Raw genomic sequence first — 56581 nt, 5'->3', positions numbered from 1 at the left:
ACCTTGGCGGTGTGGCGGGCGGGGTCGGAGTTGGGCTCTTTGTTGTGCATCCCGGTGACCGTGCGGGTGCCGGTGATGCGCTTCAGGTAGTCGACCACGGGGACCGGTGGCGGCGCGGCGGCGGCCACGGGCGGGACCAGGGTCGTGAGGAGTAGGGCTACCAGCGTCATCGCTGTGCGCACTGCGTCCTGCCTCTCGCGAGGTGGCGGCCTTGTGAGTGCTGGTGGAGCGTGGCGACGGATCTCGTGGACGGTAGCGATTAACCGGTTAAGCAGTCAACCGAGTGGCGCATGTCGCGGCGGGCGCGGGCGGGCTGCGTTTCGGCCTGCGTTTCGGCGGACCCACGGGAGGAGTCGAGGACGGAGATCGACGTCTTCAACGGGATCCCCAAGACCGGCGCCCGTCGCAGGAGGGCCACCAGCACGCGCGCATCACCGAGGCGTTGGCGCAGGCCAGGTCAGCCGACGAGCCGGGCTACGGCTGCTGGCGGCAGGTCGAGCACCACGGCGCCGACGAGTTCAGCCTGTCGTCCGCGCCGGAGCTGATGCTGGCCGCCACCTCGCAGCAGACGTCCCGGATGAGGCTGGGCCACGCCGCCGTGCTCGCGCCCGCGCGGTTCAACCACCCGATCAGGGCAGCCGAGCGGGCCGCGATGCTGGACCACCTCAGCGGCGGCGGCTTGACCGGCGACTTCCTGCGGGCCGAAGCCGCGGGCGCCACCGGCCCGAACCGCGCCCCAGGTCGTGATCGGCCGGGTCCTCCAGGGCGACGACGTGGCGCCGGAGGAGATCTTCGAAGCCCTGAACGAGCAGGACTCGCTGATCGTGGACAGCCCCGAGACGTGCCGCAAGAAGCTGCGCGTCTACGCCGACATGGGCATCGACCGCCTGATGGCCTTCCACCAGGTGGGCAGCCTCAGGCACGAGGACGTGATGACGAGCCTGCGGCTGGTCGGCGACCTGGTCCCCGAGTTCGCCAAGTGAGGTCCCGGGGTTCGGTGCGAGGATGGGCGCATGCCGAAGAAACTCCGCCTGACCGGTGACCCCGCCGCCGACAAGTTGCTGAGCGAGGACCCGTTCGCCCTGCTCACGGGCCTGTTGTTCGGTTCGATTCGCATCCGACGCGCCGAACAACCATCGCGATAGTTGTTCGGTACAGTTTGGTTCCTCCGAACCGAACAACTTGAGGAACGCGCGTGGCAGGACGCCCATCGCGAGCGGTCGTGTACCAGCGCTTGGACGAGGCTGTGGCGGAACTCCGCGGCCGACTCGGCGGGCTGCCCACACCGGCGGAAGCCGAGGACATCTGGTCCAACATCTGGCACCAGGAAGCTCACAACAGCACGGCGTTGGAAGGCAACACGCTCGTCCTGCAGGAAGTCGAGAGACTCCTCGACGAGGGACGCGCGGTGGGCGCGAAGCCGCTTCGGGACTACATGGAGGTGCGCGGCTACGGCGATGCCGCGCGTTGGGTGTACGGCCAGGCGCTCGAGGCAGGCGACTGGCAGACGGGCGACCTGGTTTCCTTGCAGGAGATCCGTCACATTCACCACCTCTGCATGACCCCGGTGTGGGCGATCGACCCTCACCCGCACGCGACCGGCGCGGAGAACCCTGGCAACTTTCGCCGGCACGAGATCGCCGCATTTCCCGGAGGGATGCAGCCACCCTCTTGGACCGATGTCGACCACCTGATGCGCGATTGGGTTGCAGAGACGAACCGGCTTCGCGACCTCGGCGACGAACCACCACCGGAGGCGTTGGCCCGAACTCACAACGCGCTGGAGCGGATCCACCCATTCCTCGACGGCAACGGGCGTGCGGGCCGATTGGTCCTCAACTTGCTGCTCGGCAGGCTCGGTTACCCGCCGGCGATCATCTTCAAGCGCGACCGGGAGAAGTACCTGCTGGCGATGAGGCGTGCGGATCGCGGGGAGTACGGCCCGCTCGGTGAGCTGCTCGCACGCAGCGTCACCGCGAACCTCTACAAGTTCGTCATCCCGGCCGTAGCCGGACCGGTAAAGCTGGTGCCGCTCGCAGCCCTCGCCACCAGCGACCTGAGCGAGAACGCGCTTCGCGTGGCGTCGATGCGGGGGCGTTTGCGCGCGATCAAGGGCGATGACGGCTTGTGGCGCAGCAGCAAGAAGTGGGTCGACGACTACCGGCAGAACCGGCACCGCCGCCTCGGCGACCGCTCCACCTGAAGCAGGCGGCCGGAGGCGGTGCGAGGATGGGCGCATGCCGAAGAAGCTCCGCCTGACCGGTGACCCCGCCGCCGACAAGTTGCTGAGCGAGGACCCGTTCGCCCTGCTCACGGGCTTGCTGCTGGACCAGCACACTGTCTGATGTATGACTAGCTCATGGAGCAGTCAGACCGGGTCCGCAGGGCTCACTGGGGCGACCTGAAGGGCCTTCACCTGGCGGGCCTGGTCCGCCTCTCGTTCGAGCTGGACCACGACGACCCGCACGCCAACGTCCGCCGCCTTCCCTTGTCCGGCAAGGACATCAGAGGCCGGGACGAGCAGGAGAAGGACTGCCGCACGTACGTCGAGTCACGCGGCGGCGTCTACATCCACACGTACGTCGAGCCGGACACCTCAGCCTGGAAGCGCCGCCGCGTGCAGATGCCGGACGGCTCCTACGCCTACCGCGTCGTCCGGCCGATCTTCGAGGGTGCTCTGGAAGACCTCAAGCGTGGCACGGCCCCTTCCGGTGACCGCCTTGACGGCCTGGTGGTCTACGACATCGACCGCCTGACTCGGGACAACCGGCACCTCGAAGACGCCATCGAGGTAGTCGAGCACTTCGGCCGCCCGATCATGGACATCACCGGCACGCTCGACCTGCTGACCGACAACGGCCGCACGGTGGCCCGCATCGTCGTGGCGACGAACAACAAGCAGTCCGCCGACACAGCCCGCCGAGTCCGCCGCAAGCACCGGGCGTTGGAGCTGGCAGGCATTCCGACCGGAGGCCGCCGCCCGTTCGGATGGAACGACGACAAGCGCACCGTCAACGAAGCCGAAGCCGACCTGATCAGGAAGTCGGCCGAACGCATCATGAAGGGCGCGCCCCTCTCCGCGATCGTCAACGACTGGAACACCGAAGGCGTGACGACCCCGGCAGGCAACAAGTGGACCAACCAAACCCTCAAGATCGTCTTTCGCAACCCGAGGCTCTGCGGCTACCGCTCACGCAACGTTCGCGAGATCAACCCGGGGACCGGCAGAGAGTCACACCGGGTGGAGATCGTCACCGATGAGGCAGGCGAACCGGTCATCGGCCAGTTCGACCCGATCCTCACGGTAGACCAGTGGGACGCCGTGACAGCCATTATCGGCAACCACACCATCGCAGGTCGAGGCAAGAACACCAGGACTTACCTCCTGACCGGCACTCTCCGCTGCGGCAAGGAGAACTGCGGCACGAAGCTCCGAGCCCTCAAAGCCCATAGCGCACGAGTCAAGGACCCCACCCGCTTCTACTACACGTGCGAGTCCAAGAACAAAGGCGGTTGCGGCGGAGGCGTCAGCATCCCCGGCAAAGAACTGGACGAGTGGATCACCGCCGCCGTCATCCGCAAGTACGAACTGGAAGCCGAACGCCGCTCCGCCCAGACGTCTCCCGAACCCTGGCCCAACGAGTCCGAGCTAGCCGAAGTCCGCGCCGACCTCTCAGAACTGGCCAAGGCCCGCAAAGCCCGCCAAATCTCCGCCGCCCGCTACTTCGCCATGCTCCCCGACCTGGAGGCCCAGGAGCGTGCCCTCCTAACCGACCAAGAACGCTGGCGAGCCAAGACCGCCACCACCCAGACCACCAACGCCACCATCCGAGCCGACTGGGCCACCTACCCCCTGGCCCAACGCCGCGCCTACATCGAAGAGTCCCTAGCCGCAGTCATCGTCTACCCAGCCAACGGCCGTCGAGGCTTCCACCCTGACCGGATTGAACTCATCTGGCGCGAGCAATAGTCTACTTTCCCCAAAATTGTCGAAACATTCGGAAAACATCTGGCCATATATAGGCAAGAGTTACCATTGCCGCCCCCAGTGCCGACCAGCCAATGAAGGTGTCCACAAAAATGTGTCGATCCGGCGCCTTCAAAGAAACAACCATGGTCATCCCAGTGATACTTGACACCAAGAAAGCTGCAACATGCAAAACACTCTTATGCCTATGAGCCGCAAGGGCAGCGAGGATTGCGATGCACAGAGCAGCGCCGAGTTCGTAAGTGTCAAAGATGGAGACAGCCCAAGGCCACGCTACCTTCCAGGTCCTATACGAGAACAAAGGAATTATCCAAAGTCCGCCGATCAATCCCCCTAGAATCACGGAGGCCAAGCAGAACTTCAGCAAATCAAGATTCCTGGCAACAGCAGAGTCTTCACCTCCTTGAGCACCCAAGGATTCAATGAACAGCATTGCAACCAATATCACCAAAGCGCCGACAATAATAATCGGAAGTGATAGGTCGACGTACTCTGAAACCTTATTGATCGCTATGCCGCTAGCAAAAATAAGCGCCACCTTGGCGGTATTCGCTTGCCCCTGCGTAAGCCGCGGGCCACGCCGCTCATCGATTCCATCAGCACTCATGATTTCCCCTGCTTTGCGAGCATTGCATAACTTGCAGGTGTATCGCACGACTTCAGCGAAGCGTTAGCATGGACGTCACATAGCGAGACCGTACGGTAGGGTCTGGTTACGTGAATGAGGAGAGCGTCCGAGCAGGACTCACACGGTGGACGATCCACGGTGAACGTCTCGTGGATGACACCCGCAAGCTGAACGTAAGCATTGCTCACGTCGAGCTACCCGACGGCGTGCACTTCGAGCAGTGGGTTTTGCGCATGCCCAAGGCTGTCATGACGCTGGTTCTAGACGATGTCCGCGAACATGTCCTCATGATCTACCGCCACCGCTGGATCATGGACCGCTGGACCTGGGAGCTGCCCGGTGGCTACCTCGACCCGGACGAGGACCCCGCAGACTGCGCCATGCGCGAAGCCATCGAGGAGACCGGCTGGAAGCCCCGCAGCGTCGAGCTGCTGACCACCTTTCAGCCGCTCACCGGCACCGCCGACTTCGAGAACCTGATCTACGTCGGCCACGGAGCCGAGGACACCGGCCAACAGGCCGACATCAACGAGGCAGAGCGCGTCGCCTGGATCCCCCTCGCCAACATCAAGGACATGCTCGCCAACGGCGAGATCATCGGAGCCGCCGCGCAGATCGGTTTGCTACACGTCTTGGCCTTCCGCTGACCCGACGATCCCCATAGCCCGCATCTCCGCGAACAGCTCCTCAACCGCCGGCTCCTGCCTAAAGGGAGCCAGCCGAGCAGCCACGTCCGCGAGGTACCTCACCGTCCGCACCGAGTTCAGGTTGCCCGCCATCCGCAGCGCCGAGAACCCGACCTCGACCGACTCCTCCACCCGCCGCTGATCAGCCAGGATCGAGGCGAGCAGCGCCATGTTGAACAGCCGTCCCCGCTCGTACCCCTCGGTCATCTCCAACGACCGTCGAGCGAACCCCTCAGCCTCATCCGGCCGCCCGAGATCTCGGAAGGTGTGCGCGAACTTCGCCGCCAAGTACGCCGCGTCGAAGTAGCCCAGCCACTCCGGCACCACCGAGCCCTCAGCGCCGGAGAACAACGCCTCAGCATCCCGCAGCGCCGCAACCGCTCCCTTGGAGTCGCGCTGCAACGCGAGCCCGTGCGCCTCCATCACCGCGGCTTCCGCCTGGAGCACCCCGAGCCCGGTCCGCGAAGCGTTGTCCCGAGCCCCACGCGCCAGGTCGACCGCCACCAACGGCGACCGGAAGAACGCCGCGTGATGACTCATCCCGGCCAACATCTCCGCAGCTAGAGCGTCGTCACCCACGTCCTTGCACAGTTGCAACGCCAACCGCAGGTGCTTCCGTCCAGCCTCGACGTCCCCCATGTCGTACGCCATCCACCCGGCGAGTTGGTTCATCTCCGCAACAGCCCCGAACAGCTCACGCCGCACGCCATCCCGGAACCGCCCGGCCCGCAGCAGCGGCACGCCCTCAGCCACCAGGTACTGACTCACCGTGGACCGCGCGTGCCCGCCACCGAACCGGTTGTCGAGCAGCCGGAACGTCCGCGTCATCGCCCGCAACGTCTCCACGTCCGGCGGCCCCACAACCCGATCCGTAGCAGGCTCCGAGGCACCCACCGTGAACCATCCGAACGACCGTTCCCGGCGCTCGCCCGATTCGGCGATCGGCGACAAGCTGAACCGGAACCACAACAGCGCCTCAGGCACCCTCAGCGCCCGCGCCCACCGTTCGAGCCGCACCAGGTCGCTCGGTGCGGGCGTGCGGTCGCCTTCCAAGTGCGACACCTGCGGCTGCGACATGTAGAGCCAGCGCGCCAGCCGAGCCTGCGTCAGCGGCGGGTTGTGGGCGTACCGGTAAGCCTTCAGAACCCGTCCGAAATGGCGAGAAGCGAACGCTTCCCGGAACTGCGGCGTCGCCCAGAACTCGGCTGGCTTCTCCGGCGCGTGAACGATCTGCGCTTCTCGCCGCGCGCAGGCCGAGCAGTGCGACGTGCTGTTGTCCGCCGCCAGCCGAGCCCCGCACCCACGGCAGTTCCGGCGGTCCCGCTTTGCGCCCATCACCACCCCTGACCTGCTCCTGAGCCCGAGTGTAACCACGCCGACACGCAACGACCTGCGGATATCGGTGATGCCGATATCTGCATCCACGAACGTGGTGCATCCAGCGCGAGAAGTCCCGCATCGTCGTGATCAGGACAACGACGGAGGGAGTAGGGAGTGGCCTTCTACGTACTGGCACACCCGGAACAGCGCGCGTCAGCCGCACTGGTCGAGCAGACGCCGGGACAGCCGAACCTGATTGCGGAAGTGGGTGACTCGCAGATCGCCGTGCAGGTGGCGAACCACCCGGACGGCTTGAAGATGGCCGCCGCGTTCGCCTGGAACCTAGCCAAGGCCGCCACCGAGTTCGCCACCCGGTGCCAGGAGCTGGCGATGAGCCAGGGCACCGAGGCCTACGGCAAGCACGCCGAGTTCACCGGCTGACGCCATGCCCCCGGAGGACGTGAAGGGCCTGCTCACCTGCGGCATGTACGTAGCCGCGTGCGCCGTCTGGTCGTGCGTGGCCCTTTACGCCCTCACCTGCGGCATCCACGCCCTGTGGCGACGGCACCGAGCCCGAGCACAGGCCCGCCGGATAGCCGCAGAGATCGCCGACACGGTGGCCACCATCCAGGCCCGCCACCACGAGCAGCATCCGCAACCCGGAGCCTCGACAGACGACCGCAGCACGAGCACTCACCAGCACTGACACAGACACCAGGCCACGGCCAGCGGTGCGGCACATGATCCCTGAAACCAGCATGAGGGCCTGCCCTCACGGGGTGCCGCAGAGAACCCGCTTGAACACTTCCTTTCACACACATCAGGGGTAGATCCCCACACCTCGTGCCGCCCTGTCACGGCTCCCCACCGTGAAGGGAAGTGTTCCCGTGGGGCCGACGCCCGACGAGATGTGGGAGTGGGCAGAGCAGCAAGCCGCCTCCACCCCCGCCTGGACCGACGAACGCTGGCAGCGCGTCAACGCCATCTTCGGCGTCCGACTGGCCGACGAACCACGGCCTCAGCGCCACCAAGAGGCCGCGTGATGACCGGCCAGGAGTTCGACACCGACGACATCCCTGCCTACCTCCGCCTCTTGGCGCAGGGTGCCGCGAACAAGAACGACTTCCACCGCTGGAAGGACATGGTCGCGAGCACGCGCGGCTGCACGTCCCCGATCCGCCTGGTCGGCACTTCGTCCACAGTGGACGCGACAACCGGCGAGGTCCTCTCGACCTACTCGACGTGGGACGAGCCCAACGAGTACCTGCTGACCGCGTGCGGCAACCGCCGGGCAAGCAGGTGCGAGGCGTGCGCGCGGGTATACGCCGATGACACGTTCCACCTGATCAAGTCGGGCCTTGCCGGTGGCCGAGACGTGCCGGGTTCAGTGGCCACCCACCCACGCGTATTCGCGACATTCACCGCGCCGTCGTTCGGCCCGGTCCACAACCGCACCGTGGACGCCACTGGTCAGGCACGTCCCTGCCACCCTCGCCGCGAAGACCCGTCCTGTCGAGCCAGGCACGACGAGGATGATCCACTACTGGGTCAGGCCATCGACCCGGACACGTACGACTACGCCGGAGCGGTGCTGTGGAACAACCGGGCCGGAGAGCTGTGGCACACGTTCGCCGTCTACCTGCGCCGCCACCTGGCCGAAGCACTCGGCGTCTCCCGCTCACGCCTGTCCAAAGTGCTGCGCGTGGAGTACGCCAAGGTCGCCGAATACCAGTCGCGCGGACTGGTCCACTTCCACGCCGTGATCCGCCTCGACGGCCCGAGCGGACCAGCCGAGCCACCCCCGGCCAGCACCGACATGGACATGCTTTGCGAAGCAATCACCAGCGCGGCCCGGACTGCGCGCGTCCACGTGCCCGGCCACTCCCACGCCATCCGTTGGGGAACCCAGCTAGACCTGCGCCCAATCAACTACGAGGGTGACGACGGCTGGACCGACGCCAAGGTCGCGCGCTACATCGCGAAGTACGCCACGAAGGGAGCCGAGACAGCCGGAACGGTGGATCGACCGTTCCGCACCATCTCCCACCTGGACCGCATCCGAAGTCTGACCGACCACGCCCGCCACATGATCAGAACATGCTGGGACCTCCACGAGACCCACCCGCACCTGAAGCTCCGCGAGTGGGCTCACATGCTCGGCTACGGCGGTCACTTCTCGACCAAGAGCCGCCGCTACTCGACCACCCTGGGCACGATGCGCACCGACCGAGCCCGCTTCCGAGCCGATCAAGCCCGAGAGTTGGCCGGACTGGACCCACTCCCACTCGACCACTCAACCGTCCGCGTCGGTGACTGGGCAGTGGCAGGCACCGGCTACACCAACGCTGGTGAAGAGGCGTGGGCCGAGGTGATCCGCGAACAGCACAGGTTCAAGCCGATCCCCCGACCGACCGACAACGACCCGGCAGCCTGACGAGAGGCGCGGTTCAAACTTTCTTCTCCTCAGTCAAGGCGCTGGCTGCGCCAGCGCGGGCACCCTCCCTTCTGTCCACATCCACGCCGCTTGCGCGCGGCCTCCGGCCGTGCTCGCGGCGTGGTGCGGACAGGGAGGGTGCCCACACGCGCATAAGCACCAGGACGAAGAGCCTGCTAAGCAGATGGTCAAGGCCGTGACGATCGCGAGGTCACTCGGCTTGATCGAGCTGGGCACGGCGATCGACGCCACGCCACCGCTCCGCGCTGTCGCGCCAACGAATGCAGCACCGCCCGAGCCGTCATGGGATGCTTCCCGCCATGAGCCCCAAGCTATGCCTCGCCCAAGACCCGGAAGCGGACGAACTGCTCTCCAGCAGCCCTCTCGCCTTGCTTTTTGGAATGCTGCTAGATCAACAAATCCCAATGGAAAAAGCGTTCAAAGGGCCGAAAGTTATCGCCGACCGCATGGGCGAACTGAGCGTGCACCGGGTAGCAGAAGCGAGCGAAGAGGAGTTCGCCGCCGTGATGTCCGAAGTGCCGGCCATCCACCGGTTCCCAGGCTCCATGGGTAAGCGACTTCAGGCGCTCGCACAATACTTGATTGAAAAATACAATGGCAATCCCGAAGAGATCTGGACTCGCGACGAACCAAATGGCAAGACCGTACTTAAGCGACTCAAAGAACTACCCGGATACGGTGATCAGAAAGCTCGCATCTTCCTTGCACTACTCGGCAAACAAATTGGAGTGCAGCCCGAGGGGTGGCGCGAAGCTGCCGGAGCCTACGGTGAGGAGGGGTCACGGCGCAGCGTAGCCGATGTCCGCGATAGCACATCGTTGACAGAGGTCCGCGACTTCAAAAAGGCGGCCAAGGCTGCCGCCAAATAGATTAGCCCTCGACAGTCTCACCACGCGCAATCAGCACTTGAGGATCCCAGATGGCTAGACGCCAGACTCCGCCAAGAGTCGAGGGTTTCACACCGCCTTTTTCCTCGTCCTGGTTGATCCAGCGCAAGTCAACTACAATTTTGTTACCCGCCTGCCTCAACAAGGCTTTGACCGTACATCCGGTCGCCATATTTTGACTGATCGAAACAATCTCATATACTTCCAACGGGTAATCAACATAGCGGCGCTTCATCTCCGAAATGAGCCGCTTTCCCAGTTTGGCTTGCTTATCAACGTCGATCGCAGCAGAGATCTCTTTATAGTTGCCACGCTGCCAGGCCGACAAAAATCGATCACAAACCCCGTAGACCCCATGCTCTGCGAAGCCTTCCTCGCCCGCCACCAAGAGAATCGGCATCCATTTGGACGCCTCAGCCTTTTGCTTAGCATGTTCGATCAACCCTCCGAAAACCTCACGGAAGCCCGGCTGATCCTTCGGCGGCTGCTTCTCCTTTTCACGAGCTGCCGCCCAGTCCGCAACAGCGAACAGTCGATTCCACGCTTTGGACGCAACGATCGCATTGTCGTAGTTGATTACCGTACCGTGCACGATGCCGTTTCGATAGAGTTCAAAAACGGGCTCCTCAGTGGAGACACCCCGCACTTTCCTGAAAGTCGCGTGCGCATGAGCGAGCCCTAGGTGATGACTAATAAAGGCATCAGACACATCCAGATCTTCGGCCTCCCGAGCGTGTAGACCCCGCCGAATCGTCTCGTATTCATTGACGAATCCATCCATGACGCTCAGAAGAACCTGCACAACCGCGTAGTACCTACCGGCAAGATGGTCGCTGATGGCGTGACGAAGGAGACCATCTCGCTTTCTCATCGCAGGATGCCGCGAAGCCAGTTGGACCATTACCCAAAGTTTGTCCTCATCCCCATAAACCTGAATCAGTTTTTCCTCGACAGCTTCCGGCGAAGCATTCCCCTTCAGCCATTCGCCGACGGCATCGAAAGATAGACTCTCATGAAATATCCAGTTACGCGGCCCGAGCGTCGAATAAAATCCATCTACAACGTCAACGAACCGGTCCAGTTCCGCCGCCATTCGTTCAACATCGGGACGCTTGTCACGCGGGATCAAGAACCGAGCACCGCGAAGAAAATCGAGCTGTCTAGACAGCTCGATGAAGGTGGGCAAGTCTCGCGCTGAGCCGTACGCCATCGACCCAGAGTAGGCACCACCGCACAGCTGCCCAACAGAACATACATTTAGCAGTGTGTTGCGACCAGCGGTTCCCGATGGAGCACGCCTTCGCCGGGCCGCGCAAGATCGCGGACCGGATGGAGGGGTTCAGCATCGAGAAGATCGCGCGGACCGACGTGGACGAGTTCGTGGAGCTGTGCGTGCAGCCGCCCGCGATCCACCGGTACGGCGGGTCGATGGCGCGGCGGGTGCACGCGTTGGCCCTGCACGTGATCGAGCACTACGACGGCAAGGCGGCGAACATCTGGAAGGCCGGCAAGCCGGACGGCAGGGAAGTGCTCAAGCGGGTGAAGGCGTTGCCCGGGTTCGGTGACCAGAAGGCGCGGATCTTCGTCGCGCTGCTCGGCAAGCAGCTCGGGGTGACGCCGGACGGGTGGCGGGAGGCGGCCGGCGCGTACGGGGAGGAAGGGTCGCGGCGGTCGATCGCGGACGTGACGAGCGCGGAGACGCTGGCCGAGGTGCGGGCGTTCAAGAAGGCGGCGAAGGCCGCGGGCAAGGAGACCGGGACGGCGGCGGTCGGGGGTTAGAGTCCCGGCGTGCAGTTGCCGGGTCTCACCGATCTCACGCCGTTGGGCCAGGGCGGTTTCGCCACGGTCTACCGCGCCCGCCAGGTCCAGCTGAACCGCGAGGTCGCGGTCAAGATCGACAACCGGGTGTTGCAGGGCGAACGGGACCGGCGGCGGTTCCTGCGCGAGGCGCACGCGGCGGCACGGCTGTCCGGGCACCCGCACGTGGTGTCCGTGCACGACGCGAACTTCACCCCGCAGGGCACGCCCTACCTGGTCATGGAGCTGTGCACGGGCGGGTCGCTGGCCGACGTGGTGCGGCGGGACGGGCCGCTGTCCGCGGCACGGGTGCGGGAGCTGGGCGTGCGGTTGGCGGACGCGTTGGCAGCCGCCCACGCGGAAGGCGTCCTGCACCGGGACATCAAGCCGGGCAACATCCTGCTGGACCGCTACGGCACGGTGAAGCTGGCCGACTTCGGGCTGGCGGCGCTGCTGGACGCCGAGGGGTCCAGCACGGTCACGCGGGACGCGTTGAGCCCCGGCTACGCGCCGCCCGAGGCGTTCGCGATGGCCCAGCCGACGGCGGCGGCGGACGTGTACGCGCTGGCGGCGACGTTGTACGACCTGCTCGCGGGCAAGCCGCCGCGGCCGGTGCCCTGGCCGGTGGAGTCGTTCGACCACCTCGGCGAGGTGCTGCGGTCACCGGTGCCGAGAGTGCCCGGCGTGCCGCAGGACCTCCACGACGCGTTGGTGCGGGCGTTGGAGCCCGACGTCGCCCGGCGGACGCCCACCGCGGCCCGGTTGCGGGACGAGCTCGGCCAGGTGCCGCAGCAGGCGCCGAGCCAGGAGCGCCGGTACTACAACGCCTCCTACACGCCACCGCCCACCAAGAAGCCGTGGGCGCTGGTGGGCAGTGCGGCGGTGCTGGCGGTGGTCGTCGCGGCCGGCACCTGGTGGTGGGCGACGCGCACCGGCGACGCCACCGGGAGTGCCGGGACGACCACGACCACCAGCTCGGCGGACACCGCGCCACCGCCGCGGCTGGACACGTGTGGGACGGGTTTCTGCGTCGCCGAACCCACCTGCTACCACGGCATCAACAACTTCGGCGGCCAGGCGGCGACGGCCCGGCGTGCCGGGGACTGCTCGGTCGAGCACTTCTGGGAGGCGTTCGGCGGCGGCTGGCTCTCCGGGGCCATCCCCCAGGTCCCCAGTGACGACCTGCTCAAAGCCCCCGAGGTCGCCGACGTGTGCACGGCTGAGGCCATGAAGGCCAACACCCGTCCGACCGTGGACACGTCGACGTGGGAGATCACCGCCGTGGCGTTCGCCGACGGGGACCGCAACTACTTCCACTGCCTGGCGGCGGAGCCCGGCGCGGGCGAGGTCACCACCAGCGCGTTCGGCGGCGCCTGAGCGGGCCGCGGCTTGAGCGCGAAGATCAGCATCACGAGCGCGGCCAGGGCGAGCAGCGCGGCGATCGGCGCGAGCGGGAGCAGGCCCACCCAGCTGATCACCAGGCCGCCGACGACGCCGGACAGGCCCACGCCGAGGTAGATCGCGGACGCGTTGAGCGACAGCAGCAGACCGCTGTTGGCGGGCGCGAGCTCGATCAGCCAGCTCTGGATGGGCGGGTTGGCCGACCACGTGAGCGCGCCCCAGACGAACAGCGCGAGCGCGGCCGTGACGGGGGTGGTCGTGGTGAGCGGCAACGTGGCCAGCACGACGGTGAAGCAGCTGAACAGCACGACGAGCAGCTTGCGGGTGTCGAAGCGGTCGGTGAGGCGACCGGCGGCCCAGTTGCCCAGCACCGAGCCCAGGCCGTAGGCGACGAGCAGGATGCCGATCGCGGCGCCCTCGACGTGCGCGGTCTCGGCGAGCAGCGGCGCGATGTAGTTGAAGACGCTGAACACGGCCAGGCACGCGAGCACGGTCAGGCCGAGGACCATCAGCACGCGCCGGTCGGCGGCCGGGGCGAAGCGCTGCCGGAGGGCGACGGCGGGCGGTGCGTCGACGCGCGGCAGCCACAGGCGGACCGCGATGGCGGCGAGCGCGGAGACCGCGGCGATCAGGGCGAACACGCCCTGGTAGCCGAGGGGCCCGCCGAGCAGGTTGCCCGCCGGCACGCCCAGGACCAGGGAGAACGTCAGGCCGCCGAACACGAGGGCGACAGCTCGGCCGCGGTGTTGCGGCGGGGACAGGACGGTGGCCACCAGCGTTGCCGCGGGCGTGTAGACGGCCGCTCCGAGCGCGCTGACGATGCGTGCGACCAGGAGGAGCGGGTAGTTCGGGGCGAGCGCGGCGAGGAGGTTGCCGAACGCGGCGACGCAGAGGGCGACGACGAGGAGCGTGCGGCGTTCCCACCGACCGGTGAGGGCGGCGAGGAGCGGTGAGGAGATCGCGTAGGCGATGGCGAACGCGGTGAGCAGCTGCCCGGCGGTGGCGTGCGAGACGTGCAGTTCCTCGCTCACGGCGGGCAGCACGCCGGAGACGATGTACCCGCTCGTGCCGATGGCGAACGCGCCGGCGGCGAGCAGGTAGGTGCGTGCCGACATGGATGATCCCCCAGTCGAGTGATGGTTCGATGAGGATCGTACTACGTCAGTCATCGAAGTTTGATGCGTCTCGTAGTATGGGCGTCATGACCACGACGCTCGCCCACCCGGAGCGGGACGAGATCCGGATCGCGTCGGTGCTGCACGCGCTGGCCGACCCGGTCCGGCTCCAGATCGTGCGCGCGCTGGCGGAGCACGAGGAGGGCATCTCGTGCGGGCTGCTGCCGCTGGGCGTGACGGCGTCCACGCTGACGCACCACGTGCGGACGTTGCGGGAGGCCGGTGTGGTGCGCGTTCGGCCGCAGGGGACGTCGCGGATCAGTGCGTTGCGGAGGGATGACTTGGACGCGTTGTTCCCGGGATTGCTGGACGGCGTGCTGGCGGCGAAGCGGTGAGCGACGCCAACGACTGGGAGTGGGTCCGCGTGCTCGCGCAGGGGCGCGTGTACGACGAGGACCGGGCGGCGGCGAACCGGTTGGCCTGGGCCGCGGTGGCGCTGGCCGCGTCGCGCGGCGGCGAGCGCAACGGGGTGCGGCGGGCCCGGGCGGTCGCCGACCGGTTCGCGCTGCGGGCCCGGGTGGTGCGGTCGCTCGGCGCTCGGGCGGTCGACCCGGACGCCTTGCTGACCGAGGTGCTGGACGAGCCGGACCTGCCCGAGCGGTACCGGAAACTGGTCGCACGGGCGGTGGAGCCGGTGGTGCCGCAGGTGCGGGACGAGGCGTTGCGGGAACGGGCCGGGAAGTGGGTCGAGGGCCGGGACCAGGCACGACCCTGACCGGCCGGCGGGACCGTAAATGGTTTGCGCCGGTTCCTAGGGTGAACAGACGTGCGCGCTTACGTCTCGCTAGCGCTGGCCGGATTTCGCAGGTACTCCACCTATCGACAGGCGATGGTCGCCGGAATGGCGACGAACGTCGCCTTCGGCCTGCTCAGGATGGCTGTGCTGGTCGCAGCCGTCGGGCAGGGACCGATCGCGGGCTATGACGTCGCCGCCACCGCGACTTACGTGTGGCTCGGACAGGGGCTCATGGCCGTTGTCGTGCTCTGGGGCGACAAGCAGTTGGCCGAACGGGTGCGCAGCGGCGACGTCGTCGTCGACCTGTACCGGCCCTGGCACTTGCAGATGGCGTTGTTCGCGGAGGACGTGGGACGCGCCGGATATGCGGTGCTGGTGCGGTTGGCTCCCCCGATCGCGTTCGGGGCGTTGTTCTTCCCCTTCCGATGGCCTTCGGCGAGCACGGTGCCGGTGTTCGCGGTCAGCGTGGCGCTCGCGCTGGCGGTGAGTTTCGGCATGCGGTTCCTGCTCAACGCGACCACGTTCTGGCTGCTGGACAACCGCGGCGTCCAAGCGCTCTACACGGCGCTCACGTGGCTGTTCTGCGGCTTGGCCGTGCCGCTGTCGTTCTTCCCCGAGTGGGCGCTGCCGATCGTGTGGTCCACGCCGTTCGCGGCCATGTTGCAGGCGCCCGTCGACGTGTTCCTCGAACGCGGGTCGCCCTGGCCCTTCCTGGCGGGACAAGCGTTCTGGGCGGTCGCCGTGCTCGCCGCGGGGCACCTGGTGCTGAACCGCGCGGTGCGCAAGGTGGTGGTCCAGGGTGGCTGAGAGCGTCTACTTCAAACTCGTCGGCGCGAGGCTGCGCGGGCAGATGTCCTACCGCGCCTCGTTCGTGCTCCAGTGCGTCGCGCAGGCCGTCAACCAGCTCGCCGAGCTGGCGATCATCCTGGTGCTGTTCAACCGGGTCAGCGCGCTGGGCGGCTTCTCGGTCCGGGAAGTCGTGCTGATGTACGCGATCGCGGGCACGGCGTTCGGGATCGCGGACATGGTGGCCGGGCAGTTGGACGAGCTGCCGACCTACATCCGCACGGGCACGTTCGACGTGCTGCTGCTGCGGCCACTGGGGACGCTGACCCAGATGATGGCCTCGGACCTGCACCTGCGGAAGGTGGGGCGGATCGCCGCCGGGCTCGGCGCGATGGCCTACGCGTTGAGCCACAACGACATCGCGTGGTCGGTCGGCGCGGTGACCCTGGTCGTGGTGGCGCCGATCAGCGGCGCGGTGATCTTCTCGTCCGTCTGGGTGGCGGCCAACGCGGTGTGCTTCTGGGTGGTGGACGGCCAGGAGCTGGCCAACACGGTCACCCACGGCAGCAACGCGTTCACCTCCTACCCCGCCACGGTCTACGGGCCCTGGCTGCGCCGGTTCTTCGCGTTCGTCGTCCCCGGCGCGTTCGTCGCCTACTACCCCAGCCTCGCCCTGCTGGACCGGCCGGACCCGTTGGGCGGTCCCGCGGTGCTGGGGTGGGTCTCACCGCTCGTCGCCGCGGCGGCGGCCGTGGTCGCCGGCTTGGTCTGGCGCACGGCCGTGCGGCACTACCGAGGGACTGGATCATGATCGAGGTGCGGGAACTGCGGCGCGAGTTCACCGTGACGACCAAGGTGGGCCGGTTCCGCCGGGAACGCCGGGTGGTGCGGGCCGTCGACGACGTCGCGTTCGACGTGGCGGCGGGCGAGGCGGTCGGGTACGTCGGGCCCAACGGCGCGGGCAAGTCGACCACCATCAAGATGCTGACCGGCATCCTGGTGCCGACGTCCGGGCACGTGCGGGTGTGCGGGGTGGATCCCTCCCGCGGCCGGCGGGAGCTGGCGCGGCGGATCGGCGTGGTGTTCGGCCAGCGCAGCCAGCTGTGGTGGGACCTGCCGCTGCGGGACAGCTTCGAGCTGCTGCGGGCGATCTACCGGGTGCCGAGGGGTGATCACGCGAGTCGGTTGCGCGAGTGCGTCGAGCTGTTGGAACTGGGTGCTTTCCTGGACACGCCGGTCCGCCAGTTGTCGCTGGGGCAGCGGATGCGCGGCGAGGTCACGGCGGCGCTGCTGCACGGGCCGGAGTTGCTGGTGCTGGACGAGCCGACGATCGGGCTGGACCTGGAGTCCAAGGAACGGCTGCGGGAGTTCCTGGCCGACCTGAACGCGCAGCGCGGAACCACCCTCCTGCTCACCACGCACGACCTGGACGACATCGAGCGGCTGTGCCCGCGGTTGGTGGTGATCGACCGCGGCACGGTGCTCGCGGACGGGCCGCTGGAGGCGTTGCGCGCCGAGGTCGCGCCGGAGCGGGTGCTGGTGGTCGACCTGGAGGAGCCGGCGGAGCTGGCCGGGCTGCCCGGCGTCACGTCGAGCCGCGTCGAGCTCAACGGATTGCGACACCACCTCACGTTCCGCCGGGCCGACACGACCGCCGCGGCCCTCATCTCCGCCGTGGCCACCCGGGCGGAGGTGCACGACCTGGTGGTCGTCGAGCCGGAAATCGACGACGTGGTGCGTCGGCTCTACGCGCGTCGGTAGAGTCGGACGAAACGGTCAACGTAGAACGGGAGCACCTCATGCGCGCAGGTCGTCCGGTAGCCACCCTCCTGCTGGCGATGGGGCTCGCGGCCGCGGTCTCCGGCTGCGAGGCCGTGCAGCAAGCCTCGGACACGGCCAACCAGGTCGGCCAGGCCGCGGACAAGGCGCAACTGTGCATCGAAGCGCTGAAGCTGGCCGGCTTCACGCCCGACGCGACCGACCCGCAGAAGGCGCTGGAGGAGACCCAGCAGAAGGCCGAGGAGCTGAACGCGCTCGCCGCGAAGGCGGGTGACACCACGCTCCAGGACGCCATCACCGGGGTCTCGGACACCATGAGCAAGGTGACGCTGGACGACCTGAACCCGGCCAACATCGCGACCTGGTCGCAGGAGAAGCTGGACCAGGTGGCCAAGCTGTCCAACGCCTGCGCCTGAGCGGAAATGCCAGGCTGTCGGTACCTTCGGAACAGTCCTACGCTGTGACGCACCGGAGGTGTTGCAGATGCACGCGACAGTAGGCGACCGGTTGCACATCCACAGCCGCGCGGTGGGTCTCGACGAGACGGTCGGCGAGATCCTCGAGGTGCGCGGCCCGGAAGGTGCACCCCCTTATCGGGTCCGCTTCTCCGACGGCCACGAAGGGCTGGTCTACCCCGGCCCCGACAGCCTGGTCGAGCCGCGGGCCTCGGAATCGCCCAGGATCAAGGACTCGACCTCGGCGCGGTAGAGCAGCGCCGGGTCGAACCCCATCGGCCCGAACTGGCCCGAGACCTCCAGGCTGAGCACGCCGTGCAGCCTGGTGAACGCACGCATGGCGGTGAGCAGCACGGCGGGGGGCACGTTCCCCTCGCCGCGCGAGCCCGCCCAGGCCACGAGCTGGTCGTCCAACGTGGACGGTCCGGCAGCGGCCCCGTCCCCGTGCGGCAGGATGCCGAGCAGCGCGCTCATGGTGCGGTGCGCGAGCAACGCCGTGTCCTCCGGCGCGTGGTAGCCCGGCAGCGGTGTGCCGAACAGCAGCAGGTAGCGGTGCGGCTCGGTGACGGCCCACGTCCGGAACGCCCCCGCGAACGCACGCACCCGATCGGGTGGTGACGCGTCGGTCGACGCCGCCACCGCCGCCTCCACCGCGACCGCGAGGTCGTGCCAGGCGTCGCGGATCAGGTCGTTGAGCAGGTCGTCGCGCCCCTTGAAGTACCGGTAGAGCGCGGGCCCCGTCACGCCCATGCGCTTGGCGATGGCGTTGACCGAGATCCCGGCGATCCCCTGTTCCGCCAACTGCTCCAGCGCGATGCGCTTGGCCTCCGCCTTCGTCTCCTCGCGGTACCGCTCCCGGCGGACGTTGACCATCTGCTGCCCCTCCTCTTGACAAACGCACTCTAACTTGTGTTAGAACTTCTAACAACAGTGAGGGCTTGATACTAGGGGGCGTCATGTCGGTGGTCGTGCTGGGCGCGGGACGTGGGATCGGCGGGGAAATCGCCCGTCAGCTGGTGGCGGACGGCCGGGAGGTCCGCGCCGTCACACGTTCGGGTGGAGTTCCGGACGGTGCCCAGGACGTGCGGGCCGACCTGATGGACCGCGACGCGACCATGAAGGCGGTCGAGGGCGCTTCGGTGATCCACCTGGCGGCGAACGTCCTGTACTCCGACTGGACCGCGATGCTGCCGACGATGGTGGAGAACACCATCGCCGCGGCGGAGGCCACCGGCGCGAAGATCGTCTACACGGACAACCTGTACGCGTACGGGCCGGTGTCGGGGCCGCTGCGGGAGGACACGCCGGAACGGCCCGCCGGCCCGAAGGAGCGGCTGCGCAGCGAGCTGGGCAAGCGCTTGCGGTCGGCGTCGGTGCCGGTCACGACGTGCCGCTCGTCGGACTACTACGGGCCGGGCGGCACGGGCTCGCTACCGGGTGAGCTGATCGTCAAGCCGATGGCGGCGGACAGGGGCGCGCTGTGGTTCTGGCCGCTGGACCTGCCGCACACGTTCGCCTACCTGCCCGACACGGCACGCGCGACGATCCTGCTGGGCGACGACGAGCGCGCCGACGGCAAGGTCTGGCACACGCCCGCGGCCGAGACGCTGACCGTGCGCGAGTTCGCGGCCCTGACCGGTCGGGTGCTCGGCAACGCGCGCAAGCCGCTGCGGCTGCCCGCGTTCTCGGTCCGGGTGGGCGCGCTGTTCGACAAGCGGCTGAAGGGCTCGGCCGAGATGGACCACCAGCGGACCGCGCCGTGGGTGGTGGACCACTCCGCGTTCGAGGCCACCTTCGGGCCGTTCGCCGCCACCCCGCACGAGCAGGCCGTCGAGGAGACCGCGCGCTGGTACCGCGGGTGAGCGAAACGGCAACCTGGGAACGGTCTCAGCCCAGGATGGTGGTGATCAGCTCGTCGGCCAGGGCGGGCGTGGCGGCGGCGATGCCGGACCAGCGGCGGGACAGGTCGAGGTCGAACGACAGCGGCCGGCCGCGCAGGTCCAGCAGCGCTCCCCCGGCGGCGGGCACCGTGACGAGCGCGGCGATCAGGTCCATCAGCCGGTGGGTGTCCGAGCCGGGGTCGGCGAACCCGTCCACCGCGCCCTCGGCCACCAGCACCGCCTCCAGGCACGTGGTGGCGAGGATGCGGACGCGCTCGGCCCGGTCCACCACGCGCATCCACGCGTCCTCGCTGCCGCGCTTGGGCCGCATCATGCACAACGACGCGCCCTTGAGCCGCGTGCGGCCACTGGTGCGGTAGGGCGTGGGCCGGCCCGCGTGCGCCGACCAGGCGCGGCCGGTGTCGAACCACACGGTGAGGGCTTCCACCGGCTGGTCGTCGAGCACCAGGGCGCCCGCGAAGCACGAGAGCGGCACGCCCATCGCGGCGTTCGCGGAACCGTCCACCGGGTCGATCACGAGGGTGGCGGCCGACCCGTGGTCGAGGAACCCGGCCTCCTCGGACAGCAGGTTCGCGCCCGCCGCCGCGGCGGCCTCGGCGATCGCGGCCTCCACGATCGCGTCGACCCGCATGGTGGGCGTGCCGTCCGCGCCGTCGGCGACCTCCTCGCGCAGCTGCGCGCGGCTGAACTCGCGCCGGGCCCGGCCGTAGGCGGCCGACGCGGCGACCGCGGTGGCGGCGAGCGCCGGGTGCACGTCGGCGGGCAGGTTCGGCGCGGGCACGGGCCAGGAGTCCATGCCCCCAACATGCCACGAGAGGGCCACCGGCGGCGGCCCTCTCGTGGGGTACGACTCAGATCAGGCCCAGGGCCTTGACCGCGTCGCGCTCCTCGACCAGCTCGGCCACGGAGGCGTCGATGCGGGCGCGGGAGAACTCGTCGATCTCCAGGCCCTGCACGATCGAGTACTCGCCGTCGGTCACCGTGACGGGGAACGACGAGATCAGGCCCTCCGGCACGCCGTAGGAGCCGTCCGACGGGATCGCCATCGACACCCAGTCGCCCTCGGCGGTGCCGTTGACCCAGTCGTGCACGTGGTCGATGGCCGCGTTCGCCGCCGACGCCGCCGAGGACGCGCCGCGCGCCTCGATGATCGCCGCGCCGCGCTTGGCGACGGTCGGGATGAACTCGTTCTCCAGCCAAGCCTGGTCGTTCACGGCCTGCGCCGCGTTCTGGCCCTTGACCTCGGCGTGGAACAGGTCCGGGTACTGGGTGGCCGAGTGGTTGCCCCAGATGGTGAGCTTCTTGATGTCGGTGACCGACACCCCGAGCTTCTTCGCCAGCTGCGACAGCGCCCGGTTGTGGTCCAGGCGGGTCATCGCGGTGAACCGCTCGGCGGGCACGTCGGGCGCGTGCTGCTGGGCGATCAGGGCGTTGGTGTTGGCCGGGTTGCCGACGACCAGCACGCGCACGTCGTCCGCCGCGCCCGCGTTGATCGCCTCACCCTGCGGCTTGAAGATGCCGCCGTTGGCCTCCAGCAGGTCGCCGCGCTCCATGCCCTTCGTGCGCGGGCGGGCGCCGACCAGCAGCGCCACGTTGACGCCGTCGAAGGCGGTCTTGGCGTCGTCGGTGATGTCGATGCCGGACAGCAGCGGGAACGCGCAGTCGTCCAGCTCCATCGCGGTGCCCTCGGCGGCCTTGACGGCCTGCGGGATCTCCAGCAGGCGCAGGCGCACCGGGACGTCGGGGCCCAGGAGGTGGCCGGAGGCGATGCGGAACAGCAGTGCGTAGCCGATCTGGCCGGCCGCACCGGTGACGGTGACGTTCACGGGCGTGCGGGTCATGTGCCTTCCCGAATGTTGTGGCTTCAGTCCTCGGGCACGACCACTAGGCAGGCTGACGACCTGTCAGCGGCGGTCTCTACTCCGGGACCGCGCACCGGGCGGGTTGCCCGGCAGGTCGGAGGTTACCAACTGGCGAACGATGACAAGGTGTGACAGTGGACATCATCGGCGAGGACTACTCCGACGCGGTCGTGCGCGGGCAGCACTGGGAAGGCCGGTCGTTCGTCCGGTGCGACTTCACCGAGGCCGACCTGCGCGGGCTGGCGACGTCCGGCTGCACGTTCACCGAGTGCACCTTCGACCGCACCGACCTGGGCGGGTCCGCGCACAAGGCCACCGCGTTCCGCTCCTGCCGGTTCACCGGTGCCGTGCTGAACTCGACGGAGTTCACGTCGTGCTCGTGGCTCGGGTCGACGTTCGCGGACTGCGCGCTGCGGCCGATCGCGTTGACCGAGACCGATCTCACGCTCGTCGGGCTGGCGGGCGCCGTGCTGCGCAAGGCGTCGCTGCGCGGGCTGCGGCTGCGCGAGGCGAACCTCTCCGACGCCGACCTGCGCGACGCGGACCTGCGTGACGCCGACCTGACCGGCGCGCGGCTGCGCGGGTGCCGGCTGGAGGGCGCGGACCTGCGCGGCGCGCGCCTGGACGCCGACGGGCTCGTCCAGGCCACCCTGCGCGGGGCACGGGTGGACCTGGACACGGCCGTCGCCTTCGCCGCGGCGCACGGGCTGCGCGTCGGCTAGTGGCCCGGGGGCTCCTGGCCCGCGACCTCGACCAGCACGCCGTCGGCGATCATGTCGTCGATCGTCTTCGGCATCAGGTAGGCGGTGCCGCCGCCCGGCTGCTCGAACCAGGGCACGGCCACCCCGGTCAGCACCTCGACCGGTCGGCGCAGCCGGTACACGTGGTACGGCCGGTTGATCCACGACGGCACCAGCGAGCGCTGCGCGAACGGGGTGCCCGCCGCGTAGACGAGGTTGCCCTCGCCCTCGCCGAAGCGGTCCACCTCCATGCCGGGGGGCAGCTCGATCATCTTCTTGTGCCGGAACAGGGTGAGCGGCGGCTCGCCGTTCATCGGGCTGATCGGCCACGACCGCTGCGGCTTGGGCTCCTGGGTGGACGTCGTGACGCCCGAGGGCTGCGGCTGCGGTTGCGCGGCGATCGGGACCGGCGGTTCGACCGGCGGGCGCTGCGGCGGCGCGGGTCGGCGCGGCGGCTCCTCGCGGAAGCCGTTGTTCATCGGCGGGCGGGGGCGCTGCGGCGGCGGTGGCGGCGGCATCGGGGCCGGGCGCGGCACCCGCCGGTTGGTCAGCACCAGCTTGCCGACCAGGTACGCGGCGGCGTCCTCCAGCCGGTCGAAGCGGACCGGGTTGGTCGGGCCGTGGTCGAACCACGACACCTCCCAGTCCGGGCCCTCGGTGCGCAGCAGCCAGGTGCGGTCGGCGGGCTCGCCGAACCGGTAGGCGACGGGCGGCACGTCGAGCTCGTCCAGCGCGCGGCGGATGCCGACCAGCTCGCGCTCCTCGTCCGGCGTGACCTGGCGCGGCTCGACCGGCTGCGGCGGCTGGACCGGCGGGGGCGGGGCCAGCGGCGGCGCGGGCGGGGCGGCCGGGCTCACGTCGTCGAACGGCTGCACGGCCTCGGCGAACCGGGTCGCCTGGTCCGCGAACGGCGGCGGCACCTGCTCCGCGAACTGCGGCGGCTCGGCGGGCTCGTCGTGGCGGTCGCGGTCGTGGTGCTCGCGGTCGTGGTGCTCGCGGTCGACGTGGTCGTGCTCGACGTGGTCGTGCGCGGCCTGCTCGCGCTCGTGCTCGACGTGCCCGTCGTGGTGGTCGCGGTCGTCGTCGTGCCCGTCGTGGTCGTCGAACCGGGACTCCGGCTCGTCGGCGCGGGCCTGCTCGGCGAACAGCGGCTCGTCCGGCCCGGTGAACGCCTGGTCGTCGTGGTCGCCGAACCGCGCGTCCTCGTGCGCGTCGAACGGCTCGTCGTCGCGCTCCGGCGCGTAGAGCCGGGCCTGGTCGACCTCGAACTCGGCGGTGACCTCGGCCTCGTCCGGGGCGTGCCGCGACTCGGGTTCGAGAACCTGCTCGTCGGCGGGCCGCGGCTCGGTCTCGGCCGGCTGCTCGTGCGGGTCGTGCCCGTGCGGGTCGTGCTCCTCGGGCGAGTGCTGGTCGTGCGCGTGCTCGTCGTGCGCGTGCTGGTGCTCGTCGTGCTGGTGCGGCTGCGACACCCCGCCGACCGCCCCGACCTCGGCGGTCTCCTCCGCGGGCGCGGGCTCCGGCTCCTCGTCGGTGAACGGGCTCCAGGTCTGGGTGTCGTTGAGCTCGCGCTCGTACGCCGCCGGCGCGAACAGGTCCATCCCGTCCACGTAGGACTCGCGCCGGTACCGCTCGTCGATGACCGGGCCGTCCTCCTCGAACCGCACCCGGTACGGCGGGCCCTCCTGGGCGTACTCGATGACGTCCGGCTTCAGCTCGGTGAGGTTCGCGGTCTCCTCGACGTCCGCCGGCGCGCCCGCCTCCTCGGCCGGCCGCGGCTCGTCGGCCGGCAGCTCGGGCAGCGGCGCGGCCACGGTCGCGCCCACCTCGACCGGCGGCTCGACCGGCGCGGGCGGCGGTTCGGCGACCGGCAGCTCGGTGCCCTGCGGCGCGGCGGGCGCGCCCAGGTTCGCCGCGGCGGCGACCCGCGCCTCCTCGGTCACCTCGGGCAGCACGAAGTCCAGCGCCTTGGCCCGCTCCACCAGCTCCGGCTCCGGCGGCACGCCGTAGGCGCGCAGGTAGTAGCCGACGGCGGCGGGCCAGATCCACTGCCCGTCCGTCTGGAACCCGACCGGCACCACGGCCGGCGCGTCCGGGTTGAGCACGTCCGCCTCGAACCCGCGCCCGATCACCGCGACCGGCGCCCGGTCCAGGTAGCTCAGCAGCAGGTCGTGGTCGGCCTCGGCGACCGGCGGCCGGTTCACCGACGGCCGACCGCCGGGACCCGCGCCGTCGAACACGCGGGCCGTGCGGAACGCGCGCGGCGGCTGCGGCGGGTCGACCGGCGGCGGGGGCGGCGGTGCCTGCTGGAGGCGTCGGCGCAGCCAGTCCGGCACGTTCTCGTCGGTTCTGGGGAAGAACCGCATCTCGTCCAGGTACGCCTGCGGCGGCGGTGGCGTGGTCCAGGACGGCTCGGCGCGGTCGAAGTCCAGGTTGTAGCTGGACGGGTGGTCGAGCTGGTAGCGGGCGTTGGACCAGCTGCCCCGACCGTCCCGGTACATGCCCGCGCGCAGCCGCGAGAACAGACCGGCCACCTCCTGGGGCGGCGACCAGGCGCGCAGGGCGCCGTCGGCGGTGCGCACCTCGGCGGCCAGCTCGAAGTACCGGCCGGTCGCGCGGTACTCCGCGGTCACGTGCCGCCACTCCTCCGGCGCGGCCCGCATCAGCGTCAGGCCGATCTGCTTGACCAGCGCATCCTGCTCGGTCGGGTTCAGCGGCTTCAGCTCGGACACGTGCATCATCTTCCCCCGCGACTCCCCGTGCCCGCACGGGACCCCGCTGAGCCGAACGGAGTAATGACGCCGCGCGACCGTGCCTAGACGCCCGGTTGCGGCTGCGGGGCGGTCGCCGCGGGCACTTCGACCAGGCTCCCGTCGGCCAGCAGGTCGCGCACGGAGGTCGCCAGGAAGTAGCCCGTGCCGCCGCCGGCCTGCCCGAACCACGGCACGGCGACGCCCTTCAGCGCGGGCACCGGCTTCTGCACCCGGTACACGTGGTAGCGGCGGTTCAGCCAATCCGGTGGCAACGACCGCTGCCCGAACAGGGTGCCGGCGGCGTAGACGAGGTTGCCCGACTCCGCACCGAACCGGTCCAGTTCGGTCCCGGGCGGGACGACCACGTTCTCGCGGTCGCGGAACAGCGACAGCGGCGGCTCGTCGGGCAGCGGCTGGATGTCCGCCACCGGCAGCACCAGCGCGCCCGTGTCCGCCGCCGCCCGCGTCCGGTCCAGGTCGGCGCGCCACAGCAGCTCGGCCAGCAGCACCTTCGCCGCGTCCACCGCGTGCTCGTAGACCCGCGGCCGACCGTGCGGGCCGCGGCTCGCGTCCCAGAACTGGACCTGCCAGCCCGAGGGGCCGGGCGCGGGCTCGATCACGAACGCGTCGGGCTTCGGCTCCACGATCCCGTACTCGGACTCGGCCACCCCGAAGTGGTCCAGCCGCTCCTTGAGGTGGTCGAGCGCGCGCTGGTCGACCTCGGTGATCACGCGCGGCTTGTGCTCGGGCAGCGGCGCGCCCTCCGCCTGCCCGGTGGCGACGGCCGCCGCCGCCCGTTCCGCCTCGGGGTCGACCGGCGGCACGGTGTAGCCGTTGTCCCGGATGTGCTGCACGAGCTGCGGCACGGGCGGCAGGTGGTGCGCGCGCAGGTAGTGCGCCACCCCGCCCGGCCACACCCACGTGCCGTCGGTGTGGAAGGACAGCGGCACGGACGGCGTGGCGTCCGGGTCCAGCGCGTCCGGGCCGTAGGAGCGCGCGGCCAGCACGACCGGCGCGTTCTCCAGGTAGGCCAGCACGTCGTCCAGCTCCTGCGGGTGCACGGCGGGCCGGTCGTGCACCCGCGGGTCCGGCCCGTCGAACAGCGGCGCGGCGATCACCGGGCTCGGCGCCGCGCCCAGGCCCGCGCGCTCTCGCAGCCACGCCGGGATCGCGTCGTCGTCACGGGGGTGGAGCTCCAGCTCTTCGGCGTAGTGCTGCGGCGCGGGCGGCTGCGTCCAGTCCGGCTCGGCGTCCCGGTCGAACTCCGCCGAGTACGTGTCGGGGTGCACCAGGTGGAACTTCAGCGTGAACCACGTGCCGTAACCCGCGCGGGCCATGCCTTCGCGCAGCTGCACGAAGAACGGCAGCGCCTCCGGCGGCAGCTCCCAGTCGAAGGACGAGCCGTACATCGTCAGCCCGGAGACCTGCGTCTCCAGGTGGCGGCCCACCATCCGGAAGTCGACGAACAGCTGCTCCCAGTCGCCGGGCAGGCGCTGCACCAGCAGGGTGGTGACGGAGCCGAGGATCGCGTTCTGGTCCTCGACGTCCAGCTGCGGCGCGGTCATGCGTTCTGCTCCTCGGTCGTCTCGCTCGCCTCGACCAGCTTGGCGCGCAGCCAGTCGGGGATGAAGGTCTCGTCGCGGGGGAAGACCTGGAGGTCGCGGGCGAAGTCCGCGGCCGGCACGGGCGGGTCGAACCGCGGGTCGTGGTCGAAGTTGTAGGTGATGTCGATGCGGACCGGGGCGTTCACCACGCACCGCGCCGAGAACCACGTGCCGCGACCCGGCTGGTACAGCACCTGCCGCATCTCCTGGAACGCGGCGTTCAGCCCTTCCGGCGGCATCACCTCGGGGGTGCCGCGGTCGGGCATGTAGACCTTCAGCGTCGCGTCCTGCACCGCCACGGTCATCCGCACGAGCAGGTCGATCCGCCGGAAGCCGTCCGGAGCAGCGTCCAGCAGCATGCCGCCGATGTGCTGGAGCAGCTCGTCGTGGCGCTGCTCAGAAGTCGGCCGGCCAGAGGGCTGCGTTGTGCTCATTCGGGTAGCTCCTGACGTAGATCTCGGTCGTGCCGTCGGCGAGCGTCACACGCCACCGCGTCTGGTAGGTGTGCGGGTGGCGTTGCAGCGGGTCGCGCAGGGCGAACGTGTCGATCATCTCGACCGTACCGCCGGACTTCAGGAACTTCGCGCGGTCCCGCTCCATCCGGTGCCACGTCTCGGCGGTCACGAACGCCGGGCGCTCGTTGCCCTGGTTCTGGTCGCGCTGCTGGCTCGACTGGTTCGCCGCCTCACCGGGCCCGCCGGTCTCGTTGCCCTGGTGGTGGCCGCCGTCGGACAGCTTCCTGCCGTCCGAGTCGACCTCGCCGTGGTTGCCGACCTCGAGCTGCGCGCTGCCGTCGCGCCGGATCGCGCCGCCGGACTTCAGGTCCGGCCGACCGGTCGTGGCGACCGTCTCGCCGTCGCCGTTGGTGCGACCGCGCCACGCGTCGTTGTCGGCGACCAGCACCGCGTTGGGCAGCGGGTTGTTCAGGTCCGGGCTGAACGGCCGGAACGTGTGCACGTGCGAGGCCGCGCCGTCCGGGCCGGTCTGGAAGGTGCCGTAGCCCTGCTTCTTGTGGTCGTCGAGCACGAACCGGGTGTTCGGCGGCAGGTCGGCGCGGGCCGCGAACGGGTCGGCGTTGCCGAACGGCCGTGTGACGGCGGCGTGCTGCTCCGGCGTCCAGCCGCTGGTGTCGCCGCTGACGACCTTCACCGAGTACACGTACCCGTCGGCGGTCTTCGTGCGCTGCGCGGCCAGCTCGACCTCGCCGTTGGCGGGCGTCGGCCAGGTCCGGGTCGGGTGCTCGGCCTTGCCGAGGCCGTAGAAGCCGTCCGAGGTCACCTGCGCGGTCACCGGGGCCTGGGCGATCTCGGCGTTGACCCGGCTGCGCTGGCCCGAGTGCGTGTCCTCGAACACCACGTGACCGGCCTCGTCGGTGAGGAACCGGCCGCGGCGCTGGCCGTGCTCGTCGGTGACCAGGTACTCGGTGCTGGGGTCGTGCACCTGGCCGGGCCGGCTGAACGGCTCGCCCTGCTTGAGGCCGGTGACCGGTTCCTGCCTGGTCGTGGTCGGCTCGACGCGCTCGACCGCGTGCTGCGGGTGGCCGTTGGCGTCGGTGGTGAACTCCTGGTGCAGCGGGCCGCGGTCGATGTTGTAGTTCGTGCCCTGCGAGGTGTGCTGCACCTCCGGGTTGCGCACGTCGGTGGACAGGTAGTCCGGCGCGGCCACCCACCTCGGCTTGCCGTCGGCGTCGGTCTGCACCGTGCCGCGGTAGGTGCCGTCGGTGTCGTGGACCTCCATCCGCGTGTTCGGCGGGAGGTCGGTGCGGGCGGTGAAAGCCTCGTCCGGCCTCGGCGCGAGCGGGTGGTCGCGGTCGATCACCCGGCGGCCGTCGGCGGGCTCGGGGACCGGCTCGACGATCACCGCGCGGTCGACGGTGACGACCCGGTCGCCGACCTTGATCGTGTCCTGCGCCGTCTGGCGGGTGCCGTCGGCGTTGGCCACGAAGACGTCGTGGCGGTGGCCGAGCTCGACGCGGTAGTGGGCGTTCGGCGCGGGGTGGCGGACCTCGGGGTTGTCGCCGTGGCGGGTGTTGGGCGCGACGGCGTCCACGTGGACCTTGCCGTCGGCGTCCACGTGCACGACCGTGCGGACCTGGCCGTCCTCGCCGCGGACCGTGATCCGGGTGTCGCGGGGCAGGTCCTGGCCGCTGTGGAAGAACGACTGGTCGTCGCGGAGTTGGACGTGCTGCTCGTGCGTGGTCTCCGGGGCCGTCCACGGCTGCTGGACCTGCGGCTCGATGTCGAGGCGACCGCGGTGCTCCTGGCCGTCACCAGCCAGGTCGCCCTTCGGCTCGTGGCCCGGCGGCATGCCGTTCTCACCGGCCGGGGCGTGCGTGCCGTCGGGCTCGAACGCGTGCCAGCCGCCGTCCGGCGGGAGCTTCGGGCCGGTGCCCGACTCGTTGGGCGAACTGCTGTAGACGTTGCCGTCGCGATCGGACCACGCCAGGTCGTCCGGGGCGATCACGCGCTGACCGGTCTCCCGGGCGACGTGCGCGGCCAGGCTGTTCTCGCCGCCCGCGCCCGCGTCGCAGCCGACGAACATGATCGTGCGGTCGGCGAGGTCGGGGTGGTTGGTGATGAGCTGGACCAGCTCGGCGCGGGTGTAGTGCGTGTCCCCGATGCGGACGCCGTCGCCGTCGGTGTGGATGTCCAGCACGACGTGGTCGGCGTTGGCCGGGATGCGGCTGGACAGGTCGCGCAGCCGGTCCTCGGTGTGCAGCGCCACGCCCGAGTCGGTGACCTGGCTGTTGCGGATCGCCTGGTCGACGCGCTGGGACACCTCGCCGATCGGGATCGGGCCCTGGTGGGCGACCGGGCCGAGGTCGGGGTTGGGCGTGAGGCTCGCGGGCGGGTCGGCCGGGGTGTAGCCGTCGAACGCGCCGTCGCGCGCGTCGGCGACGGTGACCGGGTCGGACGTGCGGACGTTGCCGTCGCGGTCGAACGTGCCGAAGTCGGGCGGCAGCACGCGGCCATCGGCCGGCGGCACGTCGACCTCGTGCAGGACGCCCAGGTCGATCAGGCGCTGGACGCTCATCTTGCCGGTGTTCGGGTCCGCGAGGGCCGCGTCGAGGACGGGCTGGAGCTGCCGCGCGCCACCGCTCTGGTCGAACGCGGGCGCGACCGCTGCCAGCTCCACGGTGAGCGGGGCGTCCAGGACGTAGACGTGGTAGCCCTTGCCGAGGCTGTCCGGCATGATCGCGCGCTCGCCGAAACCGTACGCCTGGCCGTCCGGGCGCAACGGGGACAGGAAGTCGCCGTTGGGGCTGCCGAACCGGTCGAGCACGGTGCCCGCCGGGAGCTCCACGACGACCCGCGGGCCGTCCGCGCCCTGGTTCGGCGGCCAGTCGATGCTGCCGTCGGGCTTGGAGTGGGCGTCGCGGAACGACTGGTAGTCGCCGTACGGGCCGTAGGGCTGGTAGGTCGGCTCGATGAGGGCGGCGGCGCGCTGGTCGTACGTGCCGACGGACTGGTCGGTGGGGCCGGTGCTCTCGTGGACCGGGACGTAGTCGCCGTCGTGCGAGAAGCCGGGCACCACGCCCGCCGGCTGGTTCCAGACGTTCTTGTGGGGGAACGGGTCGGCGTCGGCCTTCGCACCGGTGTCCGCGTCGGCGGTGGTGCCGGGCGTGGTGTCCGCGGGCCACTCGTGGCTGGACGCGGGCGAGTGCTCGTCACCGGCCTCGCCGACCAGGTCGACCGGCGTCTCGGTGGTCGCGGGGCCATCGGGGCCGTCCGCCGCGGGCGTCGCGTCGGGCGGCGTGCTGCCGGCCGGTGCGTTGTCCGCCGGGGTGCTGTCGGTCGGGGTGCTGTCGGTCGGTGTGCTGTGCGTCGGCGTGCTGTCCGCCTTGGGCCCGTCCGCGGTCGGCGTCGGCCCGTCCCCGCCGCGAGCGGCCGGCGCGGGGCCGTCCGTGCGGATCGGGGCCGTGGGCGGCGACGCGACCGGCCGTGCCGCGGGTTCCGGCGCACGCGTCGGAGCCGAAGCGTCCGGTCGTGCCGGCGGCGGACCGGCGGGCGGCGGACCAGCCGGCGCGGGACCTCCCGGCTGCGGCCCGAACCCACCCGGCTGCGGGCCGAAGCCACCGGGCTGCGGCGACGGCATCGGCGGCGGCGCGGCGGTCGCGGGACCACGCTGCTCGGGCATCGTCACGGGACCGTTGGCGGGCAGCGACTCGACCGGCATCCCGGTCAGCGAACTGGCGGTCACGGCATCGTGCCCACGAGGGCTTTGGTCGCGACCGGGCGACGAAGTGGGCGAAGCCGAGGGCTCGGGCGCGAACCCACTGGCGATCGGCGCGGCAGGCCCACGCCCACCACCGCCCCCACCAGCCGGCGGAGCCCCACCAGCCGCCCCGGCCATCGGAGCCCCGGCCGCGGGCATCCCGGCACCCGGCGCAGGACCACCAGCGGGTGCAGAACCGGGCACCGAACCGGGCGCAGCAGCAGGCCCGGAACCAGTGGACGCAGGGCCGGCAGGCGTCGGACCAGCCTGGGTCGGACCGGCAGGCACAGACCCTGGCGTCGGCCCACCCGGCACCGCACCACCAGGCGTCGACCCATGAGCTGAACCACCAGGCGTCGAACCACCCGGAGCGGCCCCGCCGGGCACAGCTCCGCCAAGCGGCATCCCACCGGCGATCACGCCACCACCAACAGGGCCACCAGGCGTCGCCCCGCCAACAGGCGCACCACCGGGAACCGGCCCGCCGGCAGTCGCTCCACCGGGAACCGGTCCGCCAGGCGTCGATCCCCCAGGCACCGCACCACCCGGCGTCGGCCCGCCCGGCACCGCACCACCCGGCGTCGAACCACCCGGCGTCGAACCACCCGGCGTCGAACCACCGGGCACCGCACCGCCCGGGACCGCCCCACCAGGTGTCGAACCACCCGGCGTCGAACCGAGAGGCGAACCACCCGGCGTCGGTCCACCCGGCGTCGGCCCGCCAAGCGGCGAACCAGCCGGCACACCGCTACCCGGCGTCAGACCACCGGACACCGGTCCACCGTGGGAAGGTCCACCAGTAGTCCCGCCCGGAGTCCCGCCGAACGCGGAACCACCCGCGGCAGCGCCACCGGGCATCACCGGCGCCATGCCGCCCGGCCGGACGCCGGGCGAGGTCGAGCCGCCCTGAGGAGTCGAACCAGGAGCGGCACCCGAACCGGTCGGCGCAGCACCGGCCGGACCGGGCGTGAACGCCGGACCGGCGGCCGGCACCCGCGCGGTGGAACCGCCCGGAGCAGAGGTCGGGGCCGCGGCGGGACCTGCGGCGGACGGTGCCGGGCCGCTCGGAGCGGTGCCCAACCGGCTGCCGATGGAAGGCCCGGTCCCCCCGCCGCCGGGTGACGTCGGCACCGAAGCGCCGCCGCGCCCACCAGGCGCGCCACCGGACGGGCCACCGAGCGTCCCGCCGAACGTGGAGGGTGCCGAAGAGCCACCGGGCGACGAGTCCCCGCCGACCGAAGGCGGCGCGCTGACCCGCGGCCCCGGAGCGGGAGGCGCGGCCACCGACGCGGTCGCCGTCGTCCCCGCGGGCGGTCGGTTCAAGCCGTCACGGCTCACCGGCGGACCGGCGGGCGACGCCGCACCGGGAACGCCACCACCCGGCGTGGGCCCGAGGGTGGGCGGCGCGCCGGGCGCCCCCGCCGGGTCGACCCGCGGCGGTTCGACGGAGATGCCGTCCTTCGCACCGCCGATGCCACCGGACACCGCACCGGCCGACGCGCCCATCAGCACGTCCCGCGCCGAGATGTCCTGCCCCATCACGGCCGCCGTGCCCACCGTGGACACCGCGCCCTCGACCGCACCGCGCGTCGCGCCGACGGCCACCTGCCCCGCCAGCCCGCCGCCCTCGAACTTCAGCCCGCCCGACACACCGCCGACCAGACCGGACACCGCACCCGAGACCGCCGCCTCGGTCGTCTTGCCCCAGTCCCACGACTCGCGGTCGCCGCGCGCGACCTGCACCGCCTGGATGGCCGCGTCGATGCCGACCGAGATCGCGACCTCCTTGAGGATCGCGATGATCAACTGCCGGAACGTGAACTGCACGATCAGCCGCGTCGCCTGCTGCGCGATCGGGATGCCCGCCGTCGACGCGCCGAACGTGCCGAACGCCGCGGCGACCAGCGCGGCGATCTCGATCGCCAGCGCGATCAGCGACGCGATGATCGACAGCTTGGTGTACTCCACCTCCAGCGCGGTGTTGTCGCAGCTCTCCGCCAACTGCTCGCAGATCTTCTGCAACTTCGGCAGGTACGAGTCGTCACCGGCGGAGAACTTCTTCCAGTACTCCTCGAACGCCTTGACGGCCTCGCCGGTCTGGCTCGCGTACACGGTGGACGCCGCGCCGTTGCCCTCGTCGATGACCGACTTCACGCCCTGCGCGGCCGTGCGGTAGGCGTCGGCCATCCGCCGCAACGCCGTCTCGTCACCCTCCGGCCAGCTCTGCCCGACCACGATCGGGAAGAGCCAGGTGACCTCGCTCGGGATCTCGATGCCCACCGCAGTGCCCCTCAGTAAGTCCGGGAGATCCCGGTCGCGTTGCCCTGGTCGGAACCCTCGTAGGCATCGGCGGTCTGGTCCACGCCGGTGCGGATGTCGGCCAGGGCCTGGGCGAGGTTGCCGAAGGCCGCCAACGTCGCCTGGGAGTTCGGCACGTACTGCTTGGCGAACGCCTGCCCGGACTCGTCGCCGCCCCAGCACTGCCCCTCGGCCTGTAACGCCGAGTTCAACGCCTGCAGCACGCCGCCCAGCGAATCACCGGCCGCGCCGAACTGGGCCGCGCCCCTGCGCAGGCCGGACACGCTGACATCGAACCCGCTCACCAGCCACTCCTGTCCATGATGCTGTCGCCGTCGTCATCGTCGGGAGGCGGCGCGGGCCGACGCGGCTGCGACGGCTGCGGCACCGCGGGCGGCTGGGGGATGAGGTCGGCCAACGACGGCACGCCGGGCAGCATCTCCGACAGGTCGATGCTCGCGCCCTGCTGCGCGGGGGCCAGCACCTCGTTCAGCTCGGTCCGCGCCTTGGCGACGGCCTGCTGCACGGTCTCGGTGGCCAGTCGCGCGAGCTTGTCGGGCGTGGTGCGCTCGAAGGCGTTGGCGGAGAACTCCAGGGAGGTCAACGCGCCCGCCGAGTCGACGGTGGCGCGGACCGCACCGTCCTTGGACACGGCGGTCGCCGTGATGGTCATGGCCCGCGCCTGCGTCTCGCGCAGCTCCTCGGTCTTCTTCCGCAGCTCGCCGAGGAGGGAGTCGACCTGCTCGCGCATGGCCGCGTTCCGCGCCTCCAGCTCGGCCCGTCGTCCTGTCGGATCGGTCACAGCGGTCCCCTCGTGAGCGCTCTCCAGAGGTGCTGACGCTAACCGAGGCCGATGGGTTCCCACCGAAATTCGGCACCGCGTCGTCGGTGCGCCCGGGCAGAGTGTCACCGTGCTCCGTCCGTACCGGGAACTCGCCGCGATCCCCCACCTGCCCTGGCTGCTCCTGTGGTCGATGATCGGCCGCATCCACCTGCCCGGAACACCCCTGGCCGTGTCGTTCCTGATAGCCGGGTGGACCGGGTCGTACGCGGCGGCGGGCGTGGTCGGCGGCGCGTTGACGTTGGGCATGGGCGTGGCGGGGCCGCTGCGCGGTCGGGCCGCGGACCGGAGCCCGGCCGGGCGGTTGCTGCTGGTCACGTCGGCCGGTTACGCGGTCGGGATCGCGGTCCTCGGGGCGCTGCCGACCGTGCTGCCGGGGGCGGCGTGGCCGTCGGCGGTGGCGGTCGCGTTCCTGACCGGGCTGTCCACGCCGCCGGTGACGGCGATGAGCCGGGCGAGCTTCCCGCGCCTGGCGACGGGACCGGCGCAGTCGGCGGTGTTCACCGTCGAGGCGTCCATGCAGGAGGTCATGTACGTCGTCGGGCCCGCGTTGGCGGCGACCGTGGTGGCGGTGTGGAACGCGCAGGTCGCGCTGTGGTTGTGCGGTGCGCTGGCGGTGCTCGGCGCGACGGGCTTCGGCGGGGCGTTGCGCCGGGCGGGGATCGACCGGCCGGTGGCGCGGGCGGCCGCGGTCGGCGGGCGGACGCTGCTGCGGGACGGGTCGCTGGTGCTGGCGCTGCTGACCGCGCTGTTCATGGTCGCGTCGCTGGTGTCGATCGACATGGTGATCATCGCGTGGGCGCGCGACCTGGGCAGACCGGCGATGGCCGGTGTGCTGACGGCCGTGTGGGGCATCGGGTCGGTGGTCGGCGGGCTGATCGCGGGCGGGCTCGCCGGGCAGCCCCGGTTCACCCGGCGGATGCTGGTGATGGCGCTGGGCATCGCGCCGCTGGTGCTGGTGCTGCCACCGGTGGTGGAGCCGTCGTCGGTGTGGCTGATCGGCGTGGTGCTGGGGGTGGGCGGGATGGCGATCGCGCCCGCCATCGCGGCCAACAACCAGCGGATCAGCGGGCTCGCGCCGGACGACCGCAAGGCCGAGGCGTTCGGCTGGATGGGCACGTTCACCACGGCGGGCTCGGCGTCGGCGCTGCCGGTGGCCGGGTCGCTGCTGGACCACTTCGGGCCGGCCGCGGCGGCCGGGGCCGGGGCGGTGGCGGCGCTGCTCGGCGCGGTGCTGGCGAGTCGGACGCGTGAGCGGGGGGCGGTTCCCGTTGGGTGACCGGGTTCGGGTGGTCGGGGCGCTGCTCGCGTTCGCGGGTGGGGCGTTCCTGGCGGTGCAGGGGCGGTTGAACGGCGAGCTGGGGCACGTGTTCGGCGACGGGTTCCTGGCCGCGCTGGTGTCGTTCGGCGGCGGGTTGCTGCTGTTGCTGCTCGGCGTGCCGACGACGGCCACCGGTCGGGCCGGGTTGGCGCGGCTGCGGTCGTCGCTGCGGGACGGGCGGATCCGCTGGTGGCAGTGCGTCGGCGGGGCGTGCGGCGCGTTCTTCGTGTCCACGCAGGGGTTGACCGTCGCGACGCTGGGCGTGGCCGTGTTCACCGTGGCGGCGGTGGGCGCGCAGGCGGTGAGCAGCCTGCTGGTGGACCGGGCGGGGATCGGACCGGCCGGGCGGGTGCCGTTGACCGGGCCGCGGGTGGCCGGTGCGGCGTTGGCCGTGGTGGCGGTCGCGGTGGCGGTGGCGGACGAGGCCGGTGAGGCGTCCGCGCTGTGGTTGGCGCTGCTGCCCGCGTTGGCCGGGATCGGGCTGGGCTGGCAGCAGGCGGTCAACGGGCTGGTGCGCGAGGCGGCGCAGAGCACGCGCGTGACCACGCTGATCAACTTCGGCACCGGGACGGCCGTGCTGCTCGTCGTGTGCGCGGTCGACGTGGCGGTGCGCGGGCTGCCCGCGGCCGCGCCGAGCGAGCCGTGGTTCTACGCGGGCGGGGCGCTCGGGGTCTGCACCATCGGCTCGGCCGTGCTGGCGGTGCGGTGGCTGGGCGTCCTGCTGGTCGGGCTGTGCCAGGTCGCCGGGCAGCTCGTCGGCGCGCTCGCGGTGGACGTCCTCGCTCCCGCCGCAGGTGGGCAGGTGTCCGTGCTCGCGCTGGTGGGCACGGCGTTGACGCTGCTCGCGGTGGTGGTCGCCGCACTGCCCGGTCGGCGGTGATGAGAGGATGAGGCACGTGACTGCGACGATCCTCAACGGCAGGGCCACCCGGGACGCGATCTTCGAAGACCTGCGGGCGCGGGTCGGCGCGTTGCGCGAGCGGGGGGTGACACCGGGGCTGGCCACCGTGCTGGTCGGCGACGACCCGGGCTCGCACTCGTACGTGCGGGGCAAGCACCTGGCGTGCGAGAAGGTCGGCATCACCTCGATCCGCCGCGACCTGCCCGCGGACACCACGCAGGCCCAGCTCGAAGAGGTCATCGACGAGCTGAACGCCGACCCGGCGTGCACCGCGTACATCGTGCAGCTGCCGCTGCCCAAGCACCTGGACCCGAACCCGATCCTGGAGCGCATCGACCCGCGCAAGGACGGCGACGGCCTGCACCCGGTCAACCTGGGCAAGCTGGTGCTCGGCGACGAGGCGCCGCTGCCCGCCACCCCGCGCGGCGTGGTCGAGCTGCTGCGGCGCTACGACGTGCCGCTGTCGGGCGCGAACGTCACCGTCGTGGGTCGCGGCGTGACGGTCGGCAGGCCGATCGGGCTGCTGCTGACCAGGCGTTCCGAGAACGCCACCGTGACGTTGTGCCACACCGGCACCAAGGACCTGGCCGCCGAGGTGCGGCGGGCGGACATCGTGGTCGCGGGCGCGGGCAGCCCCGGCCTGATCACCGCCGACATGGTCAAGCCCGGCGCCGCCGTGGTCGACGTCGGCATCACCCGCACCGAAGCCGGCCTGGTGGGCGACGTTCACCCGTCCGTGGCCGAGGTGGCGGGCTTCCTCGCGCCGATCCCGGGTGGCGCGGGCCCGATGACCATTGCCATGCTGCTGACCAACACGGTCGAGGCAGCCGAGCGCACGGCCTGAGGCGGAAGCGGTGGAGTTGTTGCCGGAACAGCGCTGGCGTTCCGCGGCGGGCAAGCACCTGCCGTTCGCGCTGGTGCTCGTGGTGGTCGGGCTGGGTCTGCTCCGGATCGTGCAGTACCACTGGCGGCAGGGCGCGGTCCTGATCGGCCTCGCCCTGCTCATCGCGGCGTTGCTGCGCGTCCTGGTGACCGACGAGCAGGCGGGCCTGATCGCCATCCGGGGGCGCAGCGTGGACGCGCTGCTCTACTCGGGCCTGGGCTTCGCGGTGATCTTCGTGGCCATGACCATCATCGGCGGCCCCCTGGACCGCTGACCAGCGTCCGCTCGACCAGCTCCGTGATCACCTCGCTCATCTGGTCCTCGGGCAGCACGTCGGGCAGGGTCAACCGCTCCACCATCAGGCCGCTCATCGCCAGGTAGAGCGACACCACCGTGGTGCGGTCGCCGGGCAGGCCCGCGTCCAGGTGGAAGCGGACGTTCTGCTCCAGGTTCTCGCTGATCGTCCTGGTCAGCGCCGCCTGCAACTCGGGCCGCCTGGTGGCCTCCAGCCGCAGCTCCAACAGCGCCAGGTACCCCGTCCGGTCCACCTGGAGCCGCTCCAGCAACTCCTGGAGCAGCCGCACGACGAGGCTCTTGTCCGGCGGCTGCGCCATCGCCTCGGCCAACTTCCGGGCGTCGGGCGAGAGCCGCACGTGGATGTGCTCCCCGACCTGCCGCAGCAGGTCGTCCCGGTTGGCGAAGTAGTTCGACGCGGTGCCGTTGGGCACCTCCGCCTCCTGGTCCACGGCGCGGAACGTCAGCCCTCGCGCCCCTTCCCGCGCCAACACCTCGATAGCCGCGTTGACCAACGCCGTACGCCTGTTCGGGTTACGCACCAAGATCCCTCCTTGACAACCACTCCAACCATAGTACTACAGTCAGAGTGGTAACCAACCCCCGGAGGAGCCCCGACCATGCGAACCCTGACCTACTTCGTCGCGACCTCGCTCGACGGCTTCATCGCCGACCCGAAGGGCGGCTTCGGCGACTTCCTCTTCGAAGGCGACCACATGACCGCCCTCTACGAGGAGTACCCCGACACCCTGCCCGCCCAGGCCCGCGAGGCGATGGGCATCGACGCCCCGAACAAGAACTTCGACACGATCCTCATGGGCCGCGCCACCTACCAAGTCCCGGGCGGACTACCGAGCCCTTATCCACACCTACGCCAGTACGTCGTCTCCACCAGGCTGACCACCACACCGCCCGACGTCGAAGTGATCGCCGAAGACCCACTGGCCAAAGTCCGCGCGCTGAAAGAAGAACCGGGCTTGGGCATCTGGCTGTGCGGCGGCGGAAGGCTCGCCGCCACCCTTCTACCCGAAATCGACGAACTAGTCCTGAAAATCCACCCGATCGTGCTAGGCAAGGGAATCCCCCTCTTCGCCGGCGACCTCCCCACCGCCCGGTTCGCCAAGGCCACCACCAGAACCTTCGACACCGGCGTCGTCTTCACCACCTACACCAAATCCGACGCCTGACCGCACGAACCCGCCACCACCAGCCGAAGCTCGATGTGACATGGGTTCGGCCTGCCTGGGGTGCCTGTGAGGGCCCCATGTCACATCGAGCCGGACCCACGCGCGACTTCGCCGGAGTACGCGCATCGAACCGACGGCCAACTCACACATGAGTGAGGTGACAGCCACCCCAAACCACCTGCGACGCAACCCCAGTCCCAGCCGCACGGCCGACTGAGGCCACCGATGGGCTGACACCACGCGGCAGGCGGGCGGATGCGACGGTGCCGAAGTGGCGCCATCGGCGGTGGCTGATGCGGCGGCGGTGCGTGGCAATGGCGGCGGTGCTTAGTGGGTGTCCCTGACCCCCGGCTGTCCCTGAGCGGAAGCGACCGCTTCCACCCACGGACCCGTCACCCCGCGTACAGCGCCCCAACCACACCGTGCACCGTCGTCGAGTACACCGGATCCGAGATGTGGATCCCGCCGAACACCGGCCCGTTCCCCCTGCTGAACGTCCACCCACCCGGAACCTCGAAATCAGCGTTCGCGACATGGCACCCCGTCAGCCGGATATCGTCGAACCTCGCGAGCACCCGGTAGTTCGCCACGCCCTTCGCCTCGTACAACCGCAACGTCAACGTCCCCACCCCGTTGACCAAGTACGGCGTCAGGTCGCGCGGTGACGACGTGTACCAGTCGACGCCCTCGCTGGCGACGTCCCGCTCCCACACCTTCGTGCCACCGACGAGCGCCTGCTTCATGTGGTAGCCCGGCGTGTTGGAGCCCCAGTCGTCCTGGTGCCACAACACCATCGAGCACGACGTCGACCCGGCGTCGAGCCGAACGGTCGTGCTCGCCGCGGCGAAGTCACCCGCCACGGTGGCCGTGTTGCCGTGCACGGTGAACACCAACCCGCCACGTCCGGTGTGCGCGAACGACACGTCCTGGGACTGCGGCAACCCCGGAGTGAGCGGCAGGGCGTACTGGACGACGCCCGCGATCTTGCCCGCGTTCATGTACTCGAGGCCGACGGAGGTCACCGTGCGCACGTAATCGACGTCCGGTGTGACCGTGGTGTTCGACAGGGTCGACGCGTACGGCATGAGGAGCAGCTTCTTGTTCTTCGCCGCCAGCAACGAGACCGCCGTGTCGAGGTGACCGCGCAACGACCCCGTCCACAGGGTGTTGCGGTTCGGGGAGTCGTTGAACGGCAGGATCAGGCCGTCCATGACGCCCGCGTACGAGGTCACGAACGCCTGGTCGAGCTGGCGGACGTAGACCACCGGGTAGAAGTCGATCCCCGCGGCGGCGCGCACCTGCCCCGTGTACGTCGGCGTGAAGAACGCCTTGTTGTAGAAGAAGTCGTCCATCGCCCACGCCTTCAGCACCGGGTACCGCGCGGCGAGCGCGCCGATCGCCCGCGCCCAGGCGACGTAGTCCTTCCGGTGCGGCAGGTAGGTCGAGCAGGTGTCGTCGACCCCGGGGCACTCGGTCGGCGGCACCAGGTACGCCCACGTGGTCAGCCCGACGGCCTGCGCCTCGCGCAGGAACGGCTCGAAGTCGTTCCAGTCGTTCTCGTTGTAGACCAGGAACGCGTAGGTGTTCGCGTTCATCTCCCGCAACCGCGTGACGGTGGCCTGCGCGTCGACGCGCCCGTTGACCCGGACCGGGTTCGCGTAACTGGCGCGGACACCCGCTGCGGGAGCGGCCTGCGCGACTCCCGCCACCACCGGCAACAACGCCGCAACCACAACCGTGACCAACAATGACAAGGCGGTTCTGGCCATGACTCCGGGTGCTCCCCACTGTCCGACACCACTCCGCCCGACGGTAACGGGTGGCTGCACGCCCGTTCGACGAATTCGCGTATTCCGGGTTCAGCGGAAATCCCGGGATCGGGACGGGATTCGCAGGTCCAACTGCTGCAACCGCTCCGCGCGAACGCTGATCACGCCTTCCGCCGACTCCACCACCCCTCTGATCAACAACGCCGGGCTGGTCCGCGCGATCTTGCGGTACCGCGCCCACAAGCCGGTGGTGCAGACGACGTTGACCATCCCGGTCTCGTCCTCGATGTTGAGGAACGTGACCCCGCCCGCGGTGCCGGGGCGCTGGCGGTGGGTCACCGCACCGCCGATCAGCACCCTGGTGCCGTTGGGCACCTCGGCCAACCCCGCGGTCGGCACGGCGCCGAGCGCGGTCAGCCGCTCGCGGACGAACTCGGTCGGGAAGCTGTCCGGGGACAGCCCCATCGCCCACACGTCCGCCACCGCCAGCTCGACCTCGTCCATCCCGGGCAGCGCGGGCGCCTCGGTGCCGACCGCGGTGCCGGGCAGCCGGTCGGGCCGGATCCTCGCCACGGCTCCCGCCGACCACAGCGCCGCCCGCCGGTCCAGCCCGAAGCACCCGAACGCGCCCGCCGTCGCCATGGCCTCCACCTGCGCGGTGGTCAGGCGGACCCGCGCGCCGAAGTCCGCCATGTCCCGGAACGGACCGCCGCCCGACTCCCGCCGCGCGACGACCTCTTCGGCGACCTGCTGCCCGATGGTCCGGATGCCGCCCAACCCGATGCGCACGGCCTGCTCACCGTCCACCCGTTCGAGGGTGGCGTGCGCGAGGCTCGCGTTCACGTCGGGGCCGAGCACCCGCACGCCGTGCCGGCGGGCGTCCGCGACCAGCGACTGGGGCGAGTAGAAGCCCATGGGCTGGGCCCGCAGCAGCGCCGCGCAGAACGCGGCCGGGTGGTACAGCTTGAACCACGCGCTGACGAACACGAGGTGCGCGAAGCTGAGCGCGTGGCTCTCGGGGAAGCCGAAGTTGGCGAACGCCAGCAGCTTCGCGTAGATGCTCTCGGCCAGCTCGGGCCCGATGCCGTTGGCCTTCGCGCCCTCGTAGAAGCGCTCGCGGAGGCGTTCCATGCGGTGCGTCGAGCGCTTCGCGCCCATGGCGCGCCGCAGCTCGTCGGCCTCGGCGGGGCTGAAGTCGGCCACGTCGACGGCGATCTGCATGAGCTGCTCCTGGAACAGCGGCACGCCGAGGGTCTTCTTGAGCGCGCCCTCCAGCAGGGGGTGGTCGTAGTCCCACTGCTCCTTGCCGTTGCGGCGGCGGATGTAGGGGTGCACCGAGCCGCCCTGGATCGGGCCGGGTCGGATCAGCGCGACCTCCACCACCAGGTCGTAGAACGTGCGGGGCTTGAGCCTGGGCAGGGTCGCCATCTGGGCGCGACTCTCCACCTGGAACACGCCCACCGAGTCGGCGCGCTGGAGCATCTCGTAGACGCGCTGGTCCTCCAGGTCGAGGTCGCCGATGTCGACCTCGACGCCCTCGTGCTCGCGCACCAGGTCGATGGCGTAGTGCAGCGCCGAGAGCATGCCCAGCCCGAGCAGGTCGAACTTGACCAACCCGATGGAGGCGCAATCGTCCTTGTCCCACTGCAGCACCGTGCGGTCGGTCATCCGGCCCTTCTCCACCGGGCACACCTCGCTGACCGGGCGGTCGCAGATGACCATGCCGCCGGAGTGGATGCCGAGGTGCCGGGGGAAGTTCTCCAGCTCGGCGGCCAGCTCCAGCACCGGGCCGGGGATGCCGCTCTCCTCCACCGTCGACCGCAGCGGCCCCCAGCGGTCGATCTGCTTGCTCCACGCGTCCTGCTGGCCGGGCGAGTAGCCGAGCGCCCGCGCCACGTCCCGGATCGCCGACCGGCCGCGGTAGCTGATGACGTTCGCGACCTGCGCGGCGTGCCGTCGCCCGTACTTGCGGTAGACGTACTGGATGGCCTCCTCGCGGCGGTCGGACTCGATGTCGAGGTCGATGTCGGGCGGGCCGTCGCGGGCGGGCGCCAGGAACCGCTCGAAGAGCAGGTCGAAGCGGACCGCGTCGACGTTGGTGATGCCCAGGGCGTAGCAGACCGCGGAGTTCGCGGCCGAACCCCGGCCCTGGCAGAGGATGCCGTTGCGCCGGCAGAACGAGACGATGTCGTGCACGACGAGGAAGTAGCCGGGGAAGTTCAGCTCCTCGATGATCTTCAACTCGTGCTCGACCTGCTGGTACGCCCTGGGGTTCTCGCCGATCGACCGGTACCGGCGGGCCGCGCCCTCGTAGGTCAGCTCGCGCAGGTAGCTGTTCTCGTCGTGCCCCGGCGGCACGTCGAACGGCGGCAGTTGCGGGGCGATCAGCCTGAGGTCGAACTGGCACTGCAAGCCGAGCACGGCCGAGCGGTGCACCGCGCCGGGGAACCGGGCGAACCGCCGGGCCATCTCCTCCCCCGACCGCAGGCACGCCGTGCGGCCGGGCGGCAGCCAGCCCGCCATCTCGTCCAGGCTGCGCCGCGCCCGCACCGCCGCCATCGCCGCCGCCAATCGACCGCGCGCGGGCACGGCGTAGTGCGCGGCGTTCGTCGCCACGGTCGGCAGCCCCAGGTCGTGGGCCATGCCCCAGAGCAGGTCGTTGCGCGGGCCGTCCTCGGGGTAGCCGTGGTCGGTCAGCTCCACGAACACCCGGTCCGCCCCGTACAGGTCGACCAGCCGGCGCAGCTGCGCGAACGCCGCCTCCGGTCCCTCCCGCGCCAACGCCCGGCGCACCGCGCCCTTGCGGCAGCCGGTGAGCACGACGCAGTCGTCCCGGGTGTCGGCGACGACCTCCTCCAGCCGGTACGCGGGCCGCCCCTTCTCGCTGCCGTCCGCGAGCTGACCGGTGGTGATCGTGCGGCACAGCGCGTGGTAGCCGTCGCGGTTGGTGGCCAGCAGGAGCAGGTGCTCGCCTTCCGGGTCGGGCACGCCGTTCTGCGGCGCGGACAGACCGAGGCTCAGCTCCGTGCCGAACACGGTGCGCACGCCGAGCTCCTTGGCGGCCTCGGCGAACCGCACCACGCCGTACATGCCGTCGTGGTCGGTCAGCGCCAACCCGTCCAGCCCGAGCTGCTGCGCCGCCTCCACCAGCTCCTCCGGGTGGCTCGCGCCGTCGAGGAAGCTGAAGTTGGAGTGGCAGTGCAGCTCGACGTACGGCACGCGGGCTCGGGTCGAGCCGAGCTCGTCCACCTTGACCGCGAAGTCGGGCGGCGCTTCGTAGCGCTCGCGGCGGTGCGTCCACGCCGGGCTGTCGCCGCCGTCGGGGGCGGGTGGCTTCCCCGACAGCGCGCGTTCCAGCTCCGACCACCGGACCGGCGGGTTGTTCCAACCCATCAGCGCGCGTCGTCTGGTGCTCGCCGGGGCGCCGGGATCACCTGTTCCGGAGCGGGCGGCGGCAGTTGCGCCGGGAGCCAGCCGAAGCTCACCACGTAGGCCGGTCCGCCGCTCCGGTCCGGCACGTCGCGCTGCTCAGGCACGTCGCGCTGCTCAGGCACGTCATGCCGGTCCGGCACGGCGCAGGCGGCCAGCCACTCGGCCAACCCACGGCGATCCCACCCATGGTGGTCCCACTCGGAAAAGTCACCGCTCATCAGTCGTACACCCCTTCCACCGCCCACTTGCCACCCGCGCGGATCAGCAGGAACGCCTGCTCCTCGCCGTCCGCGGCGGTTCCCAGCACTTGCAGCCGAGCGCCGCGCATCGCGTTCTCCGCGTCCCACCAGCGCTCGTCCACCGGCCACGGCCCGGACCACGCCACGACCTGCCGCACCCGGCCGCCGTGCACGATCCGGTGCGGGCGCACGACCAGCTCGGCGTAGCCGGTGACCACGACGTCCGCGCCCGAGGAGTCCAGCAGCGCGGCCGGTTCGGGTTCGGCGAACACCGTCGCGGGCGACGGCGCGGGCAGCTGCCCCGGCCACGGCTGGTCCGGGTCCGCCGCCGGGACGCGTTCGTCGCCCCACGGCACCAGCCGCACCCGTTCGACCGGTCCACGTCCACCGCCGAGCACGGGCGTGAGCACGGCGTCCGGCCCGAGCAGGCCCTGGACGTGCACCATCGCGCGCGCCGCCCGTTCGGCCGCCTCACCCTGGTCCTGGCCCGCGCCCGGCCACAGGCCCAGTTGCAGCGCGGTGGCGTCGACCACCTCCTCGGGGTCCAGGCGCAGCAGGTGGATGCCGGAGGTGGGGCCGGTCCGGGAGAAGCCGGCCCGGGAGAAGCCGGCCCGGGAGAAGCGGGCACGGGTGAGCCAGCCGTCGAGCTGCCAGCGGACGCGGTCCGCGATGCCCTGCGGGGTGAGCGGCTCGGCGCAGCGCCACACCCGGTGCAGCTCCTCGCCGTTCTCGGTGGTGGCGCGGATGCCCAGGCGCGTGCAGGCCAGGCCGCGGGCGGCGAGGCCCGCGTGCAGGCGTTCGGCGAGGCCCTTGGCCGCGAACGCCGCCGCGTCGACCCGGTCGACCGGCGGGTCGAGGTCGCGGGTGACCGACAGCTCGGGTGGCGGGCGGCGGCGCGACCGGGGCCGTTCCTCCAGCCCGGCGGCCAGCCGGTGGGCCAGCACGGCGGCGCGGCCGAAGCGGGTGGCGACGTCCCGCTCGGGCACGGCGGCGAACGCCCCCAGGGTGCGCAGGCCGAGGCGGCGCAGCAGGTCGACCAGCGCGGCGCGGTCCTGGCGGCGTTCGGCGGGTTGGTCGAGCTCGTGGATGCCCAGCGGCGCGAGGAACTCGCGGGTCCGGCCGGGCGGCACGACCAGGCCGCGGTGCGCGGCCAGGGTCGCCGCGAACAGCCCGTCGGCGAACCCGACCTGCGCCTCGACCCCGGCGTGCACCGCGACGTGGTCGACCAGGCGCTCGGCGGCCGCCTCGGCGGACTTGAAGTACCCGACGGGCCCTCGGGCCGCGACGACCACGAGCCCCGGCCGGACCACCTCGATCCCGGGCGCGAGCTCCTCCACCGCCGCCGCGACCGGTTCGAAGAGCCGGGCGTCGCGCACTTCGTCGTACTCGAAGACGGCCAGCTCGGGGCACTGCCCCTGGGCCGCCCGCCGCCTCATCCCGCGCCGCACCCCTTCGGCACGGGCGACCGCCGAACAGGCGACGACCTCGTTCGCCCGGACGACGGCAGCGGGCAGGTGCGGCGGCAACGAGACCTCGGCGGAGGCCGCCACCACCGGCCAGTCGGGGCACCAGACGGCAAGCGTGTGCAGGGGGTTCACCTTCTTCGAGGGGACGTCCACGGCTCACCCCGCTTCGACGGGGGTCGGGAACGCCCGGCGGGTCGCGGCGGGCACGGACGAGTCGGCCGGAGGGCAGGCGGGGACGCTGCTCGGCGAACGGGCGGCGGCCAGGCCGGCACCGGGCGAGCCGGTGCCCGGCGAACCGACGGCCACCAGCCCAACGGCCGCCGCGCCGGCGACGGACGAACCGCTCGACGCACCGGCCGCAGCCGAACCGGCAGCCGGCGAGCCGATCGCCGCCGAACCAGCAACCGACAAGCCGGCACTCAGCCCACCGGCGGGTGGCATACCGCTGCTCGGCGAACCGGCAGCAGCCAGGCCGGCGCTCGGCGGGTGGGCAGCCGGCAGGTCCGTGATCGGTGGGGGTCCGCCGGTGGCGGGTACGGGGGCCAGGGTGGGACGCCGGGTCGGCGCGTCGGAGTTCCCGGGCAGCACCACGGTGGTCCGGCGGGGTCTGGCGGCGGCTCCTCGGCCGGTCGCCTGCACGGTGACGGTCCGGGAGGACAGCAGGCCGTGACCGGTGGACAGGCCCGTCCACCGGCCGGAGGTCGCGGTCAGCTCCACGTCCGAGCCGGGCCACGGCACGGCGAACGGCAGCAGGACCGCCTTGCGGTTCCGGGCCCTCGCGGAGAGCTTGCGCGAGGTCGCCGGGGTGACCGGGGTGGCCAGGGCCACCAGGTCGAAGCCGTCCAGCAGGGCGGCCACGGTCTTCTCGACCTCGCCCTGGTCCCGGCCAGGTCGGGGGACCAGGGCGAGTCGATGGACGGCCACGCCCAACTCGGCCGCCGCGAGTGCCCCACACCCCGGCAGGCCGACCACGGCCGCCCAGCATCCTTCTGCCGTCGCCGCGGCCATCAGCGCGAGCAGCAACGATGTCGACCCTCGCACCGACACCGTGCTGCCCCGCCGCAGGCCGCCCCACGGGAGGAGCCCTGCCAGTTCCCCGCGAACCGGCAGGGCCCGAGCCGGTGCCGTGGTCAGCTCGCCCGCCGCGCCTACCCCGAGCGCGGTCAGCGTCGCCGTTGCCGACCTGGACACCCGCCCTCCTCCCACTGATCCGCGCGCACCCCTGTGCGCGGATCGCCGTGGGAAGTTCGGCGACCTGCCTGTCGAACACCTGTTCGAACGACAGGGTGATCTTAGCGCGAAGCGACCACCCGCTGTCAATGCCGGCGGTGTCCCCGATCGGGTGGCCGGCAGACTGCTCCGCGCGCACCGACCGCACCACGGGGGGAACCGTGAACGCACCTCAGCACCCGCAACACGCACAACAACCGCAGCAGTGGCCCCACCAGCAGCCGCCCGGCCACCAGCCCGGCTACGGCCCGCCACCGGGCTTCCCGCAGCCGCCCGCCGGCTACGGCCCACCGCGCAAGAAGCGCACCGGGCTGGTCGTCGGCATCGTCATCGGCGTCGTCGTGCTCGTCCTGGCCGGCGTGGTCGGCTCGATGTACCTCAACTACATCGACGAGCCCGGCGGCGGCCCCGGCGCGGAACCGATCGCCCAGTGCGCGCTCAGCGACACACTGAAGGCGCAGGCGCACGTGAGCAGCTTCCGCCTCATCCAGGCGCCGACCGACGCCAAGAAGGGCATGAAGCAGACCCACTGCGCGTGGGAGCAGACCAAGGGCAAGGACGGCCGCGACACGCGCCGCCTCAGCTTCCTCGTCTACGACTTCACCACGTTCTCCGACAAGCAGGACCGCAACCTCGACCAGGCGCACGACAACTACACGAGCTTCATGTCGTACGGCACCGGCGACCAGGCCAAGACCCTCGACCTCGGCGACGAGTCGATGGTCTTCATCCCGTCCTCGCCGACCGACCTCACCGAGGTCAAGCTGCTGGTCCGCAAGGGCACCGTGGTGTGGAACATCAGCTACATGGGCCACGACAAGGGCTTCTTCACCGACTCCGGCTTCCCGGTCGAGGACGCCGAGGCGGTGGCCGTCGCAGCGGCCGAGGAACTGATCTCCCGGTAACGCCGGAGGGGGCTCCCCGCACCCGGCGAAGAGCCCCCTCCGACCACCCTGCGCCTAGTGCGCGAAGTGCCGCGTGCCGGTCAGGTACACGGTCGCGCCGGCCGCCTCGGCCGCCGCGATCACCTCCGCGTCACGCACCGACCCGCCGGGCTGCACGACCGCGCGCACACCGGCCTCCAGCAGCACCTCCAGCCCGTCCGGGAACGGGAAGAACGCGTCCGACGCGGCCACCGAACCCCGGGCCCGGTCACCGGCCCGCGCCACCGCCAGCCGAGCCGCGTCGACCCGGTTGACCTGGCCCATGCCCGCGCCGACGGTCGCGCCGCCGGACGCGAGCAGGATCGCGTTCGACTTCACCGCCCGGCACGCGCGCCACGCGAACGCCAGGTCGGCCAGGCCGTCCTCGTCCAACGGCGTGCCGCACGCCAACGTCCACTTGGCCGGGTCGTCGCCCTCGGCCTCGATGGTGTCCGAGGTCTGCAACAGCAACCCGCCGGACACGGCGCGCATCTCCACGCCACCGCGCTCGGGCGCCGGCGCGACCAGGATGCGGATGTTCTTCTTGCGCGTGAGCACGTCCACCGCGCCATCGGCGTACGAGGGCGCGATGATCACCTCGGTGAAGATCTCCGCCACCTGCTCGGCCATCTCCACGGTCACCTCGCGGTTGGCCGCGATCACGCCGCCGAACGCGCTCACCGGGTCGCACGCGTGCGCGTTGCGGTGCGCCTCGGCGATCGCGCCCGGACCGTCCACCCGGGACACCGCGATGCCGCACGGGTTGGCGTGCTTGATGATCGCCACGCACGGCAGCTCGTGGTCCCACGCCGCGCGCCACGCCGCGTCGGCGTCCACGAAGTTGTTGTAGGACATCTCCTTGCCGTGCAGCTGCTCGGCCGTCGCCAGCCCGGGACGCCCGTCGCCCTGCGTGTACAGCGCGGCCCGCTGGTGCGGGTTCTCGCCGTAGCGCAGCACCTGCTTGCGGTTCCACGTCGCGCCGACCCAGCCGGGGAAGCCGGAGCCCTCGTCGTCCGGTGCGACGACACCGCTCAGCCACGACGCCACGGCCACGTCGTAGGACGCGGTGTGCCGGAACGCGTCCACGGCCAGCCCCTGCCGCTCGGCCAGCGTGAAGCCGCCGGCCTCGACCTGCTCCAGCACCCACGAGTACCGCGACGGGTCCACGACGACGGCGACGCTGGCGTGGTTCTTCGCCGACGCGCGCACCATGGCCGGCCCGCCGATGTCGATCTGCTCCACGCACTCGTCGGCGGACGCGCCCGACGCCACGGTCTGGCTGAACGGGTACAGGTTCACCACGAGCAGGTCGAACGGCTCGATGCCCAGCTCGCGCAGCTTCGCCACGTGCTCTTCGCGCCGGGTGTCGGCGAGCAGGCCCGCGTGCACGCCGGGGTGCAGCGTCTTCACCCGGCCGTCCAGCGCCTCCGGGAACCCGGTGACCTGCTCGACCGGCGTCACCGGCACGCCCGCGTCGGCCAGCGCGCGCGCCGTGCCGCCGGTGGAGACGATCTCGACTCCGGCCGCGTGCAGGCCGGTGGCCAGTTCCAGCAGCCCCGACTTGTCGGAAACCCCGATCAGGGCCCGGCGAACCGGTCGCCTCTCGGCAGGAGTGGTCACGGGATGCTCACCTTTCGTCCGTTCACGGTGCAGCCCTCGCGGGCCAGGCGGGCGACCACGTCGACCAGCAGTCGCCGCTCCACCACCTTGATGCGCTCGTGCAGGCTTTCGACGTCGTCGTCATCGGCGACGACGACCGCCTCCTGGGCCAGGATCGGCCCGGTGTCCACACCGCCGTCCACGAGGTGCACGGTCGCGCCGGTCACCTTCACGCCGTAGTCGACGGCGTCGCGGACGCCGTGCGCGCCGGGGAAGGCGGGCAGCAGCGCGGGGTGCGTGTTGACCATCCGGCCGCCGAAGCGGGCCAGGAAGGCGGGTCCGAGGATCTTCATGAACCCGGCGGAGACCACCAGGTCGGGCTCGTGCGCCTCGACGGCGTCGGCCAGCGCAGCGTCCCACGCGTCGCGGTCGGCGTGGTCGCGCAGCTTCACCGCGAAGGTGGGGACGCCGGCGCGCTCGGCGCGGCTGAGACCTTCGATGCCGTCGCGGTCCGCGCCGACGGCGACCACCTCGACCGGGTATCCGGGGTCGGCCGCCGCGTCCAGCAACGCCTGCATCAGGGTGCCGGAACCGGAGACGAGGACGACGACCCTGGCGGGGACGGGAAGCCGGAGTGTGGTCGCGGCGCTCAGCGTGCTCTCCTTGCTGGGGACTGTCACAGCAGCTCAAGAGCAGCCTAGGCGTTGCCTAGCGGGGCTTGTCGGCCAGGTCCTCCGGGTCGGCCTCGTCACCCTCGTCGGCGTCGCTCTCGTCGGCGGAGTCGGCGTCACCCTCGTCGGCGGAGTCGGAGTCCTCGACCAACTCCTCTTCGAGGTCGTCGTACTCGTCGAGGTCGTGGTCGAACTCCTCGTCGTCCTCTTCCCCGTCGTCGCCCTCGTCCTCTTCCTCGTCGAACTCCTCTTCAAGCTCCTCTTCGAGCTCTTCGGCTTCCTCGTCGTACTCGGCTTCGTCGTCGTAGTCCTCGTAGTCCTCTTCGTCGTAGTCCTCTTCGCCCACGACGACCTCCGGCTCCGGCTCGGCCGCCACCACGCGCGGCGGCCTCGGTCCGGCGAACCAGGCCACCACCGCGCCCGGCACGGCCACCCAGCCGAACGCGAGCACGGCCAGCAGCCCGGCCGGGATGGTGACCGGGTCGAACGCGCCGCCGCCCAGCGCGCCACCCGCGACCGCCGCCAGCACCAGCGTGCCGACGCCCACCGTGACCGCCGCGACCAGCACCGCGCGCACCCGCGCCCGGGGCGTCTCGGCCGCGGTCCGCAGCGAGAACCCGACCAGCACGCCGACCACGCCCGGCAGCACGAGCACCAGCGGCAGGTAGCCCGCCTGCTGCTCGGGCAGCGCGGCCAGCAGCGGCACGGCGGGCACGGGGCCGCCGACGAACTCCAGCGGGCTCACCACCACCGAGCCGATCGAGAACCCCGAGCCCACCACGTACGACAGCGCGCCGACCACCGCGTTCGGCAGGTACGCCAGGCACAGCAGCCAGATGCCCAGGCCGGTGCCGATGGTGCCGCCGGTCTGGTCGAACAACGACGCCGTGGTGGACCACGAGAACGCCAGCCCCAGCGCCAGCACCAGCGCGCCCGCCGCCGCCAGCGCGAACAGCGCCGACGCGCCCGCGCGCAGCCCGCGCCGCGCCACCGGGTCGACCCGCTCGAACACGACCTCGACCAGGCCGCAGCGCTGCGCGACACCCGCGACCGCCGCCACCCCGGACACCACCGCGCACCCGAAGAACGCCACCGCGGGCGTGGCCCGCACCGGGCCGTCGTCACCCATCAGGAACGCGATCAGCCCACCCACCACGGCGTGCGCGCCCGCGATGCTGAACACCACCGACCGGGCCTGCAACGGCTCGAACAGCCCCAACCGGTCCGCCGCGGCGGCCGCCGCCCGGTACACCAGCAGCATCACCAGCGCGGTCGGCAGCAGCGGCAGCAGGCCGAGCTGCCCGCCGTCGAAGCGCAGCGGCACGTGGTGGGCGACCAGCCAGCCCGGCGCGGCGGCGGTGAGCACGCCGGTCGTGGAGAACGACGCGTGCGCGGCCGTCGAGGAGATCAGCGCGAGCAGCGCCGCCACCCCGGCGTAGCCGATGACCACCGAGCCGGCTGCGGTCATCGCGAGCACGCGCAGCCGTTCGGCGCGGGAGAACTCGGGCGGGCGGACGGAGTCCGTCACGACGCCGTGCGAGGTCGTTTGCTGCACCGACATCCTCCCACTGTCCCAGTAGCGGTGAGCCGTTCGGGCGAGACGCGCCGGACACGCGAAGAGGGGTGGCGCCGGATCACCGGCGCCACCCCTCCCACGACGTGCTCAGCCCTGCTGCGGGCCGCCGAACCCGCCGGGCGGCGTGCCCTGGCCCGGCTGCTGGCCGGGCTGGCCGAACTGCCCCGGCTGCGGCATGTAGGACGTCGGCTGCGGCTGGTTGGGCTGCTGGCCCTGCGGCGGCGGCGGCGCCTGCTGGCCGAACTGGCCGGACGGCGGGCCGAACTGCTGCGGCTGCTGGCCCTGCTGCGGGAACGCGCCCGAGTGCGGGTTCCAGCCACCCGGCTGGCCGTAGACGTTCGCGGTCTTCGGCTGGAGCTTCACGATGCCGGTCTCCAGCAGCAGGCTCAGCACGACCGCCGCGGTCAGCAGCAGCGACACGATGAGCAGCACGATCTGCATGCCCTGGACGTCGGCCTCGGTGGTGATCAGGCCCTGGAGCAGCCCCAGCGTGGGGATCAGCGCGAACGGCACGGCGGCGTACAGCAGGCCCTTGGGCGCCTGCGGCAGCACGGACAGGCCGGCGAGCGTGCCCGCGGCGTACAGGTACTCCGAGGACGGCACGTCGTCGGCGAACGCGAGCAGGAACGCGATCAGCGCCAGACCGGCCGCGACCAGCGGAAGGATGAGGTTCAGGTTCACACCCACCGCCGGCTGCGCCGGACCCGGCGGCTGCTGAGGGGCGCCGTACGGCTGGGACATGATGCGGTCTCCTCCAACTGCGGAACTGATCTCGGGTCGACAGAACGCTAGCCGATGCACACTCTCCGACGACGACCGGACTCCCGTGGTTCCCCCCAATGTGCGCATTGACTGGTCCGCAAGCGCACAGAGGGCCACCTCCCGGAGGAGGTGACCCTCGGCGCAGTGCCCGAACGGACCAGCGTCAGCCGATCGACTGCATGATCTCCCGCATGATGGCGGCCGTCTCGCTCGGCGTCTTGCCGACCTTGACGCCCGCCGCCTCCAGGGCTTCCTTCTTCGCCTGCGCGGTGCCGGCCGAGCCGGACACGATCGCGCCCGCGTGGCCCATCGTCTTGCCCTCGGGCGCGGTGAAGCCCGCCACGTAGCCGACGACCGGCTTGGTGACGTTGTCCTTGATGTAGGCCGCGGCCCGCTCCTCGGCGTCGCCGCCGATCTCGCCGATCATCACGATCGCCGCGGTGTCCGGGTCGGCCTCGAAGGCCGCCAGCGCGTCGATGTGGGTGGTGCCGATGATCGGGTCGCCGCCGATGCCGATGGCGGTGGAGAAGCCGAAGTCCCGCAGCTCGTACATCATCTGGTAGGTCAGCGTGCCCGACTTCGACACCAGGCCGATCTTGCCGGCGCCGGAGATGTTGGCCGGGATGATGCCCGCGTTGGACTGCCCGGGGCTGATCAGACCGGGGCAGTTCGGCCCGATGATCCGGGTCTTGTTGCCGGTGGCCACGGCGTGCGCCCAGAACGCGGCGGTGTCGTGCACCGGGATGCCCTCGGTGATCACGACGGCCAGGCCGATGCCCGCGTCGACCGCCTCGATCACGGCCGCCTTGGCGAACGCCGGCGGCACGAAGATCACGGTCACGTCGGCGCCGGTGGCCTCCATGGCCTCGGCCACGGTGCCGAACACCGGCAGCACGGTGCCGTCGAAGTCGACCTTCTCGCCGGCCTTGCGCGGGTTCACGCCGCCGACGATGGTCGTGCCGGAGGCCAGCATCCGCTTGGTGTGCTTGGTGCCCTCGGCGCCGGTCATGCCCTGGACGATGACCTTGCTGTCCTTGGTGATGAAGATAGCCATCGTCAGACCCCCGCAGCCGCGAGCTCGGCGGCCTTGTCGGCCGCGTTGTCCATAGTGTCCACCACGGTGACCAGCGGGTGGTTGGCCTCGGCGAGGATCCGGCGGCCCTCCTCCACGTTGTTGCCGTCGAGGCGGACCACGAGCGGCTTCTTGGCCTCGTCGCCCAGGATGCCCAGCGCGGCCACGATGCCGTTGGCGACCGCGTCGCACGCGGTGATGCCGCCGAAGACGTTCACGAAGACCGAACGCACGTCGGGGTCGTGCAGGATGATGTCCAGGCCGTTGGCCATGACCTCGGCCGACGCGCCGCCGCCGATGTCGAGGAAGTTCGCGGGCTTGACGCCGTTGTGCTTCTCGCCCGCGTACGCCACCACGTCGAGGGTGGACATCACGAGACCGGCGCCGTTGCCGATGATGCCGACCTGGCCGTCCAGCTTGACGTAGTTGAGGCCCTTGGCCTTGGCCTTGGCCTCCAGCGGGTCCTCGGCCTGCTTGTCCACCAGCGCCTCGTGGGCGGGGTGGCGGAACGAGGCGTTCTCGTCGAGGGTGACCTTGCCGTCGAGGGCGACGATCTTGCCCTCGGGGTCGCGGACCAGCGGGTTGACCTCGACCAGCGTGGCGTCCTCGGAGACGAAGGTGTCCCAGAGCTTCACGATGACGTCGGCGACCTGGTCGGCCACCTCGGCCGGGAACTTCGCGGCGGCCACGATCTCGTCGGCCTTGGCGCGGTCGACGCCCTTGATCGCGTCCACGGGCACCTTGGCCAGGGCCTCGGGCTTGGTCGCGGCGACCTCTTCGATGTCCATGCCGCCCTCGACGCTGGCCATGGCCAGGAAGGTGCGGTTGGCGCGGTCGAGGAGGAAGGAGAAGTAGTACTCCTCGGCGATGTCGGACGCGGGGGTCACCAGCACGCGGTGCACGATGTGACCCTTGATGTCCAGGCCGAGGATCGCCTCGGCCTTGGCCTCGGTCTCGTCCGGGTTCTCGGCGAGCTTGACGCCACCCGCCTTGCCACGGCCGCCGGTCTTGACCTGGGCCTTGACCACGACGGTCTGCCCGAAGCGCTCGGCGATGGCCTTGGCCTCGGCGGGGGTGGTCGCCACGTCGCCCGGAAGTACCGGGACGTCGTGGGCGGCGAAGAGGTCCTTCGCCTGGTACTCGTACAGGTCCACTCGGGTCTCCTGCGACGTCGGTGTTGGTCACCGCGTCATGTCGTGCGGTCCTCTGAGGTCCGGCGCTCCAGGCTGGAGCCTGGTGCCCACACGTACCAGGCATCACCTGGAACGCCGGCACAGCCGTGGGGGACCGGCTCGACGCGGCTTCGCAAGACACTATCGACCAGCCCGGACTCCGCCGCACCCCACGCCCGTGAAGTCGGTCATAGAGGTGGTGAGGTCGATCACCACACCGATTCAGCGGGCCGTCCGCAGCGCGCCCGCGACGATGAACGCGACGGTCGCGGCGGCGGCCAGCCAGAGCCCCGGACCGGGCGCGGCCTCGGCGGCTCGGGCGGCGGTGAGCGGGTACTCCCAGGCGCGGACGGCCGTCACGACCGCCGCGCCGAGCAGCAGCGCCGCACCCCGGCCGGGCCGGGCCCGGAGCGCGACGACCCCGGCGACCAGCACCGCGAGCAGCGCCACGAGGAGGCCGAACGAGCCGACCCGCAGCCCGAACGCCCCGATCGGCACGTAGTCCGGCGCCCGCAGCACGGGCAGGGCGAACGCGCCGAGCGCGAGCAGCACCGCGATCAGGGTGGCGGCGACCAGCGGCAGCGCGGGCTCGGTGGTGCTCGTGCCCACCTCGTCCCGCTCGACCGCACCGGCCAGGGCGGCGGTGGCGGCGGCGGCCGCGGCGGCGACGACCGAGCCCGCGGTGAACCACACGCCGACGCCGGGCTGCACGACGTCGACCTTGGTCGCGGTGAAGACGGCGTCGAGCGCGACCGCGGCGCCCAGCGGGACGGTGGCGGTGACGACGGTGAACGCGGGCCGGACGGCGGCCTTGGCCAGCAGCGCGGCGGCGAGCACGCCGGTGGCGACGGCGGCGGGCCACAGCAGGCGCGCCGCGTAGTCGGCGGGCGGCGGGAAGCCGTCGGGCAGGACGAGGTGGTCGGTGGAGGCGCCGACGGCCGCCGTCGCGGCGGCGACCAGGCCCAGCACGGCCGCGATGACGTGCAGCCGGCGCGCGCCCGGCAGCTCGACGTCGTGCTCCGCGGTGTCCTCGTCCTTGACGGCGCGCTGCGGCCAGGCCAGCGCGCCGGCGGCGGCCAGGGCCAGGAACGGGCCGACCGCCGGGTCGACGCCGTCGACCGCGAAGGCCGTGACGACGGGCGGCAGCGCGACGGCGACCAGGACGGCGGCGAGGCCGAGCAGCCCGCCCTTGCGCGCTTCGTGGGTGGTGGCGCTGGCGGCGAGGACGGCGAGCGCGGGCGCGGCCAGGGTGAGCACGAGGCCGCCGAGCATCGGCAGCGTCGGCGAGTCGAACGTGCCGTGCACGGGGATGAGCGCGTCGGTCGAGGTGAACGGCGCGGTGAACAGGCCGAGGCCCGCGAGGGTGCCGGCCGTGGCGGGCAGCACGAAGCTCGCCCGCTCGCTGCGCACGTCCGGTTCCGCGCCGAGGGTGGCCAGCGCGCCCGCGACGACGAGCAGGACGTGCCCGGCCAGCAGCAGCCACAGGCCCGCCGCCGGGGCGGGCGGCTCCAGGCTGGTCAGCCGGACCAGCTCGGGCCGGGCCGCGTCGACGGGGTCGACCAGCAGCTGGAGGTCGTCGAGCAGGCGGCCCACCGCGAACACCGCGGGCGCGACCAGGGCCGCGGCGGCGGTGAGCACCTGGCCGCGGGCCAGGAACAGCGCGGCCAGGGCGGTGGGCAGCAGGGCGAGCGGCGCGAGCAGCGGCCAGGAGGTGAAGGCGGGCGGCGCGGAGCCGTCGACCACACCGACAGCCGGGGCCACCGCGGTGAGCAACGCGCCC

The 56581-nt window shown here is 71.3% G+C and carries 52 protein-coding genes and 4 pseudogenes (2 of these 56 cut by a window edge); 27 read left to right on the top strand and 29 right to left on the bottom strand.

The genetic code is table 11. The features are described from left to right. Positions 1 to 182, bottom strand: partial view of a glycosyl hydrolase gene (locus ACIQMJ_RS29345; RefSeq protein ID WP_499764229.1) — the 5' portion only. It extends 1174 nt beyond the left edge of the window; the window shows 182 of its 1356 coding nt (coding positions 1–182); the start codon lies at positions 180 to 182; its stop codon lies off the left edge, out of view. A 101-nt stretch (positions 183 to 283) separates the two neighbouring features. Between ACIQMJ_RS29345 and ACIQMJ_RS29340 the strand changes: the two are divergent. The 6 genes and pseudogenes from ACIQMJ_RS29340 to ACIQMJ_RS29315 all read left to right on the top strand — a co-directional run. Beyond that, positions 284 to 619: pseudogene (locus ACIQMJ_RS29340) on the top strand (LLM class flavin-dependent oxidoreductase); the annotation flags it as partial. 124 nt (positions 620 to 743) lie between these two features. Next, positions 744 to 983, top strand: coding sequence for a hypothetical protein (locus ACIQMJ_RS29335; RefSeq protein ID WP_499764388.1), 240 nt, complete (start codon positions 744 to 746; stop codon positions 981 to 983). A gap of 30 nt (positions 984 to 1013) precedes the next feature. Next, positions 1014 to 1100: pseudogene (locus tag ACIQMJ_RS29330) on the top strand (HhH-GPD-type base excision DNA repair protein); the annotation flags it as partial. A 122-nt stretch (positions 1101 to 1222) separates the two neighbouring features. Then, positions 1223 to 2203, top strand: a complete 981-nt coding sequence (locus tag ACIQMJ_RS29325) for a Fic family protein (protein ID WP_499764228.1) — start codon at positions 1223 to 1225, stop codon at positions 2201 to 2203. A 34-nt stretch (positions 2204 to 2237) separates the two neighbouring features. Next, a pseudogene (locus tag ACIQMJ_RS29320) lies at positions 2238 to 2333 on the top strand (HhH-GPD-type base excision DNA repair protein); the annotation flags it as partial. Positions 2334 to 2359: 26 nt separating this feature from the next. Next, entirely contained in the window at positions 2360 to 3970 is a 1611-nt protein-coding gene (locus ACIQMJ_RS29315) for a recombinase family protein (protein WP_499764227.1), read from the top strand. A 1-nt stretch (position 3971) separates the two neighbouring features. Here the strand turns inward: ACIQMJ_RS29315 and ACIQMJ_RS29310 are convergent, their stop codons facing one another. Next, a complete protein-coding gene (locus tag ACIQMJ_RS29310) occupies positions 3972 to 4595 on the bottom strand; it encodes a hypothetical protein (RefSeq protein ID WP_499764226.1) in 624 nt (207 codons plus the stop codon). Positions 4596 to 4765: 170 nt separating this feature from the next. Between ACIQMJ_RS29310 and ACIQMJ_RS29305 the strand changes: the two genes are divergently transcribed. After that, entirely contained in the window at positions 4766 to 5263 is a 498-nt protein-coding gene (locus ACIQMJ_RS29305) for an NUDIX hydrolase (RefSeq protein WP_499764225.1), read from the top strand. Here the strand turns inward: ACIQMJ_RS29305 and ACIQMJ_RS29300 are convergent. Further along, positions 5240 to 6727, bottom strand: coding sequence for a helix-turn-helix domain-containing protein (locus ACIQMJ_RS29300; protein WP_499764224.1), 1488 nt, complete (start codon positions 6725 to 6727; stop codon positions 5240 to 5242). The genes ACIQMJ_RS29305 and ACIQMJ_RS29300 overlap by 24 nt on opposite strands. Before the next feature lie 69 nt (positions 6728 to 6796). Here ACIQMJ_RS29300 and ACIQMJ_RS29295 point away from each other — a divergent pair, with 69 nt between their 5' ends. The 3 genes from ACIQMJ_RS29295 (at position 6797) to ACIQMJ_RS29285 (ending at position 9946) form a co-directional block, all read left to right on the top strand. Beyond that, positions 6797 to 7063, top strand: coding sequence for a hypothetical protein (locus ACIQMJ_RS29295; RefSeq protein ID WP_499764223.1), 267 nt, complete (start codon positions 6797 to 6799; stop codon positions 7061 to 7063). A 601-nt stretch (positions 7064 to 7664) separates the two neighbouring features. Beyond that, positions 7665 to 9056 (top strand): replication initiator, encoded by a 1392-nt coding sequence (locus tag ACIQMJ_RS29290; protein WP_499764222.1) that lies wholly within the window; start codon positions 7665 to 7667, stop codon positions 9054 to 9056. Positions 9057 to 9376: 320 nt separating this feature from the next. Then, positions 9377 to 9946: an HhH-GPD-type base excision DNA repair protein gene (locus ACIQMJ_RS29285; protein WP_499764221.1), complete on the top strand. Its 570-nt coding sequence runs from the start codon at positions 9377 to 9379 to the stop codon at positions 9944 to 9946. Between the two features lies 1 nt (position 9947). On the opposite strand, the gene ACIQMJ_RS29280 is transcribed toward ACIQMJ_RS29285, so the two are convergent. Next, positions 9948 to 11174, bottom strand: a complete 1227-nt coding sequence (locus tag ACIQMJ_RS29280; protein WP_499764220.1) for a hypothetical protein — start codon at positions 11172 to 11174, stop codon at positions 9948 to 9950. 41 nt (positions 11175 to 11215) lie between these two features. Here ACIQMJ_RS29280 and ACIQMJ_RS29275 point away from each other — a divergent pair, with 41 nt between their 5' ends. Both ACIQMJ_RS29275 and ACIQMJ_RS29270 read left to right on the top strand, forming a co-directional pair. Then, on the top strand, positions 11216 to 11743 hold the full coding sequence (locus tag ACIQMJ_RS29275; protein ID WP_499764371.1) for an HhH-GPD-type base excision DNA repair protein: 528 nt from the start codon (positions 11216 to 11218) through the stop codon (positions 11741 to 11743). Positions 11744 to 11752: 9 nt separating this feature from the next. Further along, positions 11753 to 13138, top strand: coding sequence for a serine/threonine-protein kinase (locus ACIQMJ_RS29270; RefSeq protein ID WP_499764219.1), 1386 nt, complete (start codon positions 11753 to 11755; stop codon positions 13136 to 13138). Here ACIQMJ_RS29270 and ACIQMJ_RS29265 read toward each other — a convergent pair. Next, positions 13069 to 14277, bottom strand: coding sequence for an MFS transporter (locus ACIQMJ_RS29265; protein WP_499764218.1), 1209 nt, complete (start codon positions 14275 to 14277; stop codon positions 13069 to 13071). The genes ACIQMJ_RS29270 and ACIQMJ_RS29265 overlap by 70 nt on opposite strands. A gap of 77 nt (positions 14278 to 14354) precedes the next feature. Here ACIQMJ_RS29265 and ACIQMJ_RS29260 point away from each other — a divergent pair, with 77 nt between their 5' ends. The 7 genes from ACIQMJ_RS29260 (at position 14355) to ACIQMJ_RS29230 (ending at position 18346) form a co-directional block, all read left to right on the top strand. Further along, a complete protein-coding gene (locus tag ACIQMJ_RS29260; RefSeq protein WP_499764217.1) occupies positions 14355 to 14672 on the top strand; it encodes an ArsR/SmtB family transcription factor in 318 nt (105 codons plus the stop codon). Beyond that, positions 14669 to 15052 (top strand): hypothetical protein, encoded by a 384-nt coding sequence (locus ACIQMJ_RS29255; RefSeq protein ID WP_499764216.1) that lies wholly within the window; start codon positions 14669 to 14671, stop codon positions 15050 to 15052. The genes ACIQMJ_RS29260 and ACIQMJ_RS29255 overlap by 4 nt, the downstream gene beginning before the upstream one ends. Before the next feature lie 126 nt (positions 15053 to 15178). After that, positions 15179 to 15880 carry an ABC transporter permease gene (locus ACIQMJ_RS29250; RefSeq protein WP_499764215.1) on the top strand — a complete coding sequence of 234 codons (702 nt, stop codon included), beginning with the start codon at positions 15179 to 15181 and terminating at the stop codon, positions 15878 to 15880. After that, entirely contained in the window at positions 15873 to 16670 is a 798-nt protein-coding gene (locus ACIQMJ_RS29245) for an ABC transporter permease (protein ID WP_499764214.1), read from the top strand. Before ACIQMJ_RS29250 ends, ACIQMJ_RS29245 begins: the two co-directional genes overlap by 8 nt. Continuing rightward, positions 16667 to 17620 (top strand): ABC transporter ATP-binding protein, encoded by a 954-nt coding sequence (locus ACIQMJ_RS29240; RefSeq protein ID WP_499764213.1) that lies wholly within the window; start codon positions 16667 to 16669, stop codon positions 17618 to 17620. Before ACIQMJ_RS29245 ends, ACIQMJ_RS29240 begins: the two co-directional genes overlap by 4 nt. Positions 17621 to 17658: 38 nt before the next feature. After that, entirely contained in the window at positions 17659 to 18054 is a 396-nt protein-coding gene (locus tag ACIQMJ_RS29235) for a bacteriophage spanin2 family protein (RefSeq protein WP_499764212.1), read from the top strand. A gap of 67 nt (positions 18055 to 18121) precedes the next feature. Next, the gene (locus ACIQMJ_RS29230; protein WP_141980418.1) at positions 18122 to 18346 is read left to right on the top strand and encodes a DUF1918 domain-containing protein; all 225 of its coding nucleotides are present in this window, start codon (positions 18122 to 18124) and stop codon (positions 18344 to 18346) included. On the opposite strand, the gene ACIQMJ_RS29225 is transcribed toward ACIQMJ_RS29230, so the two are convergent. Then, positions 18268 to 18966: a TetR/AcrR family transcriptional regulator gene (locus ACIQMJ_RS29225; RefSeq protein WP_499764211.1), complete on the bottom strand. Its 699-nt coding sequence runs from the start codon at positions 18964 to 18966 to the stop codon at positions 18268 to 18270. The two genes, ACIQMJ_RS29230 and ACIQMJ_RS29225, sit on opposite strands and share 79 nt — an antisense overlap. Positions 18967 to 19049: 83 nt before the next feature. Between ACIQMJ_RS29225 and ACIQMJ_RS29220 the strand changes: the two genes are divergently transcribed. After that, positions 19050 to 19955, top strand: coding sequence for an NAD(P)H-binding protein (locus tag ACIQMJ_RS29220; protein ID WP_499764210.1), 906 nt, complete (start codon positions 19050 to 19052; stop codon positions 19953 to 19955). Between the two features lie 25 nt (positions 19956 to 19980). On the opposite strand, the gene ACIQMJ_RS29215 is transcribed toward ACIQMJ_RS29220, so the two are convergent. After that, on the bottom strand, positions 19981 to 20790 hold the full coding sequence (locus tag ACIQMJ_RS29215; RefSeq protein ID WP_499764209.1) for an inositol monophosphatase family protein: 810 nt from the start codon (positions 20788 to 20790) through the stop codon (positions 19981 to 19983). A 55-nt stretch (positions 20791 to 20845) separates the two neighbouring features. Continuing rightward, entirely contained in the window at positions 20846 to 21835 is a 990-nt protein-coding gene (locus tag ACIQMJ_RS29210; RefSeq protein WP_141980414.1) for a malate dehydrogenase, read from the bottom strand. Positions 21836 to 21990: 155 nt separating this feature from the next. On the opposite strand from ACIQMJ_RS29210, the gene ACIQMJ_RS29205 reads away from it, so the two are divergent. After that, complete coding sequence (locus tag ACIQMJ_RS29205) at positions 21991 to 22578, top strand: pentapeptide repeat-containing protein (RefSeq protein ID WP_499764208.1); 588 nt, start codon at positions 21991 to 21993, stop codon at positions 22576 to 22578. On the opposite strand, the gene ACIQMJ_RS29200 is transcribed toward ACIQMJ_RS29205, so the two are convergent. The 8 genes and pseudogenes from ACIQMJ_RS29200 to ACIQMJ_RS29165 all read right to left on the bottom strand — a co-directional run bounded on the left by ACIQMJ_RS29200 (position 22575) and on the right by ACIQMJ_RS29165 (position 34265). Continuing rightward, on the bottom strand, positions 22575 to 25325 hold the full coding sequence (locus ACIQMJ_RS29200; protein ID WP_499764207.1) for a TNT domain-containing protein: 2751 nt from the start codon (positions 25323 to 25325) through the stop codon (positions 22575 to 22577). The two genes, ACIQMJ_RS29205 and ACIQMJ_RS29200, sit on opposite strands and share 4 nt — an antisense overlap. An 83-nt stretch (positions 25326 to 25408) precedes the next feature. Beyond that, positions 25409 to 26911: a TNT domain-containing protein gene (locus ACIQMJ_RS29195; protein ID WP_499764206.1), complete on the bottom strand. Its 1503-nt coding sequence runs from the start codon at positions 26909 to 26911 to the stop codon at positions 25409 to 25411. Next, positions 26908 to 27384, bottom strand: coding sequence for a hypothetical protein (locus tag ACIQMJ_RS29190; RefSeq protein WP_499764205.1), 477 nt, complete (start codon positions 27382 to 27384; stop codon positions 26908 to 26910). The genes ACIQMJ_RS29195 and ACIQMJ_RS29190 overlap by 4 nt, the downstream gene beginning before the upstream one ends. Continuing rightward, a complete protein-coding gene (locus tag ACIQMJ_RS29185) occupies positions 27347 to 31150 on the bottom strand; it encodes a glycohydrolase toxin TNT-related protein (RefSeq protein WP_499764370.1) in 3804 nt (1267 codons plus the stop codon). Before ACIQMJ_RS29185 ends, ACIQMJ_RS29190 begins: the two co-directional genes overlap by 38 nt. A gap of 431 nt (positions 31151 to 31581) precedes the next feature. After that, positions 31582 to 31755, bottom strand: a complete 174-nt coding sequence (locus ACIQMJ_RS29180) for a hypothetical protein (RefSeq protein ID WP_499764387.1) — start codon at positions 31753 to 31755, stop codon at positions 31582 to 31584. A 1300-nt stretch (positions 31756 to 33055) separates the two neighbouring features. Further along, positions 33056 to 33400, bottom strand: a pseudogene (locus ACIQMJ_RS29175) (WXG100-like domain-containing protein); the annotation flags it as partial. Positions 33401 to 33456: 56 nt separating this feature from the next. After that, the gene (locus tag ACIQMJ_RS29170) at positions 33457 to 33768 is read right to left on the bottom strand and encodes a WXG100 family type VII secretion target (protein ID WP_499764204.1); all 312 of its coding nucleotides are present in this window, start codon (positions 33766 to 33768) and stop codon (positions 33457 to 33459) included. Beyond that, positions 33765 to 34265, bottom strand: a complete 501-nt coding sequence (locus ACIQMJ_RS29165) for a YbaB/EbfC family nucleoid-associated protein (RefSeq protein WP_499764203.1) — start codon at positions 34263 to 34265, stop codon at positions 33765 to 33767. The genes ACIQMJ_RS29170 and ACIQMJ_RS29165 overlap by 4 nt, the downstream gene beginning before the upstream one ends. Before the next feature lie 109 nt (positions 34266 to 34374). Between ACIQMJ_RS29165 and ACIQMJ_RS29160 the strand changes: the two genes are divergently transcribed. Genes ACIQMJ_RS29160 through ACIQMJ_RS29145 form a run of 4 tightly spaced genes read left to right on the top strand, consistent with a single transcriptional unit; the run spans position 34375 to position 37683 of the window. Further along, positions 34375 to 35583: an MFS transporter gene (locus tag ACIQMJ_RS29160; protein ID WP_499764202.1), complete on the top strand. Its 1209-nt coding sequence runs from the start codon at positions 34375 to 34377 to the stop codon at positions 35581 to 35583. Next, positions 35555 to 36505, top strand: coding sequence for a DMT family transporter (locus ACIQMJ_RS29155; protein WP_499764201.1), 951 nt, complete (start codon positions 35555 to 35557; stop codon positions 36503 to 36505). The genes ACIQMJ_RS29160 and ACIQMJ_RS29155 overlap by 29 nt, the downstream gene beginning before the upstream one ends. 16 nt (positions 36506 to 36521) lie before the next feature. After that, positions 36522 to 37370, top strand: coding sequence for a bifunctional methylenetetrahydrofolate dehydrogenase/methenyltetrahydrofolate cyclohydrolase (locus ACIQMJ_RS29150; RefSeq protein WP_053721596.1), 849 nt, complete (start codon positions 36522 to 36524; stop codon positions 37368 to 37370). A 19-nt stretch (positions 37371 to 37389) separates the two neighbouring features. Then, positions 37390 to 37683, top strand: coding sequence for a DUF3017 domain-containing protein (locus ACIQMJ_RS29145; protein ID WP_499764369.1), 294 nt, complete (start codon positions 37390 to 37392; stop codon positions 37681 to 37683). Here the strand turns inward: ACIQMJ_RS29145 and ACIQMJ_RS29140 are convergent. Further along, positions 37658 to 38248: a TetR/AcrR family transcriptional regulator gene (locus tag ACIQMJ_RS29140; protein WP_499764200.1), complete on the bottom strand. Its 591-nt coding sequence runs from the start codon at positions 38246 to 38248 to the stop codon at positions 37658 to 37660. The genes ACIQMJ_RS29145 and ACIQMJ_RS29140 overlap by 26 nt on opposite strands. A gap of 75 nt (positions 38249 to 38323) precedes the next feature. Between ACIQMJ_RS29140 and ACIQMJ_RS29135 the strand changes: the two genes are divergently transcribed. Beyond that, a complete protein-coding gene (locus ACIQMJ_RS29135) occupies positions 38324 to 38890 on the top strand; it encodes a dihydrofolate reductase family protein (protein WP_499764199.1) in 567 nt (188 codons plus the stop codon). 392 nt (positions 38891 to 39282) lie between these two features. Here the strand turns inward: ACIQMJ_RS29135 and ACIQMJ_RS29130 are convergent, their stop codons facing one another. The 5 genes from ACIQMJ_RS29130 to imuA' form a co-directional block, all read right to left on the bottom strand. After that, the gene (locus ACIQMJ_RS29130; RefSeq protein WP_499764198.1) at positions 39283 to 40635 is read right to left on the bottom strand and encodes a hypothetical protein; all 1353 of its coding nucleotides are present in this window, start codon (positions 40633 to 40635) and stop codon (positions 39283 to 39285) included. Positions 40636 to 40749: 114 nt separating this feature from the next. Then, on the bottom strand, positions 40750 to 44052 hold the full coding sequence (locus ACIQMJ_RS29125; protein WP_499764197.1) for an error-prone DNA polymerase: 3303 nt from the start codon (positions 44050 to 44052) through the stop codon (positions 40750 to 40752). Further along, a complete protein-coding gene (locus tag ACIQMJ_RS29120; RefSeq protein WP_499764196.1) occupies positions 44052 to 44309 on the bottom strand; it encodes a hypothetical protein in 258 nt (85 codons plus the stop codon). The genes ACIQMJ_RS29125 and ACIQMJ_RS29120 overlap by 1 nt, the downstream gene beginning before the upstream one ends. Continuing rightward, a complete protein-coding gene (locus tag ACIQMJ_RS29115; protein WP_499764195.1) occupies positions 44309 to 45949 on the bottom strand; it encodes a DNA polymerase Y family protein in 1641 nt (546 codons plus the stop codon). Before ACIQMJ_RS29115 ends, ACIQMJ_RS29120 begins: the two co-directional genes overlap by 1 nt. A gap of 3 nt (positions 45950 to 45952) precedes the next feature. After that, positions 45953 to 46987, bottom strand: coding sequence for a DnaE2-dependent mutagenesis accessory factor ImuA' (gene imuA' / locus ACIQMJ_RS29110; RefSeq protein ID WP_499764194.1), 1035 nt, complete (start codon positions 46985 to 46987; stop codon positions 45953 to 45955). A gap of 200 nt (positions 46988 to 47187) precedes the next feature. Between imuA' and ACIQMJ_RS29105 the strand changes: the two genes are divergently transcribed. Then, positions 47188 to 47931 (top strand): hypothetical protein, encoded by a 744-nt coding sequence (locus ACIQMJ_RS29105; protein WP_499764193.1) that lies wholly within the window; start codon positions 47188 to 47190, stop codon positions 47929 to 47931. A 54-nt stretch (positions 47932 to 47985) separates the two neighbouring features. Here the strand turns inward: ACIQMJ_RS29105 and purH are convergent, their stop codons facing one another. From purH to ACIQMJ_RS29070, 7 genes are all read right to left on the bottom strand, one after another. After that, positions 47986 to 49569: a bifunctional phosphoribosylaminoimidazolecarboxamide formyltransferase/IMP cyclohydrolase gene (gene purH, locus ACIQMJ_RS29100; RefSeq protein ID WP_499764192.1), complete on the bottom strand. Its 1584-nt coding sequence runs from the start codon at positions 49567 to 49569 to the stop codon at positions 47986 to 47988. Then, positions 49566 to 50201 carry a phosphoribosylglycinamide formyltransferase gene (gene purN / locus ACIQMJ_RS29095; RefSeq protein ID WP_499764368.1) on the bottom strand — a complete coding sequence of 212 codons (636 nt, stop codon included), beginning with the start codon at positions 50199 to 50201 and terminating at the stop codon, positions 49566 to 49568. Before purN ends, purH begins: the two co-directional genes overlap by 4 nt. Before the next feature lie 55 nt (positions 50202 to 50256). Beyond that, positions 50257 to 51780, bottom strand: a complete 1524-nt coding sequence (locus ACIQMJ_RS29090) for a cell division protein PerM (protein WP_499764191.1) — start codon at positions 51778 to 51780, stop codon at positions 50257 to 50259. Positions 51781 to 51882: 102 nt separating this feature from the next. Further along, the gene (locus ACIQMJ_RS29085) at positions 51883 to 52536 is read right to left on the bottom strand and encodes a DUF5336 domain-containing protein (RefSeq protein WP_499764190.1); all 654 of its coding nucleotides are present in this window, start codon (positions 52534 to 52536) and stop codon (positions 51883 to 51885) included. Between the two features lie 184 nt (positions 52537 to 52720). Then, a complete protein-coding gene (sucD, locus tag ACIQMJ_RS29080; protein WP_499764189.1) occupies positions 52721 to 53611 on the bottom strand; it encodes a succinate--CoA ligase subunit alpha in 891 nt (296 codons plus the stop codon). A 2-nt stretch (positions 53612 to 53613) separates the two neighbouring features. Continuing rightward, positions 53614 to 54783 carry an ADP-forming succinate--CoA ligase subunit beta gene (gene sucC, locus ACIQMJ_RS29075; RefSeq protein ID WP_499764188.1) on the bottom strand — a complete coding sequence of 390 codons (1170 nt, stop codon included), beginning with the start codon at positions 54781 to 54783 and terminating at the stop codon, positions 53614 to 53616. A 240-nt stretch (positions 54784 to 55023) separates the two neighbouring features. After that, positions 55024 to 56581, bottom strand: the 3' portion of a protein-coding gene (locus ACIQMJ_RS29070; protein WP_499764187.1) for a hypothetical protein. 71 nt of this gene lie beyond the right edge of the window; 1558 of the gene's 1629 nt are visible here — the last part of the coding sequence; its start codon lies off the right edge, out of view — the gene reads right to left on this strand; it ends in the stop codon at positions 55024 to 55026.

The sequence above is a fragment of the Actinosynnema sp. NPDC091369 genome (genome assembly GCF_044757065.1).
In the GTDB taxonomy this organism is placed as follows: domain Bacteria; phylum Actinomycetota; class Actinomycetes; order Mycobacteriales; family Pseudonocardiaceae; genus Actinosynnema.
This window is presented reverse-complemented; position numbering and strand designations above follow the sequence as displayed.

Excerpts from the sequence above, each read along its gene's own strand:
- sucD (WP_499764189.1), bottom strand. The coding sequence starts at position 53,611 with ATGGCTATCTTCATCACCAAGGACAGCAAGGTCATCGTCCAGGGCATG.
- ACIQMJ_RS29220 (WP_499764210.1), top strand. The coding sequence starts at position 19,050 with ATGTCGGTGGTCGTGCTGGGCGCGGGACGTGGGATCGGCGGGGAAATC.
- ACIQMJ_RS29230 (WP_141980418.1), top strand. The coding sequence starts at position 18,122 with ATGCACGCGACAGTAGGCGACCGGTTGCACATCCACAGCCGCGCGGTG.
- ACIQMJ_RS29120 (WP_499764196.1), bottom strand. The coding sequence starts at position 44,309 with ATGAGCGGTGACTTTTCCGAGTGGGACCACCATGGGTGGGATCGCCGT.
- ACIQMJ_RS29260 (WP_499764217.1), top strand. The coding sequence starts at position 14,355 with ATGGGCGTCATGACCACGACGCTCGCCCACCCGGAGCGGGACGAGATC.
- ACIQMJ_RS29265 (WP_499764218.1), bottom strand. The coding sequence starts at position 14,277 with ATGTCGGCACGCACCTACCTGCTCGCCGCCGGCGCGTTCGCCATCGGC.
- ACIQMJ_RS29190 (WP_499764205.1), bottom strand. The coding sequence starts at position 27,384 with ATGAGCACAACGCAGCCCTCTGGCCGGCCGACTTCTGAGCAGCGCCAC.
- ACIQMJ_RS29090 (WP_499764191.1), bottom strand. The coding sequence starts at position 51,780 with ATGTCGGTGCAGCAAACGACCTCGCACGGCGTCGTGACGGACTCCGTC.
- ACIQMJ_RS29280 (WP_499764220.1), bottom strand. The coding sequence starts at position 11,174 with ATGGCGTACGGCTCAGCGCGAGACTTGCCCACCTTCATCGAGCTGTCT.
- ACIQMJ_RS29250 (WP_499764215.1), top strand. The coding sequence starts at position 15,179 with ATGGCGACGAACGTCGCCTTCGGCCTGCTCAGGATGGCTGTGCTGGTC.
- ACIQMJ_RS29125 (WP_499764197.1), bottom strand. The coding sequence starts at position 44,052 with ATGGGTTGGAACAACCCGCCGGTCCGGTGGTCGGAGCTGGAACGCGCG.
- ACIQMJ_RS29135 (WP_499764199.1), top strand. The coding sequence starts at position 38,324 with ATGCGAACCCTGACCTACTTCGTCGCGACCTCGCTCGACGGCTTCATC.
- ACIQMJ_RS29085 (WP_499764190.1), bottom strand. The coding sequence starts at position 52,536 with ATGTCCCAGCCGTACGGCGCCCCTCAGCAGCCGCCGGGTCCGGCGCAG.
- ACIQMJ_RS29195 (WP_499764206.1), bottom strand. The coding sequence starts at position 26,911 with ATGACCGCGCCGCAGCTGGACGTCGAGGACCAGAACGCGATCCTCGGC.
- ACIQMJ_RS29215 (WP_499764209.1), bottom strand. The coding sequence starts at position 20,790 with ATGGACTCCTGGCCCGTGCCCGCGCCGAACCTGCCCGCCGACGTGCAC.
- ACIQMJ_RS29235 (WP_499764212.1), top strand. The coding sequence starts at position 17,659 with ATGCGCGCAGGTCGTCCGGTAGCCACCCTCCTGCTGGCGATGGGGCTC.
- ACIQMJ_RS29290 (WP_499764222.1), top strand. The coding sequence starts at position 7,665 with ATGACCGGCCAGGAGTTCGACACCGACGACATCCCTGCCTACCTCCGC.
- ACIQMJ_RS29225 (WP_499764211.1), bottom strand. The coding sequence starts at position 18,966 with ATGGTCAACGTCCGCCGGGAGCGGTACCGCGAGGAGACGAAGGCGGAG.
- ACIQMJ_RS29240 (WP_499764213.1), top strand. The coding sequence starts at position 16,667 with ATGATCGAGGTGCGGGAACTGCGGCGCGAGTTCACCGTGACGACCAAG.
- ACIQMJ_RS29310 (WP_499764226.1), bottom strand. The coding sequence starts at position 4,595 with ATGAGTGCTGATGGAATCGATGAGCGGCGTGGCCCGCGGCTTACGCAG.
- ACIQMJ_RS29315 (WP_499764227.1), top strand. The coding sequence starts at position 2,360 with ATGGAGCAGTCAGACCGGGTCCGCAGGGCTCACTGGGGCGACCTGAAG.
- ACIQMJ_RS29210 (WP_141980414.1), bottom strand. The coding sequence starts at position 21,835 with ATGACCCGCACGCCCGTGAACGTCACCGTCACCGGTGCGGCCGGCCAG.
- ACIQMJ_RS29285 (WP_499764221.1), top strand. The coding sequence starts at position 9,377 with ATGAGCCCCAAGCTATGCCTCGCCCAAGACCCGGAAGCGGACGAACTG.